Source organism: Paraburkholderia sp. HP33-1 (assembly GCF_021390595.1).
In the GTDB taxonomy this organism is placed as follows: Bacteria; Pseudomonadota; Gammaproteobacteria; order Burkholderiales; family Burkholderiaceae; genus Paraburkholderia.
This window is the reverse complement of record NZ_JAJEJR010000001.1, coordinates 1,942,015-1,998,494: the sequence shown is the minus strand read 5'-3', so window position 1 is coordinate 1,998,494 and position 56,480 is coordinate 1,942,015. Positions and strand designations below refer to the sequence as shown.

General features: G+C 64.0%; 53 protein-coding genes (2 of these 53 only partly in view). 33 read left to right on the top strand and 20 right to left on the bottom strand.

Annotated elements, in window-relative coordinates; translation table 11 throughout:
• The 3 genes from lpxB to L0U81_RS09060 form a co-directional block, all read left to right on the top strand.
• Positions 1-862, top strand: partial view of a lipid-A-disaccharide synthase gene (gene lpxB, locus L0U81_RS09070; protein ID WP_233801904.1) — the 3' portion only. It extends 308 nt beyond the left edge of the window; 862 of the gene's 1,170 nt are visible here — the last part of the coding sequence; its start codon lies beyond the left edge, outside the window; it ends in the stop codon at positions 860-862.
• Positions 859-1,542, top strand: a complete 684-nt coding sequence (gene rnhB, locus L0U81_RS09065; protein ID WP_233801902.1) for a ribonuclease HII — start codon at positions 859-861, stop codon at positions 1,540-1,542. The genes lpxB and rnhB overlap by 4 nt, the downstream gene beginning before the upstream one ends.
• A gap of 146 nt (positions 1,543-1,688) precedes the next feature.
• The gene (locus tag L0U81_RS09060; protein ID WP_233801900.1) at positions 1,689-2,477 is read left to right on the top strand and encodes a TrmH family RNA methyltransferase; all 789 of its coding nucleotides are present in this window, start codon (positions 1,689-1,691) and stop codon (positions 2,475-2,477) included.
• A gap of 55 nt (positions 2,478-2,532) precedes the next feature.
• Here L0U81_RS09060 and ppsR read toward each other — a convergent pair whose 3' ends face one another.
• On the bottom strand, positions 2,533-3,348 hold the full coding sequence (gene ppsR / locus L0U81_RS09055; RefSeq protein WP_233801898.1) for a posphoenolpyruvate synthetase regulatory kinase/phosphorylase PpsR: 816 nt from the start codon (positions 3,346-3,348) through the stop codon (positions 2,533-2,535).
• 562 nt (positions 3,349-3,910) lie between these two features.
• On the opposite strand from ppsR, the gene ppsA reads away from it, so the two are divergent.
• The 3 genes from ppsA (at position 3,911) to L0U81_RS09040 (ending at position 7,981) form a co-directional block, all read left to right on the top strand.
• The gene (ppsA, locus tag L0U81_RS09050) at positions 3,911-6,313 is read left to right on the top strand and encodes a phosphoenolpyruvate synthase (RefSeq protein ID WP_233801896.1); all 2,403 of its coding nucleotides are present in this window, start codon (positions 3,911-3,913) and stop codon (positions 6,311-6,313) included.
• 117 nt (positions 6,314-6,430) lie between these two features.
• Positions 6,431-6,886 carry an NfeD family protein gene (locus L0U81_RS09045; protein WP_233801894.1) on the top strand — a complete coding sequence of 152 codons (456 nt, stop codon included), beginning with the start codon at positions 6,431-6,433 and terminating at the stop codon, positions 6,884-6,886.
• Positions 6,887-7,033: 147 nt separating this feature from the next.
• Complete coding sequence (locus tag L0U81_RS09040) at positions 7,034-7,981, top strand: SPFH domain-containing protein (RefSeq protein ID WP_233801892.1); 948 nt, start codon at positions 7,034-7,036, stop codon at positions 7,979-7,981.
• Between the two features lie 103 nt (positions 7,982-8,084).
• Here the strand turns inward: L0U81_RS09040 and smpB are convergent, their stop codons facing one another.
• Positions 8,085-8,531: an SsrA-binding protein SmpB gene (gene smpB, locus L0U81_RS09035; RefSeq protein ID WP_013089686.1), complete on the bottom strand. Its 447-nt coding sequence runs from the start codon at positions 8,529-8,531 to the stop codon at positions 8,085-8,087.
• 100 nt (positions 8,532-8,631) lie between these two features.
• Between smpB and L0U81_RS09030 the strand changes: the two genes are divergently transcribed.
• Positions 8,632-9,069 carry a type II toxin-antitoxin system RatA family toxin gene (locus L0U81_RS09030; RefSeq protein ID WP_233801890.1) on the top strand — a complete coding sequence of 146 codons (438 nt, stop codon included), beginning with the start codon at positions 8,632-8,634 and terminating at the stop codon, positions 9,067-9,069.
• The gene (locus tag L0U81_RS09025) at positions 9,066-9,398 is read left to right on the top strand and encodes an RnfH family protein (RefSeq protein WP_233801888.1); all 333 of its coding nucleotides are present in this window, start codon (positions 9,066-9,068) and stop codon (positions 9,396-9,398) included. Before L0U81_RS09030 ends, L0U81_RS09025 begins: the two co-directional genes overlap by 4 nt.
• Before the next feature lie 64 nt (positions 9,399-9,462).
• Here L0U81_RS09025 and L0U81_RS09020 read toward each other — a convergent pair whose 3' ends face one another.
• The gene (locus tag L0U81_RS09020; RefSeq protein WP_233801886.1) at positions 9,463-10,449 is read right to left on the bottom strand and encodes a DMT family transporter; all 987 of its coding nucleotides are present in this window, start codon (positions 10,447-10,449) and stop codon (positions 9,463-9,465) included.
• A 315-nt stretch (positions 10,450-10,764) separates the two neighbouring features.
• On the opposite strand from L0U81_RS09020, the gene guaB reads away from it, so the two are divergent.
• From guaB to guaA, 3 genes are all read left to right on the top strand, one after another.
• On the top strand, positions 10,765-12,225 hold the full coding sequence (gene guaB / locus L0U81_RS09015; protein ID WP_233801885.1) for an IMP dehydrogenase: 1,461 nt from the start codon (positions 10,765-10,767) through the stop codon (positions 12,223-12,225).
• A gap of 6 nt (positions 12,226-12,231) precedes the next feature.
• Positions 12,232-12,927, top strand: a complete 696-nt coding sequence (locus L0U81_RS09010) for a hypothetical protein (protein WP_233801883.1) — start codon at positions 12,232-12,234, stop codon at positions 12,925-12,927.
• Between the two features lie 215 nt (positions 12,928-13,142).
• Positions 13,143-14,726 (top strand): glutamine-hydrolyzing GMP synthase, encoded by a 1,584-nt coding sequence (gene guaA / locus L0U81_RS09005; RefSeq protein ID WP_233801881.1) that lies wholly within the window; start codon positions 13,143-13,145, stop codon positions 14,724-14,726.
• 235 nt (positions 14,727-14,961) lie between these two features.
• Here guaA and L0U81_RS09000 read toward each other — a convergent pair whose 3' ends face one another.
• The 4 genes from L0U81_RS09000 to L0U81_RS08985 form a co-directional block, all read right to left on the bottom strand.
• Positions 14,962-16,062, bottom strand: coding sequence for an NAD(P)-dependent alcohol dehydrogenase (locus L0U81_RS09000; RefSeq protein ID WP_233801879.1), 1,101 nt, complete (start codon positions 16,060-16,062; stop codon positions 14,962-14,964).
• Between the two features lie 237 nt (positions 16,063-16,299).
• The gene (gene lhpH / locus L0U81_RS08995; RefSeq protein WP_233801877.1) at positions 16,300-17,307 is read right to left on the bottom strand and encodes a trans-3-hydroxy-L-proline dehydratase; all 1,008 of its coding nucleotides are present in this window, start codon (positions 17,305-17,307) and stop codon (positions 16,300-16,302) included.
• A 76-nt stretch (positions 17,308-17,383) separates the two neighbouring features.
• Positions 17,384-18,364, bottom strand: a complete 981-nt coding sequence (locus tag L0U81_RS08990) for an amidohydrolase family protein (RefSeq protein ID WP_233801875.1) — start codon at positions 18,362-18,364, stop codon at positions 17,384-17,386.
• 126 nt (positions 18,365-18,490) lie between these two features.
• On the bottom strand, positions 18,491-19,774 hold the full coding sequence (locus L0U81_RS08985) for an MFS transporter (RefSeq protein WP_233801873.1): 1,284 nt from the start codon (positions 19,772-19,774) through the stop codon (positions 18,491-18,493).
• A 137-nt stretch (positions 19,775-19,911) separates the two neighbouring features.
• On the opposite strand from L0U81_RS08985, the gene L0U81_RS08980 reads away from it, so the two are divergent.
• The 12 genes from L0U81_RS08980 (at position 19,912) to L0U81_RS08925 (ending at position 31,053) form a co-directional block, all read left to right on the top strand.
• Complete coding sequence (locus L0U81_RS08980) at positions 19,912-20,814, top strand: LysR family transcriptional regulator (RefSeq protein WP_233801871.1); 903 nt, start codon at positions 19,912-19,914, stop codon at positions 20,812-20,814.
• Positions 20,815-20,934: 120 nt separating this feature from the next.
• Positions 20,935-21,534, top strand: coding sequence for a 2'-5' RNA ligase family protein (locus L0U81_RS08975; RefSeq protein WP_233801869.1), 600 nt, complete (start codon positions 20,935-20,937; stop codon positions 21,532-21,534).
• A 497-nt stretch (positions 21,535-22,031) separates the two neighbouring features.
• Positions 22,032-22,433 carry a DnaJ family domain-containing protein gene (locus L0U81_RS08970; protein ID WP_233801867.1) on the top strand — a complete coding sequence of 134 codons (402 nt, stop codon included), beginning with the start codon at positions 22,032-22,034 and terminating at the stop codon, positions 22,431-22,433.
• The gene (gene tadA / locus L0U81_RS08965) at positions 22,430-23,122 is read left to right on the top strand and encodes a tRNA adenosine(34) deaminase TadA (RefSeq protein WP_233801865.1); all 693 of its coding nucleotides are present in this window, start codon (positions 22,430-22,432) and stop codon (positions 23,120-23,122) included. The genes L0U81_RS08970 and tadA overlap by 4 nt, the downstream gene beginning before the upstream one ends.
• 26 nt (positions 23,123-23,148) lie before the next feature.
• On the top strand, positions 23,149-24,075 hold the full coding sequence (gene ldcA / locus L0U81_RS08960) for a muramoyltetrapeptide carboxypeptidase (RefSeq protein WP_233801863.1): 927 nt from the start codon (positions 23,149-23,151) through the stop codon (positions 24,073-24,075).
• Positions 24,076-24,395: 320 nt separating this feature from the next.
• Positions 24,396-25,139 carry a GntR family transcriptional regulator gene (locus tag L0U81_RS08955; protein ID WP_233801861.1) on the top strand — a complete coding sequence of 248 codons (744 nt, stop codon included), beginning with the start codon at positions 24,396-24,398 and terminating at the stop codon, positions 25,137-25,139.
• A gap of 338 nt (positions 25,140-25,477) precedes the next feature.
• Entirely contained in the window at positions 25,478-26,959 is a 1,482-nt protein-coding gene (locus tag L0U81_RS08950) for an NCS1 family nucleobase:cation symporter-1 (RefSeq protein WP_233801859.1), read from the top strand.
• A 59-nt stretch (positions 26,960-27,018) separates the two neighbouring features.
• Complete coding sequence (locus L0U81_RS08945) at positions 27,019-27,801, top strand: aspartate/glutamate racemase family protein (RefSeq protein ID WP_233801857.1); 783 nt, start codon at positions 27,019-27,021, stop codon at positions 27,799-27,801.
• 197 nt (positions 27,802-27,998) lie between these two features.
• A complete protein-coding gene (puuE, locus tag L0U81_RS08940) occupies positions 27,999-28,949 on the top strand; it encodes an allantoinase PuuE (RefSeq protein ID WP_233801855.1) in 951 nt (316 codons plus the stop codon).
• Positions 28,946-29,467 carry a 2-oxo-4-hydroxy-4-carboxy-5-ureidoimidazoline decarboxylase gene (gene uraD / locus L0U81_RS08935; protein WP_233801853.1) on the top strand — a complete coding sequence of 174 codons (522 nt, stop codon included), beginning with the start codon at positions 28,946-28,948 and terminating at the stop codon, positions 29,465-29,467. The genes puuE and uraD overlap by 4 nt, the downstream gene beginning before the upstream one ends.
• Before the next feature lie 66 nt (positions 29,468-29,533).
• Positions 29,534-30,544 carry an allantoicase gene (gene alc / locus L0U81_RS08930; RefSeq protein WP_233801851.1) on the top strand — a complete coding sequence of 337 codons (1,011 nt, stop codon included), beginning with the start codon at positions 29,534-29,536 and terminating at the stop codon, positions 30,542-30,544.
• Positions 30,541-31,053, top strand: coding sequence for an ureidoglycolate lyase (locus tag L0U81_RS08925; protein ID WP_233801849.1), 513 nt, complete (start codon positions 30,541-30,543; stop codon positions 31,051-31,053). The genes alc and L0U81_RS08925 overlap by 4 nt, the downstream gene beginning before the upstream one ends.
• A 95-nt stretch (positions 31,054-31,148) precedes the next feature.
• Here L0U81_RS08925 and L0U81_RS08920 read toward each other — a convergent pair whose 3' ends face one another.
• The 4 genes from L0U81_RS08920 to uraH form a co-directional block, all read right to left on the bottom strand.
• The gene (locus L0U81_RS08920; RefSeq protein ID WP_233801847.1) at positions 31,149-32,498 is read right to left on the bottom strand and encodes a type II toxin-antitoxin system HipA family toxin; all 1,350 of its coding nucleotides are present in this window, start codon (positions 32,496-32,498) and stop codon (positions 31,149-31,151) included.
• Positions 32,495-32,761 carry a helix-turn-helix domain-containing protein gene (locus L0U81_RS08915; protein ID WP_176379240.1) on the bottom strand — a complete coding sequence of 89 codons (267 nt, stop codon included), beginning with the start codon at positions 32,759-32,761 and terminating at the stop codon, positions 32,495-32,497. Before L0U81_RS08915 ends, L0U81_RS08920 begins: the two co-directional genes overlap by 4 nt.
• A 269-nt stretch (positions 32,762-33,030) precedes the next feature.
• Entirely contained in the window at positions 33,031-34,224 is a 1,194-nt protein-coding gene (locus L0U81_RS08910) for a urate hydroxylase PuuD (RefSeq protein WP_233801845.1), read from the bottom strand.
• A 163-nt stretch (positions 34,225-34,387) separates the two neighbouring features.
• Positions 34,388-34,741 carry a hydroxyisourate hydrolase gene (gene uraH / locus L0U81_RS08905; protein WP_233801843.1) on the bottom strand — a complete coding sequence of 118 codons (354 nt, stop codon included), beginning with the start codon at positions 34,739-34,741 and terminating at the stop codon, positions 34,388-34,390.
• 348 nt (positions 34,742-35,089) lie between these two features.
• Between uraH and L0U81_RS08900 the strand changes: the two genes are divergently transcribed.
• A complete protein-coding gene (locus L0U81_RS08900) occupies positions 35,090-36,478 on the top strand; it encodes an 8-oxoguanine deaminase (RefSeq protein ID WP_233801841.1) in 1,389 nt (462 codons plus the stop codon).
• Between the two features lie 35 nt (positions 36,479-36,513).
• Here L0U81_RS08900 and L0U81_RS08895 read toward each other — a convergent pair whose 3' ends face one another.
• Positions 36,514-37,446, bottom strand: coding sequence for a LysR substrate-binding domain-containing protein (locus tag L0U81_RS08895; RefSeq protein ID WP_233801839.1), 933 nt, complete (start codon positions 37,444-37,446; stop codon positions 36,514-36,516).
• 212 nt (positions 37,447-37,658) lie between these two features.
• Here L0U81_RS08895 and L0U81_RS08890 point away from each other — a divergent pair, with 212 nt between their 5' ends.
• The 4 genes from L0U81_RS08890 (at position 37,659) to L0U81_RS08875 (ending at position 42,591) form a co-directional block, all read left to right on the top strand.
• Positions 37,659-39,257 (top strand): ABC transporter ATP-binding protein, encoded by a 1,599-nt coding sequence (locus tag L0U81_RS08890; protein WP_233801837.1) that lies wholly within the window; start codon positions 37,659-37,661, stop codon positions 39,255-39,257.
• A gap of 111 nt (positions 39,258-39,368) precedes the next feature.
• A complete protein-coding gene (locus L0U81_RS08885; protein WP_233801835.1) occupies positions 39,369-40,475 on the top strand; it encodes an ABC transporter permease in 1,107 nt (368 codons plus the stop codon).
• Positions 40,476-40,502: 27 nt separating this feature from the next.
• On the top strand, positions 40,503-41,432 hold the full coding sequence (locus L0U81_RS08880) for an ABC transporter permease (protein WP_233801833.1): 930 nt from the start codon (positions 40,503-40,505) through the stop codon (positions 41,430-41,432).
• Between the two features lie 64 nt (positions 41,433-41,496).
• Positions 41,497-42,591: a BMP family ABC transporter substrate-binding protein gene (locus L0U81_RS08875; protein ID WP_233801831.1), complete on the top strand. Its 1,095-nt coding sequence runs from the start codon at positions 41,497-41,499 to the stop codon at positions 42,589-42,591.
• Between the two features lie 91 nt (positions 42,592-42,682).
• Here L0U81_RS08875 and L0U81_RS08870 read toward each other — a convergent pair whose 3' ends face one another.
• Positions 42,683-42,892 (bottom strand): dodecin, encoded by a 210-nt coding sequence (locus L0U81_RS08870; RefSeq protein ID WP_233801829.1) that lies wholly within the window; start codon positions 42,890-42,892, stop codon positions 42,683-42,685.
• Between the two features lie 253 nt (positions 42,893-43,145).
• Here L0U81_RS08870 and L0U81_RS08865 point away from each other — a divergent pair, with 253 nt between their 5' ends.
• Positions 43,146-44,738 carry an ABC-F family ATPase gene (locus L0U81_RS08865; protein ID WP_233801827.1) on the top strand — a complete coding sequence of 531 codons (1,593 nt, stop codon included), beginning with the start codon at positions 43,146-43,148 and terminating at the stop codon, positions 44,736-44,738.
• Between the two features lie 76 nt (positions 44,739-44,814).
• On the opposite strand, the gene L0U81_RS08860 is transcribed toward L0U81_RS08865, so the two are convergent.
• The 3 genes from L0U81_RS08860 to L0U81_RS08850 all read right to left on the bottom strand — a co-directional run bounded on the left by L0U81_RS08860 (position 44,815) and on the right by L0U81_RS08850 (position 47,307).
• The gene (locus tag L0U81_RS08860) at positions 44,815-45,540 is read right to left on the bottom strand and encodes a uracil-DNA glycosylase (RefSeq protein ID WP_233801825.1); all 726 of its coding nucleotides are present in this window, start codon (positions 45,538-45,540) and stop codon (positions 44,815-44,817) included.
• Positions 45,541-45,685: 145 nt separating this feature from the next.
• Positions 45,686-45,889: a DUF1289 domain-containing protein gene (locus L0U81_RS08855; RefSeq protein WP_018417706.1), complete on the bottom strand. Its 204-nt coding sequence runs from the start codon at positions 45,887-45,889 to the stop codon at positions 45,686-45,688.
• A gap of 116 nt (positions 45,890-46,005) precedes the next feature.
• The gene (locus L0U81_RS08850) at positions 46,006-47,307 is read right to left on the bottom strand and encodes an Nramp family divalent metal transporter (RefSeq protein ID WP_233801821.1); all 1,302 of its coding nucleotides are present in this window, start codon (positions 47,305-47,307) and stop codon (positions 46,006-46,008) included.
• Between the two features lie 532 nt (positions 47,308-47,839).
• On the opposite strand from L0U81_RS08850, the gene L0U81_RS08845 reads away from it, so the two are divergent.
• The 4 genes from L0U81_RS08845 to L0U81_RS08830 all read left to right on the top strand — a co-directional run bounded on the left by L0U81_RS08845 (position 47,840) and on the right by L0U81_RS08830 (position 51,944).
• Positions 47,840-48,940: a polyamine ABC transporter substrate-binding protein gene (locus L0U81_RS08845; RefSeq protein WP_233801819.1), complete on the top strand. Its 1,101-nt coding sequence runs from the start codon at positions 47,840-47,842 to the stop codon at positions 48,938-48,940.
• A gap of 93 nt (positions 48,941-49,033) precedes the next feature.
• Positions 49,034-50,200 carry an ABC transporter ATP-binding protein gene (locus tag L0U81_RS08840; RefSeq protein ID WP_233804273.1) on the top strand — a complete coding sequence of 389 codons (1,167 nt, stop codon included), beginning with the start codon at positions 49,034-49,036 and terminating at the stop codon, positions 50,198-50,200.
• On the top strand, positions 50,197-51,129 hold the full coding sequence (locus L0U81_RS08835) for an ABC transporter permease subunit (protein WP_233801817.1): 933 nt from the start codon (positions 50,197-50,199) through the stop codon (positions 51,127-51,129). Before L0U81_RS08840 ends, L0U81_RS08835 begins: the two co-directional genes overlap by 4 nt.
• Positions 51,126-51,944 carry an ABC transporter permease subunit gene (locus L0U81_RS08830; RefSeq protein WP_233801815.1) on the top strand — a complete coding sequence of 273 codons (819 nt, stop codon included), beginning with the start codon at positions 51,126-51,128 and terminating at the stop codon, positions 51,942-51,944. Before L0U81_RS08835 ends, L0U81_RS08830 begins: the two co-directional genes overlap by 4 nt.
• A gap of 206 nt (positions 51,945-52,150) precedes the next feature.
• Here the strand turns inward: L0U81_RS08830 and L0U81_RS08825 are convergent, their stop codons facing one another.
• From L0U81_RS08825 to L0U81_RS08810, 4 genes are all read right to left on the bottom strand, one after another.
• The gene (locus L0U81_RS08825) at positions 52,151-53,641 is read right to left on the bottom strand and encodes a flavin-containing monooxygenase (protein WP_233801812.1); all 1,491 of its coding nucleotides are present in this window, start codon (positions 53,639-53,641) and stop codon (positions 52,151-52,153) included.
• A 279-nt stretch (positions 53,642-53,920) separates the two neighbouring features.
• Entirely contained in the window at positions 53,921-55,102 is a 1,182-nt protein-coding gene (locus L0U81_RS08820; RefSeq protein ID WP_233801810.1) for a tetratricopeptide repeat protein, read from the bottom strand.
• Between the two features lie 157 nt (positions 55,103-55,259).
• Positions 55,260-55,940: a PspA/IM30 family protein gene (locus L0U81_RS08815; protein ID WP_233801808.1), complete on the bottom strand. Its 681-nt coding sequence runs from the start codon at positions 55,938-55,940 to the stop codon at positions 55,260-55,262.
• Positions 55,941-56,402: 462 nt separating this feature from the next.
• Positions 56,403-56,480, bottom strand: the 3' portion of a protein-coding gene (locus L0U81_RS08810; protein WP_233804271.1) for a hypothetical protein. It continues 549 nt past the right edge of the window; 78 of the gene's 627 nt are visible here — the last part of the coding sequence; its start codon lies beyond the right edge, outside the window — the gene reads right to left on this strand; its stop codon occupies positions 56,403-56,405.

Below are 56,480 nucleotides of genomic sequence, written 5' to 3'. Positions count from 1 at the left end.
TTTCAACTTCGGGCTCGAGCACGCGTTGCGCGACGCGGGCATTCCGACCGTGCATTTCGTCTGCCCGTCCATCTGGGCGTGGCGCGGCGGGCGCATCAAGAAGATCGCCAAGGCGGTCGACCACATGCTGTGCGTGTTCCCGTTCGAAACCGCGCTGCTCGAAAAGGCGGGTGTCGCGGCGTCGTACGTCGGGCATCCGCTCGCCGACCAGATCCCGCTCGAACCCGACACCCTTGGTGCGCGCCGCACGCTCGGTCTCGCGGAAAGCGGGCCGGTGATCGCGGTGCTGCCGGGCAGCCGGCGCTCGGAGATCGATCTGATCGGGCCGACGTTCTTCGCGGCGATGGAGATGATGCAGCACCGGGAGCCGGGCGTGCGCTTCGTGATGCCGGCGGCGACGCCCGCATTGCGCGCGCTTCTGCAGCCGCTCGTCGATGCGCATCCGGGTCTCGCGCTGACCATCACCGACGGCCAGTCGCAGCTCGCGATGACCGCCGCCGACGCGCTCCTCGTGAAGAGCGGCACCGTCACGCTCGAAGCCGCGCTGCTGAAGAAGCCGATGGTGATCTCGTACAAGGTGCCCTGGCTGACCGGCCAGATCATGCGCCGCCAGGGCTATCTGCCGTACGTTGGCTTGCCGAACATTCTGGCAGGGCGTTTCGTGGTGCCGGAGATCCTGCAGCACTTCGCGACGCCGCAGGCACTCGCCGAGGCGACGCTGAAACAGTTGCGCGACGAGGCGAACCGGCGCACGCTGAAGGAAATCTTCACGGAGATGCATCACGTGCTGAAGCAGAACACCGCGCAGCGTGCGGCCGAAGTCGTGGCGAGCGTCGTCGAGAAGCGGGCGGGGCGGCCATGACCGGCGCGCGCGCGCCGCGCGGCAGGTCCGCTGCCGTCGCGCGGGTGGCCGCGCAGTCCGGCCTGAACTTCGAGAGTGCCGAGGACATCGTCTGCGGTGTCGACGAAGCAGGGCGAGGGCCGCTGGCCGGTCCGGTCGTCGCCGCGGCGGTGATTTTCGATCCGGCCAAACCGATGATTCGCGGCCTCGACGATTCGAAGGCGCTCACCGCGAGCAAGCGTGAGGCGCTGTACGACAAGATCGTCGAGCGTGCGCTCGCGTACTGCATCGCGTCGGCGACGGTCGAGGAGATCGATTCGCTGAACATCCTCCACGCAACCATGCTCGCGATGAAGCGCGCGGTCGAAGGCCTGGCGGTCGTGCCGACGCTCGTGAAGGTCGACGGCAACCGTTGTCCGACGCTCAGCATTCGCAGCGAAGCGGTGATCGGCGGCGACGCGCTCGTGAAGAGCATTTCGGCGGCGTCGATTCTCGCGAAGGTCACGCGCGACCGCATGCTGGTCGAGCTGCATCGGGTGTATCCGATGTACGGCTTCGACGCGCATGCCGGTTACGGCACGCCGCAGCATCTCGCGGCATTGCGCGAGCATGGGCCGTGCGAGCATCATCGGCGCTCGTTCGCGCCGGTGCGCGAAGCGTATCTGCGGTTCGGCACAGGCGCGCGGCGGCCGTCATCGTGACCGATGCGCTGCTGCTCGACGGCGATGCATCCGGCGAAACCGGCCTCGCGTGACAGAGCCCGTCAGAGCGGCTCGAGCGCGCTCAGCACTTGCGCGCCGTTGATTCGCCGCTGATTCCTTTTCCATTCTCACCGCCTTCGCTGCCTGTGAAAGCCATCACCTCGCGGGACAATCCGCTCTACAAGCGCCTGAAGGCACTGGCCGGCTCGACGCATCAACAGCGCCGCAGCGGCCATGCGCTGCTCGAGGGCTTCCATCTCGCCAGCACGTATCTCGACGTGGCCGGTCAGCCGGAGCTGTGCGTCGTCACCGACGGCGCGCTGCGTCATGACGAAGCGCAGGCGATCGTGTCGCGCATCGACGAGCATCGGCTCGTGACGCTGCCGGACGCGTTGTTCGGGCAGTTGTCGAATGTCGTGCATGGGGTCGGGATTCTGCTGCTCGTCGAGAAGCTCGATGCGCCGCTGCCCGAACGCATCGCGGAAAACTGTCTCGTGCTCGACGGCGTGCAGGACGCGGGCAACGTCGGCTCGATTCTGCGCAGCGCGGCCGCCGCGGGTATTCAGCACGTGTTCTGCGCGCCGGGCACCGCGTACGCGTGGTCGTCGAAGGTGCTGCGCTCGGGGATGGGCGCGCACTTCCTGTTGCAGATTCATGAGGACGTCGAAGCGAATGGGTTGATCGAGCGTCTCGCGGTGCCGATCGTCATCACCGATTCGCACGGCGCCGAAGCGATCTACGACTGCGACCTGAGCGGGCCGCTCGCGTGGGTGTTCGGCAACGAAGGGGCAGGTGTGTCGCAGGCGTGGCGCGATGCCGTGTCGTTGCGAGTGACGATTCCGCAACCGGGCGGCATGGAGTCGCTCAACGTGGCGGCCGCTGCGGCGGTCTGCGTGTTCGAGCAGTGCCGGCAACAGCGGGGGCGAAAAAAATAGACGCGGGCAGCGCTGCGCCGACCTTGGTCAGGCAACGCAACGCCTCGGCTGTCCCTCAATACGACGGCCGATCCAGCTTGATCTCCTGCAGGATCGTCGTCGCGATCTCCTCGATCGACTTGTGCGTGGACGACAGCCACTTGATCCCCTCGCGCCGCATCATCGTCTCGGCTTCGTTGATCTCATAGCGGCAGTTTTCCAGCGCCGCATACTTGCTGCCCGGCCGCCGCTCGTTGCGGATCTCGGACAGCCGCTGCGGATCGATCGACAACCCGAACATTTTCTGCCGATGCTCGAGCAGCGGCGTCGGCAGCTTGCCGCGTTCGAAATCTTCGGGAATCAACGGATAGTTCGCCGCTTTCACGCCGTACTGCATCGCCAGATAAAGGCTCGTCGGCGTCTTGCCGCTGCGCGACACACCGACGAGGATCACGTCCGCGTCGGCGAGATTGCGATTCGACTGACCGTCGTCGTGCGCGAGCGAGAAATTGATCGCCTCGATCCGGTTCTTGTACTCCTCGGTGTCTGCGTTCTGGTGGCCGCGGCCCATCGCGTGGCTCGACTTCAGCTCCAACTCCTGCTCGAGCGGCTCGACGAAGGTCTGGAACATGTCGAGCACGAGCGCGTTCGAATCCTTCACGATCCGATTCGACGAGCTATCGACGAGCGTGGTGAACACGATCGGACGACGGCCGTCCTGCACGACCGCCTCGTTGATCTTTTCGAGCGTCGCGTAGGCTTTCTCGGTCGAGTCGACGAAAGGCACGCGAACCAGGCGGAATTTCTGGTCGAACTGGGAGAGGATCGAATGCGCGAAGGTTTCGGCAGTAATCCCGGTACCGTCTGAGACGATGAATACGGTGGGCGGCATCAGTGGGGCTGTGAACGTGAACGGCAAATGAGCCGGAAAGCGCGAGCGCAATAACGCGCTCGAATCAAACCGCGCTGCGGCGCGCGCTCCCGCGGTTGGGCGGGGACGGCGGCGTCGACGCAGCGCGCCGTGGGCGCTACGCTCGCGCCCAGGCGGCCGGCCTCGCAACAGCCCGCTGGCAGGGTCGGGGCGCGATTCGAAGCGCAATTCTCGACCGACTGCCACATTTCAGGAGTCGGCACGGTAGAATAGCGGCAACCTGTTGGATAAGCAATTGCAGGCGATTGGCGGCTAACTTGCCGCGAACGATCGTTCAACGTCACGTTATTAAACGTCAATATGCGTTGAACGTAGGGGATCGAGCGGCAAATCCGCTCATTCGCGTTCTTCGCCGCGGTCTTCGTTATATCTATGGCCGGCGCGCTCATGCAGCGCGCGTCTGCCGTCAATGCGATTGCTTATCTAACAGGTTGTGCAAGACACGGGGTCGAGCTTCCAATGGGCTGCCCGTGTTCAAGCCCACTTGCACAGCCGTGAATTTCTTTCACACTTAGGGGCTTGTATGACTAACGCAGTTACCGTCGCAAAGGACAAGGCGTATGTAGTTCCGTTCGAGCAGTTGCGGATGACCGACGTGGAAATCGTCGGCGGCAAGAACGCGTCGCTGGGCGAGATGATCAGCCAGCTCGCCGAAGCCGGCGTGCGCGTGCCGACCGGCTTCGCGACCACCGCGCTCGCGTTCCGTGACTTCCTGCAGCACAACAATCTGACCGAACGCATCGCCAAACGTCTCGAGACGCTCGACGTCGACGACGTGAAGGCGCTCGCCGAAGCGGGCAAGGAAATCCGTCAATGGATTATCGACGCGCCGCTGCAGCCGCAGCTCGAGGCTGACATTCGCGCGGGGTTCGATACGCTGCAAAAGAGCTCGCCCGAAGAGCTGTCGTTTGCCGTGCGTTCGTCCGCTACCGCGGAAGACCTGCCGGATGCATCGTTCGCCGGTCAACAGGAAAGCTATCTGAACGTGGTCGGCATCGACGACGTGCTCGATCGCATGAAGCACGTGTTCGCGTCGCTGTACAACGACCGCGCTATCTCCTATCGCGTCCACAAGGGCTTCACGCACGCTGAAGTCGCGTTGTCGGCGGGCGTGCAGCGCATGGTGCGCTCGGACGTCGGCGCCGCGGGCGTGATGTTCACGCTGGACACCGAATCGGGCTTCAAGGACGCCGTCTTCATCACGTCGAGCTATGGCCTCGGCGAGACTGTCGTGCAGGGCGCGGTGAATCCGGACGAGTTCTACGTCTTCAAGACCACGCTCGCACAGGGCAAGTACCCGATCATCCGCCGCTCGATCGGCTCGAAGCTGATCAAGATGGAGTTCACGAAGCCGGGCGAGCCGGGCCGCGTGAAGACCGTCGACGTCGCGCACGAGCAGCGCAACCGCTTCTCGATCACCGACGAAGACGTGATCGAACTCGCGAAGTACGCGGTCATCATCGAGAAGCACTACCAGCGTCCGATGGACATCGAGTGGGGCAAGGACGGCCGCGACGGCAAGATCTTCATCCTTCAGGCGCGTCCGGAAACGGTGAAGAGCCAGGGCGGCGGCAAAGCAGAGCAGCGCTTCAAGCTGAAGGGCCAGTCGAACGTGCTGGCCACCGGCCGCGCAATCGGTCAGAAGATCGGCGCGGGTCCGGTGCGTGTGATCCACGATCCGTCGGAAATGGACCGCGTGCAGCCGGGCGACGTGCTCGTCGCCGACATGACCGACCCGAACTGGGAGCCGGTCATGAAGCGCGCGGCGGCGATCGTCACGAACCGCGGCGGCCGCACCTGCCACGCGGCGATCATCGCGCGTGAGCTGGGTGTGCCGGCGGTGGTCGGCTGCGGTGATGCGACCGACGTGCTGAAGGACGGCGCGCTCGTCACCGTGTCGTGCGCGGAAGGCGACGAAGGCAAGATCTACGACGGCCTGCTCGAAACCGAAATCACCGAAGTGCAGCGCGGCGAATTGCCGCCGATTCCGGTGAAGATCATGATGAACGTCGGCAATCCGCAACTCGCGTTCGACTTCTCGCAACTGCCGAATGCAGGTGTGGGTCTCGCGCGCCTCGAGTTCATCATCAACAACAACATCGGCGTGCACCCGAAGGCGATCCTCGAGTACCCGAACGTCGACCAGGACCTGAAGAAGGCGGTCGAAAGCGTCGCGCGCGGTCACGCATCACCCCGCGCGTTCTACGTCGACAAGCTGACCGAAGGCATCGCGACGATCGCGGCGGCGTTCTATCCGAAGCCCGTCATCGTGCGTATGTCGGACTTCAAGTCGAACGAGTACAAGAAGCTGATCGGCGGTTCGCGCTACGAGCCGGACGAGGAAAATCCGATGCTGGGCTTCCGTGGCGCGTCGCGCTATATCGCGGAAGACTTCGCCGAGGCGTTCCAGATGGAATGCGTCGCGCTGAAGAAGGTGCGTGAAGAGATGGGCCTCGACAACGTCGAGATCATGGTGCCGTTCGTGCGTACGCTGAAGCAGGCGGAGCGCGTGGTCGGGCTGCTAGCCAAGTTCGGGCTGAAGCGCGGTGAGAAGGGTCTGCGCCTGATCATGATGTGCGAAGTGCCGTCCAACGCGATCCTCGCCGAAGAGTTCCTGCAGTACTTCGACGGTTTCTCGATCGGCTCGAATGACCTGACGCAGCTCACGCTCGGCCTCGACCGCGACTCGGGCATGGAATTGCTCGCCGCCGATTTCGACGAGCGTGATCCGGCGGTCAAGTTCATGCTCAAGCGCGCGATCGAAACGTGCCTGCGCCTCGACAAGTACGTCGGCATCTGCGGCCAGGGCCCGTCCGATCATCCGGACTTCGCGCAATGGCTGACGGACGAAGGCATCAAATCGATCTCGCTGAACCCCGACACGGTCATCGATACGTGGCAGCAGCTGGCGAAGTCGAAGCAGTAACGCGCGACATGCCGCATTCCGCTTCGCAAGCGGCATTCACCACGCGTTAAACGCACGTGCGCTTCGTGCTATAAACACCCCGGTAGATCCGGGGTGTTTTGCTTTGTGGAGGTCGACGTGGCGCCTGGTGGACTGTTCTGGTGGATCGGGGCGGGTGTGCTTGTCGTGCTGGAGCTGATGAGCGGCACCTTCTATCTGTTGATGGTCGCGTTCGGCTTCGTCGCGGCGGCGCTCGCGCGCATTGCCGGCGCCGGCCCCGACCTGCAGTTCGTGGTGGCGGCGCTGGTTGCGCTCGCGGCGGTCGTGTTGCTCAGACGCTCGCGCTTTGGTCGCCGCAAGCGCGAACAGGCGTCGCGCAATCCCGACGTCAACCTGGATATCGGACAGACGCTGACCGTGCCGGCCTGGCAGGGACGCAAAGCACGCGCGAACTATCGCGGCGCGGCATGGGACGTCGAGCTGGCCGCGGGCGAACCCGAAGACGCGCAGGTCTATGAGATCAGGGAATTGCGCGGCAGTTGCCTCGTCGTCGTCGCGAGCCGCCAGCCGAAGGCCCGCGCGAGCGTGACCTGACGTTCTGAACTTGAGCGTTGGGTGCGATGCTCGTCACATACGCTCACCGATATCCTTTCACAAGGCGAAGGACGAGAGCCCAAGCTGAAAGCGCGGGCCCGACCAACCTGCGTAAAACTATTCGAATCAGAAACGGAGGGTAGCGATATGGATTCAACTATCGTCGGGGCAGTGCTGCTGATCGTCGTAATCGTGCTCGCGGCGCAGACCATCAAGATCGTGCCGCAGCAGCATGCATGGGTGCTCGAGCGCCTCGGCCGCTATCACGCGACGCTGACGCCGGGTCTGAGCTTCGCGTTTCCGTTCGTCGACCGGGTCGCGTACAAGCACGTGCTGAAGGAAATTCCGCTCGACGTGCCGAGCCAGGTCTGTATCACGCGCGACAACACGCAGCTGCAGGTCGACGGCGTGCTGTATTTCCAGGTCACCGATCCGATGAAGGCGTCGTACGGATCGAGCAACTTCGTGTTCGCGATTACGCAGCTATCGCAGACGACGCTGCGCTCGGTCATCGGCAAGCTGGAGCTCGACCGGACCTTCGAGGAGCGCGATTTCATCAATCACAGCATCGTGTCCGCGCTCGACGAAGCGGCCTCGAACTGGGGCGTGAAAGTACTGCGCTACGAGATCAAGGACCTGACGCCGCCGAAGGAAATCCTTCACGCGATGCAGGCGCAGATCACCGCCGAGCGCGAGAAGCGCGCGCTGATCGCGGCATCGGAAGGGCGCAAGCAGGAGCAGATCAATATCGCGTCGGGCGGGCGCGAGGCCGCGATCCAGAAATCCGAGGGCGAGCGTCAGGCGGCGATCAACCTGGCGCAGGGGCAGGCGGCGGCGATTCTGGCGGTCGCCGAGGCCAACGCGCAGGCGATCCAGAAGATCGCGGCGGCGATCCAGCTGAACGGCGGCATGGACGCGGTGAATCTGAAGGTCGCCGAACAGTACGTAAATGCGTTCTCGAACCTCGCGAAGCAGGGCACGACACTGATCGTGCCGGGCGACATGTCGAACATGAGTTCGATGATCGCGTCGGCGCTGGCGATCGTGAACAAGGGCAAGGCGGGAGCGGAGCCCTCGCGAAGCGACTCGCGCTGAGGACGCGCGCAACGAACGCGCAATGAACGCGTGATGCTAAAGCAAATGGCCCGCACACATCGATGTGCGGGCCATTCTTGCATGAGCCGGAAACAAATCGCGCTTACGTCGGCGATCGCATCAGGCGGGCCTTCTCGCGCTCCCAGTCGCGCTTCTTCTCGGTCTCGCGCTTGTCGTGCATCTTCTTGCCCTTCGCGAGTCCGATCTCGCATTTGACGCGGCCGTTCTTGTAGTGAAAGTTCAGCGGCACGAGCGTGTAGCCACGCTGCTCGACCTTGCCGATCAGCTTGCTGATTTCCTCGCTATGCAGGAGCAGCTTGCGCGTGCGCACCGGGTCGGGATGAATGTGGGTCGACGCTTCGGGCAGCGGGCTGATGTGCGTGCCGATCAGGAACAGCTCGCCATTGCGGATCACCACGTAGCCTTCCTTGATCTGGCCGCGCCCCGCGCGCAACGCCTTGACCTCCCATCCTTCGAGCACGAGTCCGGCTTCGTAGCGCTCTTCGACCGAGTAGTCGTAGAAGGCTTTTCTGTTGTCGATAATGCTCATGAATGGAAAGTGCCCAACTCGTTTAAAATCACGATTTTAGCAAAGCGGGGCAAGGAAAGCCCGCAGCGCTCGTCCACCCTTGCCACGCGCTGTTCAATTTATGGCAGATGTCCAGAAAACCGTGTTAATTCGCCATTCGGCGGAGCAGATGTTCGATCTCGTCACCGACGTCGACGATTACCCCAACTTCCTGCCATGGTGCGGGGGCGTCGAAATCCGTCACCGGGACGACACCAGCATGGAGGCGAAGATCGATATCAACTTCAAGGGCATCAAGCAGCATTTCGCCACGCGCAACTCGATGGAGCGTCCGACGCGCATCGACATGGAATTCGCCGACGGCCCGTTTCGCAAGTTCACCGGTTTCTGGCGCTTCACGCCGCTGCGCGCCGATGCATGCAAGATCGAGTTCGCACTGCACTATGAGTTCACCAGCGTCCTGCTCGAGAAGATCATCGGGCCCGTGTTCAATCATATCGCCAATACCTTCGTCGAATCTTTCGTGAAGCGCGCCAATCAGCGCTATGGTGCGTCATGAGCGCGCGGCTGTCGGTTGAGGTCTGCTATGCGCTCGCCGGCGAGCAGGCGCTGATTCCGGTCGAGCTGCCGGCGGGCGCGACGCTGCAACAGGCGATCGATGCCAGCGGGATTCTGCAGCGTTTTCCGGCGATCGATCTGAACACGCAGAAGGTGGGTGTGTTCGGCAAGCTCAAGCCGCTCGACGCGGTGCTGGCCGACCATGATCGCGTCGAGATTTACCGGCCGTTGTTGGTGGATCCGAAGGTGTCGCGCCAACGTCGCGTCGAAAAGACGCGAAAGGCGGGGTCGATCGAAGGGCGGCGCTGGCTGAACAAGGATTCGCGCTAGGCGGCGCGGGTTGGGGTGGCTGGATTTCTCGTGCGCCGCCCGTTTCTTATCACGTCACATCACTTCAGGGCGCCGACGTCTGCGCCTTATCGTCCATGCCCTCGATGCGCGCGGCGCCGGACGAATCGTCGTCCGAGTGCCGGCGCACCGACCACCAGACCCCCGCGACCAGCAGCACGATGGCCGCGAGTTCGAGCGGGCGCGGCAGGCGCTCGTCGTAAATGAACGCGTAAAGCAGCGCGAACAGCGTTTCGAACACGATCATCTGGCCGGACAGCGTCAGCGGCAGCCGCTTCGCCGCGGCATTCCACAGGCCGTTGCCGAGCCAGGACGCGCCGATCGCGAGCACCAGGTTGAGCAGCCAGAAGGTGTGCCAGCGCGCATCGGCCAACTCGCCCTGCGGGCCGCCTGACGGCAGCGCCGCGACGAGGAGCCACAACGCACCGCCGAGCGCGCCCGTCACGACACCCCACAGCACCGACCACTCGTTGCCGCTGAAATGCGTCTGACGCTGCAGGTAGCGCGCGTTTTCCACCGCGAACCACGTCCAGCAGGCCAGCGCACCCACCGCGCAGGCCACGCCGACGAGGCGCGTCGCGATGCTCACCGGCGTCGCGCCGGTCACGGTGAACACGTCGATATTGATGCAGACGATGCCCGCCATCACGGTCGCGAGCGGCCATGCGAGGCGCGCGAGCGGCACTGCGCCGTGATCGCGGCGGCCAACCAGCGTGACCGTGACCGGCAGCACGCCGACGATCAACGAAGCCGGCGCGATCCCGATCAGGTGCACGGCGGCCGTCAGCAGCAGGTAATAGACGATATTGCCGACGAGCGCGAGCTTCACGAGCGCGATCAGGTCCTCGCGGGTCAATCGCTTGGCGAGCGAGCGCGCGATCGGCAGGACAGCCGCGAGCGACACGACCCCGTACATCGAGTAGCGGCCGGCGACGAGCAGCAGCGGCGAGAAGTCGGGCAGCACCCGCGGCACAAGAAACACCATGCCCCACAAGGCTCCGGCCATTACCCCATATACGACACCGCGCTGCATCGACTGTCCCTGCTGAAAAAACTGGAATGGCCGGCAGAATAGCGGTTTTGCGGACGGAGCGTCTTGTTCGATCCTGCATTCGGGCGATTCGGTTGCCGCTCGACCAGGTTTCGCGCCGCGCATCTTCGCCGAATCAGCCCCCTTTATCTGCAAACGCGCAATCGAAACCCAATCGAACTCGACGCGAACAACCGGGCGAAATTGGCGCGCGCCGGATCGGTAAAAAAATCGTCTGAAATTCGCTAAGCTGCTGTTCGTGCAGTGAAAACCGGGTGGTTTCGCGTATAATTCGCTTTTGCGCCTATAGGATTTGCCATGCGTCTGATCCAAACAGCACTCACGTTCGATGACGTGCTCCTCGTCCCGGCCTTCTCCGATGTTCTGCCGCGCGACACCAGCCTCAAGACCCGGCTGACCCGCAACATCTCCCTGAACATGCCGCTTGTGTCCGCCGCTATGGACACGGTCACTGAAGCACGTCTGGCAATCGCCATGGCGCAAATGGGCGGCGTCGGCATTATCCACAAGAACCTCACGCCGGCCGAGCAGGCGCGTGAAGTCGCGAAGGTCAAGCGTTTCGAGTCGGGCGTCGTGCGCGATCCGATCACCGTGCCGCCGCAAATGAAAGTGCGCGACGTGATCGCGCTGTCGCGCCAGCATGGCATTTCGGGCTTCCCGGTCGTCGAGGGCGCGCAACTAGTCGGTATCGTGACGAACCGCGACCTGCGCTTCGAAGAACGTCTGGACGAGCCGGTGCGCCAGATCATGACTCCGCGCGAGCGCCTCGTCACCGTCAAGGAAGGCACGCCGCTCGCCGAAGCGAAGGCGTTGATGCACAGCCACCGCCTCGAGCGCGTGCTGGTCGTCAACGACGCCTTCGAGCTGCGCGGCCTGATGACCGTCAAGGACATCACCAAGCAGACCGAGCACCCGGACGCGTGCAAGGACGAGCACGGCAAGCTGCGCGCTGGCGCGGCGGTCGGCGTCGGCGCGGACAATGAAGAGCGCGTCGAGTTGCTCGTGCAGGCGGGCGTCGACGTGATCGTCGTCGATACCGCGCATGGCCACAGCAAGGGCGTGCTCGAGCGCGTCAAGTGGGTCAAGCAGAACTTCCCGCGCGTCGAGGTGATCGGCGGCAACATCGCGACGGCGGCCGCTGCCAAGGCGCTCGTCGAATACGGCGCGGATGGTGTCAAGGTCGGTATCGGCCCGGGCTCGATCTGCACGACGCGGATCGTCGCGGGCGTCGGCGTGCCGCAGGTCACCGCGATCTCCAACGTGTCCGAAGCGCTGAAGGGCACCGGCGTGCCGGTCGTCGCCGACGGCGGCGTGCGCTTCTCGGGCGACGTCAGCAAGGCACTCGCGGCGGGTGCGAGCGCGGTCATGATGGGCAGCATGTTCGCCGGTACCGAAGAGGCGCCGGGTGAGGTGTTCCTGTACCAGGGCCGCCAGTACAAGTCGTATCGCGGCATGGGCTCGGTCGGCGCGATGAAGGACGGCGCGGCAGACCGTTACTTCCAGGACAACTCGGCGAACATCGACAAGCTCGTACCGGAAGGCATCGAAGGTCGCGTCGCGTACAAGGGTTCGGTCAACGCGATCCTGTTCCAGCTGATCGGCGGCGTGCGCGCGAGCATGGGCTATTGCGGCTGCCGCACCATCGCTGAAATGAACGAGAAGGCCGAGTTCGTGCAGATTACCGGCGCGGGCCTGCGCGAGTCGCACGTGCATGACGTGCAGATCACCAAGGAAGCGCCGAACTACCACGTGGACTAAACACCCATGAAGCCACTGCTGCGCGTTGTACTGATCCTCGATGCGTTGGTGCTGCTGGCGTCCGGCCTGCTGTTCGTGCTGGCGCCGTGGACTTCGCTGTACAACGCGCTGCAAGTAGTGCCAACGGAACCGGCGCTGGTCGGCCAGGCGTTCGGCGTCGCGCTGATCGGGCTCGCGTGGCTCGCGGTGCATGCGTCGTTTGACGGGGCGATGACCTCGACGGTCGCGAAGGTCGTCGGTCATGTGCACTGGCTGATCGGCGTGCTGATGCTGGTCTGGCTGCTGGGGTTGCGTACACCTTCGCTGCCAGGCTTCGGGCAGATGGTGTCGGTGCTGGCCGGCGTCGTGCTGGTGGTGATCGGGCTCGGCGGCGTGCGGCTGTCGGGCGCCGTGCGGCGGCGTGAGAAGGAGGGCGTGGTCAAGTCCTCGCCGAGCAAGGCCGACAAGCGGGCCGCGAAAGAAGCCGGGAAGCAGGCCGAAAAGGATGCCGCGCGGCAGCGTGAACTCGAACGCGACACCGCGCGCGAGCCACGCGTCACAGCGGGCTTTCCTGCCTATCACGCCGAGCCGGCGCCAGAACCCGTCGTGCCCGTCAATCCGGCTGCCGCAGCATCCGTCGGCGCCGCGCCGCTTCATCCGGCCGAGCCGGGCGCCACCCGCACCGAGGCGCCTGACGCGCCCCGGCCGCCGTTTCATGGCTGACGCGCGCTGCGCCACGCCGTTTGCCGAAGCTACCGGGTTTCGTTCGCGCGCGTCGCAGGCGGCAAGCCGTGCGGCTGGCCGCGCCCGTGTGCTTCACCGTAATGTTTGCTGTCCGCGCCGCGCTGAGACCGTCGCCGCGTGGACTGCTTTGAATTCGACGCCGCGCCTCGCGCGCGGCATTCCGTATCCGCCCACTTCTGATTCCGTCCGCTGCCATGCATGACAAGATCCTGATTCTCGACTTCGGTTCGCAAGTCACCCAACTGATTGCACGTCGCGTCCGCGAAGCCAACGTGTATTCGGAAATCCACCCGTACGACGTCGACGCGTCGTTCATCCGCGACTTCGCGCCGAAGGGCGTGATCCTGTCCGGCGGGCCGAGCTCGGTCACCGAGGAAGACACGCCGCGCGTGCCGCAAGCCGTGTTCGAACTCGGCGTGCCGGTGCTTGGCATCTGCTACGGCATGCAGGCGATGGCCCAGCAGCTCGGCGGCAAGGTCGACATCGGTCATCTGCGCGAATTCGGCTACGCCGAAGTGCGCGCGCGCAACCATACGAGCCTGCTCGAGGGCATCAGCGACTTCACCACGCCCGAAGGTCACGGCATGCTGAAGGTGTGGATGAGCCACGGCGACAAGGTACTGGAAATGCCGCCGGGCTTCGCGCTGATGGCATCGACGGATTCGTGCCCGATCGCCGCGATGGCCGACGAACAGCGCCGCTTCTACGGCCTGCAATGGCACCCCGAAGTCACGCACACGGTGCAAGGCCGCGCGATGCTCGAACGCTTCGTGCTGCAGATCTGCGGCGCGAAGGCCGATTGGGAAATGGGTCATTACATCGACGAGGCCGTCGCGAAGATTCGCGAACAGGTTGGTAATGAGCACGTCATTCTGGGCCTGTCGGGCGGCGTGGATTCGTCGGTGGCGGCGGCGCTGCTGCATCGCGCGATCGGCGATCAGCTGACCTGCGTATTCGTCGATCATGGCCTGCTGCGTCTGAACGAAGCCGAACAGGTAATGGCGTTGTTCGCCGATCACCTCGGCGTGAAGGTCATTCACGTCGACGCGAGCGAGGCCTTCCTCGGCAAGCTCGCCGGTGTGACCGATCCGGAAGCGAAGCGCAAGATCATCGGCGCGGAATTCGTCGAAGTGTTCCAGGCTGAAGCGGGCAAGCTGACGGACGCGAAGTGGCTCGCGCAGGGCACGATCTATCCGGACGTGATCGAATCGGCGGGCAAGGGCAAGAAGGCCGCGCAAACCATCAAGAGCCACCACAACGTCGGTGGTCTGCCCGAGACGCTGAACCTGAAGCTGCTCGAGCCGCTGCGCGAGCTGTTCAAGGACGAAGTGCGCGAACTGGGCGTGAAGCTCGGTCTGCCGCACTCGATGGTGTATCGCCATCCGTTCCCGGGCCCGGGTCTGGGCGTGCGGATCCTCGGTGAAGTAAAGCGCGATTTCGCGGACCTGCTGCGTCGCGCGGACGCGATTTTCATCGAGACGTTGCGCAACACGATCGACAAGGAAACCGGCAAGTCCTGGTATGACCTGACGAGCCAGGCGTTCGCGGTGTTCCTGCCGGTGAAGAGCGTCGGCGTGATGGGCGATGGCCGTACCTACGAGTACGTCGTCGCGCTGCGCGCGGTTCAGACGCTCGACTTCATGACCGCGCATTGGGCGCATCTGCCGCACGAGTTGCTTGGGCACGTGTCGAACAGGATCATCAATGAGGTGCGCGGGATCAACCGGGTGGTTTATGACATCTCGGGCAAGCCGCCTGCGACGATCGAGTGGGAGTGAAATCAGATCCTTCGGGGAATATCGTGAGTCATCGAAAAACTGCCGTAACGTGTTGATTTAAAAAAATGCATCACGGCAGCTATCGGTGGATGTCGCCGGCCAGCGAAACAGGTTGGCGGTAGAAGTCGCGGTAAGAACCGGAGGTCGGATTGAGCCCCTCCCGTTGTTGACGCTCCCCGGCGCGGCCGACGCCGCCCGCCGCGTCGGCACATCGCCCGTGCTTCGCATGCCGCCATCAATGCGGCTTGATCGCCACCTTCAGCACACCGTCCCGCTGATTTGCAAACAGCTCGTAGGCGGCCACGATGTCATCGAGCTTGTAGTGATGCGTGACCAGTGCGCCGAGGTCGGCGCGGCCGGACTCGATCACGTTCATCAGACGTCTCATGCGCTCTTTTCCGCCAGGGCACAGTGCCGTATTGATCTTGTGATCGCCGAGGCCCGCCGCGAATGCCGCCAGCGGAATCGTCAGATCGGACGAGTAGACGCCGAGACTCGACAGCGTGCCGCCCGGCTTGAGGATGCGCAACGCCGATTCGAACGTGCCCTGGGTGCCGAGCGCTTCGATCGACGAATCGACGCCGCGGCCGCCCGTCAGCTTGAGGATCTCGTCGATCACGTCGCAATTCTTGAAGTTCAGCGTGACGTCGGCGCCCATCTTGCGCGCCATCTCTAGACGATGGTCGTTGCCATCCACCGCGATGATCGTGGTCGCGCCCAGGAGGCGTGCACCCGCGGTCGCGCACAGGCCGATCGGCCCTTGCGCGAACACCGCCACCGTGTCGCCGATCCGGATGTTGGCGTTCTCCGCGCCCTTGAAGCCGGTCGACATGATGTCGGGACACATCAGCACCTGCTCGTCGCTCAGGCCGTCGGGGACCGGCGCGAGGTTCGCTTGCGCGTCGGGTACCAGCACGTATTCGGCCTGGGTGCCATCGATCAGGTTGCCGAACCGCCAGCCCGCAGTCGCCTTATAGCCGTGGCAGCCACACTGGCCTTTGGCGATCAGATAGCTGCCGTCCTGCGACGGGACGCCGTCTTGCGCCGCGTACGAATTGAAATTGGGACAGATCGCACCGGCAATCACGCGCTGACCTTCCTCGTAGCCGCTCACCGCGCTGCCGAGCTTTTCGATCACGCCAACCGGCTCGTGGCCGACGGTCAGGCCTTTGGCGACCGGATACTCGCCTTTCAGAATGTGCACATCGGTGCCGCAGATCGTGGTGGTCGTAATGCGCACCAGCGCATCGTTGGCGCCTACCTCGGGCATGGGCTTATCGGCTAGCTCGATACGGCCCGGTTCGACGAATACGGCGGCTTTCATCATGGCGCTCACGACTGTCTCCTTCCGTTCAGGTCAATACCAACTCACAAGGGAGCTCGCGCAGGGTTCCGTAGGCTGGCCGCGATGACCGCATCCGCGATCATGCGTTTTGACTCGACCCGCAACGCGGACGAGAAAGCGCGACGCCACTTTAAAGTAGCAGAAGTTTGGCAATCCGCAGAACATCCTGGAAAAATGACGCTGCCGTGTCAGCAGTGGTTTTTTTGGGGGGGCCCGGCAGTAGCCCGATCAGCGCACCAGAAAACCATAGGCCAGCGGATCCCGCTCATCCACGATCCACTGTGCGAACCCGCAGATATACGCGTCGCCTTCCACCTCGGGAATCACTGCCGGTATTCCGTGGACCGACGTTTCGCGCAGCACGCGTGCCCTGAATATCGTGCCGACGATCGATTCGTTGACGAGCGTGTCGTTCGCGCCGAGCTGACCGCGTTGGTATAGCTGCGCGACGCGGCCGGCGGTGCCGGAACCGGTCGGCGAACGATCGACCTCGCGATCGGCGAACACGCAGCAGTTCGCCTGCGTCGAGCCTGGATGACGCGGCGCGTTCGCGATGATGGTTCCGTAGATGTGGTTGATTTCCGGAATGTCCGGGTGTTGCACGGCAAACGCATCGTTCGCGGCTTCCTTTACTTCGGCGCCGAAGCGGATCAAGCGTTCGACTTCGGACTCGCGTATCGCCAGATCGAACGGCGCGCCGTCGACATAGAAATAGAACGCGCCGCCATAGGCGATGTCGCCGGTGACCTTGCCGAAGGACGGTGTGTCGACGCTAACGTCGCGCTTCCACAGAAACGATGGCACGTTGACGAAACGCACGCGGCCGGTGTGCTCGCCGTCCCATTCGACGAAGGCCTCGATGAAGCCGCAAGGCGCATCGATGCCCACGCGCGTCTGCGGACTCGTGCGCTGGACCCAGCCGAGCTCGACGGCGGCCGTCGCGAGCGCGATCACGCCGTGTCCGCAGTGATCGCTATAGCCTTCGTTGTGCACGAAGATCACGCCGAAGTCGGCATCGCGAGAGACCGGCTCGGTCAGGTAGCCGCCGTACATGTCGGCGTGACCACGCGGCTCGAACATCAACGCTCGGCGAATCTCGTCGGCGTTGTCCTTCAGCCACGCGCGGCGCTGCACGATCGTGTCGCCCGGCAGACGCGGCAGTCCGCTCGTGACGATGCGGAACGCTTCTCCGCCTGTATGCACTTCGACGGTCGAAAGGGTGCGGGTCGCTTTCATGGACGTGTGCCGTTGCGAGGACGGAGGTGCCAGTGTATCCCGGCGCATCACGTCCTCGTTGCCGCCGCGACTCGCGTCAGAATCCGAACACCCGCAGCGCGTTGTTGCCGCGGATTGCGTCGCATTGCTCCTTCGGCAGCCGCGCGGTGTTGGCGAAGGCACCGCGAATGTCGTACACCTGATGCGGCCAGTCGGTGCCGAACATCACGCGGTCCGCGCCGACCACCGAGACGAGAAAATCGAGCGACCCCGGGCTATACGTGATGCAGTCGTAGTAGATATGACGCAGATAGTCGATCGGCTTGCGCTTCATCTTGCGGCGTTGCGGGATCTCGACCTCGTTGCCTTTCTCGAAGCGGCCGGCGAGATAAGGTAAAGCGCCACCCGCATGCGACGCGATGATCTTCAGATTCGGATACTGGTCGAAGAAGCCTTCGAAGATCATCCGCGTGATCGCGAGCGTCGTGTCGAACATGAAGCCGACGGCCCAGCTCAGATCGAACTTCGTCATGTCCATCAGTTCGGCGCCGGGCGGATCGGTCGGATGCACGAGCACCGGCAGCGCGCGACGATCGATCTCGGCCCAGATCGGCGCGAACATCGGATCGGTGAGGCTGCGTCCCCCGATATTCGCGAGCACCATTACGCCGCTCGCACCGTTCTCGCAGGTGCGGCGCAGTTCGTCGAGCGCCGCTTGCGGATACTCCCACGGCAGCGACGTGAACCAGCGGATGCGCCCGGGGTATCTGGCCTGCGCTTCGGCAATCGTGTCGTTCGATTCGCGCGCGGCGAGGCAACTGGTTTCCTGATCGCCCCAGTACACGTTCGGGCAGGTCAGCGAGACGACCGAAATGTCGATGCCCGATTCGTCCATCTGACGGATGCGCATGTCGAAATCGAAGTGGCCTTTTTGCGGAATCACGACCGGCGTGTTGCCGCGAAACATTTCCTGCTGCCCGTCGGGGCGCGTCTGGATGTTGTACGCGCCGCCGCGCCGCCGCAGCAGCTCGAGCCATTTGTGGGTGAAGATGTGCGTATGAACGTCAATCACAGGCATGCGGGATCTCCGGGAGAGAGAGTCATCGAATGAAGGCGCGGCGTGCGCCTTCAGTATCGTCGGCCGGTCGATTCGATCTCCTGATCGATTCGAATCGCCGTGCGTGTAAGAGGAAAATGGAGCGCGTTACTGGGTGGCGAACTCGTTCACCGGCGACGCGCGGTGCTTCAGCATGAGCGCGCCGATCAGGCCCAGCGCGAAGAACACGGCGCAGAAATGCGCGGGCATCATGTTGTTGCCGCTCACGTGCAGCAGCCACGTGAGCACCATCGGCGAGAAGCCGCCGAAAACGGCCGCGCCGATGTTGTATGAGATCGCGAGGCCGGTCGAACGGACTTCGGTCGGGAACAGACCGGCGAGCGCGGCCGGAATCGGCGCGTTCGACGCGCTGATCAAAAGCGCGAAAGAGAGTTCGACCGTTACGATCGACGCGAACGACGGTGCGTTGACGATCCAGTAGTAAGCGGGGTACAGCACGATCAGAAACAGCGTGAGCGCGACGCGAATCATGCGCTCGCCGCCGATGCGATCCGCCAGACAACCGAACAGTGGAATCGTCACGACGCGCAGCAGCACGCTCGCGAGCAGCACGGAAAACGGCAGCGTCACTGGCATGTGCAGGTTCTGCACCGCGTAAATCGGCAGATACGTGATGATCACGTAGGCCATCACGTTAAGCGCGGCGGACAGCGCGGTCGCGACGAACAACTCGCGCGGATAGTGCATGACGACGCGAGAGAGAGGCACCTTCATGCGCGGGCCGAGCTTCTGGAAGGCCTCGGTTTCCGGCAGATTGCGACGGATATAGAAGCCGACCGGGCCGATCAGCAGACCAAGCAGGAACGGAATACGCCACGCCCACGATTCAAGCGCCTCATGCGTGAACAGATGCGTGAGCGCGCTGCCCATCGCGACCGCAAGCAAAGCGCCGAATGCCTGCGCGAACATCTGCCAGCTGCCGTACAGATTGCGTCGTGTTTTCGGCGCGTATTCGATCAACATTGCAGTCGCGGTGCCGAATTCGCCGCCGGCCGAAATGCCTTGCAACAGACGCGCGCACAGCACGATCGCCGGCGCGATCAGGCCGATCTGCTGGAAACCCGGGGTAAGCGCGATCATCGCGGCGGCCACCGTCATCATGGCGATGACGAGCGTGAGGCCCGCCTTGCGGCCTTTGCGGTCCGCGTACATGCCGAGCAGAATCCCGCCGAGCGGCCGCACGACGAAGCCCGCGCCGAACGTCGCGGTGGTGAGCATCAGCGCGGCGTACTCGCTGTCGCTGGGGAAGAACTGCCTGGCGATGATGATCGACAGAAAGCCGAACACGACGAAGTCGTACCACTCGAGCACGTTGCCGAGCGTCGACGCCACCGCGCCGACCCAGCGTTTGCGTGAATCGATTGCTGTCACGACTGTCTCCTGTCGTTGTGCGTGTCGCTTTCTGAACGGATGCTCGATGTGTGGGAAAGCAATGTAGGGTACTGTTCGAATGAAAACAATCGAACAAAATCAATGGCTCCATAAAGTAACTTTATGATTGCGCGTTCATGACCCCAACCATCAGGCAGTTGCGCGCGTTCGCGCTCGTGTGCCGCTTCGGCGTGCTGACGCGCGCGGCCGACGAGATGTTCATCACGCAGCCGGCGGTCAGCGTATTGATCCGGCAATTGGAGGAGGCGCTCGGCCTGCGTCTGTTCGACCGTACGTCGCGCTCGCTGCGGCCGACCGCGGCCGCGCACGAAATCCTGCCGACCGTCGAGCGGATGCTGCGCGATCTCGAGTCGATCCAGTCGAGCGTGAAGGAGCTGGCCGGGCGCGAGCGCGGTCAGTTGCGCTTTGCGGCGACGCCGTCGATCGCGGCGGCGATCGTGCCGACGCTGCTCGCCGAATATCGCGCGCTGTATCCGAATATCGAGGTCTCGGTCGACGACGCCGCGCCCGACCGCCTGACCGCGTCGACGCTGACGGGCGACGTCGAGTTCGGCATCGGCACGATTAGCGAGCGGCCCGAGGGCATCACGCTGCAATGCCTTGCGCGCGACAATCTGTGCGCGTTCTGCCGCAAGGATTCGCCGCTTGCGAAGAAGCGGCGCGTGAGCTGGAAGGATGCGCTGCAGTATCCGTGGATCGGCATCAGGTCGACGAGCGGCATCCGCAAGCTGATCGACGAAACGCTGTTCACGCTCGGCATGCGCAAGGCGGTGGAATATGAGGTGTCCTATATGACGACCGGGCTCTCGATGGTGCAGGCGGGTCTCGGCATCGCGATTTTTCCGGGCATTCTGCTCGGCTCGTTTCCGCACCGCGATCTGGTTGCGCGCAGGCTCGAAGCGCCGCTCGTCACGCGCGACGTGAACCTGATCCGGCGCGCCGAGCATTCGCTGTCGCCGGCGGCCGAGTCGTTTATCGAGCTTTGGTACGAGCGCATCGGCAAGCCGGCCGGCCTATAGCGCCCTGTTTTCGCGAGCGGCCTGTGATACTGTATGAATATACAGTATCATGGCTGCAATGGGTCGCCTGTGCGGCGGTGTGCGGATCGGCAGAAAGAATCAGCGAGGGAACGAGGCGCAATGCCTGAACAACTGTGGTTGCCCGGGCTCGAGGCGCCGCCCCCGCCTACCGACGGGCTCTTTTTCGCGGTCTATCCCGACGCCAACACCGCGGCCGGTATCGCGAAGTTCGCGCAGCAGCTTTGCGTGGATGCGCGAGGGCGCAGCGGCGTGCGCGGCAAACCGCTTGCTGCGAACCGCTTGCACGTCACGCTCAGGCATCTCGGGAATTTCGCGGGCGGCCTGCCGACGGATGTGGTCGAGGCAGCGAAGCGGGCGGCGGCGTCGGTCAGCATAGCGCCGTTCACGGTCGAATTCGATGCGGTCGCGAGCTTCGCGAAAAAGCCCCGGCTCGGGCCGGCGGTGCTGGTTGGCGAGCACGGAGTGCGTGGCCTGCAAGCACTTCACGATGCGCTCGAAGCGGGGTTGAAGGCCGGCGGCATCGAGCCCGACGCGCGTTTTACGCCGCACGTGACGCTGGCGTACGGGCTGCCGTGGATCGCGCGCCGCCCGGCCGAGCCGGCGTGCTGGAATGTGCGGGAGTTTGCGCTGATGCACAGTTTGCTCGGGCGAACCCGGCATATCGTGCTCGCGCGGTGGCCGTTGGTCGGGCAGGGCTAAAGGGGGGGGCTGCGTCGAACTCGCGCCTGTCTCGCGAGCCGCCAGCTAGAACCGCACGCTCGTCCCGCAGCCGCCGGCATAGGCGCCGCCACTTGCCGCCGCGCCACCGCAAAAGACGCCGCAACCGGAAAGCAGCGCCGTCGCGGCAACCGCTGCCAACACGGCACGCTTGCTCAAGCGCCGCAGGGCGTGAGGACCGCACCTCACGGACTGCGCGGCGCAGACCGGTTGCGGATTCACGACGGGAAAAGTACGGCAGTGACCGATCGGTTTGAATGACATCGCGGCATCGACTTCGACGAGCGGAAAACATCCGCGTGCCGCGCTACTTGAGCGCCGCGCGCGTCGTGCGACCTGACGACTTACTCTAAGTCCACGTCGAAGCACCGTCAAATGCCCGATAGTCCGCGAATTGGCGGGTTTCTGCTTTCCGGTGAGCGCTGAACACCCCTGCGCTCCCTGATAGAATGCTCGGGCCGCAACGTAGTGGATTGCAGATGAAATTGCTTGATGCGCTTGTCGAACAGCGTATTGCCGCCGCCGCCGCGCGCGGAGAGTTCGACGACTTGCCGGGCGCGGGTGCGCCGCTGCCCCTGGACGACGACGCGCTGGTGCCGCAAGAGGTGCGCGTCGCCAACCGGATTCTGAAAAACGCGGGCTTCGTGCCGCCCGCTGTCGAGCAGCTTCGCGCGTTGCGCGACCTGCAAACGGAGCTGAATGCCGTGAGCGATCAGGCGACCCGTTGCCGTCTCCAGGCGCGCATGCTTGCGCTCGATATGGCGCTCGAATCGCTGCGCGGCGGCCCGATGGTCCTGCCGCGCGAATACTGCCGCCGCATCGCCGAACGTCTGTCCGAGCGCGTCGGCAATGTCGATGCGGCCGGTGCGGGTTCGCAGTGAGCGAGCCGATCATGAGTGCCGCCGCGGTTGGCTTTCCGGCCCAGGACGAGGACGGCGAGAAATCGGTTGGCGCTAGCATCGGCGAGGTTTCCTCGCCCGCGGCGGATCACGCTACGCCCGCTGCCGCCACGCCTTCCGAAAATCCCGAACTTTCCAGCGTCTCCGAACGCGACCTGCGCTTCATGGCGCTCGCCCAGGCCGCCGCCGAAGAAGCGCGCGCAGCCGGCGAAGTACCGGTCGGCGCGGTGCTCGTGCGCGGCGATGAAGTCATCGCCAGGGGCTTCAATCATCCGATCAGCGCGCACGATCCGTCTGCGCATGCCGAAATGGTCGCGCTGCGCGCCGCCGCGCAGTCGCTCGAAAACTACCGTCTGCCTGGCTGCGAGCTCTATGTGACGCTCGAGCCCTGCCTGATGTGCGCCGGCGCGATCATGCACGCCCGCATCGCACGTGTCGTGTTCGGCGCGCGCGATCCGAAAACCGGCGCGTGCGGCAGCGTCGTCGATGCGTTCGCGAATCCTCAACTGAACCATCACACGACGGTCCGCGGCGGCGTGCTCGAAGCCGAATGCGGCGCGGCGCTCAGATCGTTTTTCGCCGAGCGGCGTCGCGCGAGTCGCGAAGCGCGCGCGGCAGCGCGCGGCGAGGCGGCTGAAGGCAACGAACCGCCCCTAACCACGCCGCTTTAAAACAACAACGTCCAACGGGTCTCGCCATGACCGCTCATCGCACCATCGAACTGATTGCGCCATCCGGTTATCCGCATGATCCGGAGGTGCTGCATCGCGCGTTGCATCGGCTGCGCGCGCAGGGGCATCGTGTCGATGGGGAGGAGGCCGCGAAGCGCCGCTATCAGCGATTCGCCGGCACCGACGGCGAGCGCGCGGCCGATCTGAACCGGCTCGCCGATCCGTCGCGCGAACTGCCCGATGTCGTGCTGGCCGTGCGCGGCGGCTACGGCGCGGTGCGGATCCTGCACGGTCTCGACTACGAAGGGCTGCAGCGGCGGCTGGTCGATCAGCCGATCGCGCTGGTCGGTCACAGCGACTTCACCGCGATCCAGTTGGCGCTGCTCGCGCGCGCTGGCGTGAAGACCTTCAGCGGCCCAATGCTGATGAGCGATTTCGGCGCTGAGGAGCTCAGCGAATTCACGATGCAGCACTTCTGGTCGGCGCTGACCCAACCGACCATCACCGTCGCGAGCAACACGCCGCAGGCGCAGAGCGTCGACGTATCGGGCATGCTGTGGGGCGGCAATCTGGCGGTGGTGGCGTCGCTGGTTGGCACGCCGTACATGCCGCCGGTGCAGGGCGGCATCCTGTTTGTCGAGGACGTCAACGAGCAGCCGTTCCGCATCGAGCGGATGATCTATCAGCTGCATCTGGCCGGCATCCTCGCGCAGCAGCAGGCGCTCGTGCTCGGTGATTTCTCGGGCGGCAAGCCTTACGAGTACGACAACGGCTACGACCTGTACGCGATGATCGAGCAGGTGCGCTCGCTGATCGGCATTCCGGTCGTGACGGGACTGCAGTTCGGGCACGTTCCCAACATGCTGACATTGCCAGTCGGTGCGCACGCGCGTCTGGTCGCCAACGCGCATGGGTTCAGGCTGACGGCGTCGGGCTATCCGACTCTTGGCTAAAGCGTGCTTGGGCGGGGCAGAGGCGGGCTGATAGCCCGCTTTTTTTCCGTGTTGATAACGCAACTAACTGCCAGCGTTTCGAAACTCACTACCTTCCACACCCGCCGCCAACGGTTTCAGTTTTTGTTGACAAAAACTGGCTGCCAGCAAGCAGGCCTCGCGTTGTCCAAACGGGGTAAGATTCCCACCAGGCAGCCGCGCAGCTTGGCCTGAAGGCCGATCCGCCGCGGCGCAGCACAAAAACTGTCGAAAATCGACGCAAAAATTGTTGACAATATTTGTGTCCATCCTATGATGACCAACATACCGAGGCGCACATCATGTCCGACACCGAATCCGTCGCGAACAGTTCGAAGCCCGAAGCAATCGCCGAGCGCATCCGGGCGGCGATCCTCGAGCACCGGCTGGCACCCGGTGCGAAGCTTACTGAAGCTCAGTTATGCGAAGTATTCGGCGTGAAGCGCGGTCCGATCCGTCAGGCACTGTCGCAGCTGGCGGGGGAGCGCCTCGTCGATCTCGAGCCGAATCGCGGTGCGTTCGTCGCGAGTCCGTCGTTGCAGGAGGTGCACGAGGTGTTCGAAATGCGCCGCATCATCGAGCTGGCCGTCGTCGAAAAGATCTGTAGCGGACACGGCATGCGGCGCTTGAAGAACATCGGCAGCATGATCGGCCGGGAACGCAAGGCGTTCGAAACGCGGGATTTCCCGGCGTGGATCCGGTTGTCGGGCGAGTTTCATACGGAACTCGCGAACCTGACCGGCAACACGGTGTTGTGCGATTGCCTGAACGGACTGGTCGCGCGCTCCACGCTGATTTCCGCGCTGTGCGAATCGCTCGGACGCAGCCCGTGCTCGTTCGAGGACCACGAGGCGATTCTCGCCGCGCTCGACGCTGGCGATGCGAAGCAGGCGGCGGCGCTGATGTCGCGCCATCTGCAAAGTGTCGAGTTGAAGATGCTGGAGCGCCCCGCGCGCGGGGCAGCGGATCTGCACGAAGTATTCGGCGCGCTCGCGCCGAAAGAAACATCCACATCAACAGCCGAAGCCGACTCCACCCCAGGCTGAGGCAAGCAGCAGGCGAGCGCCCGTTCGTGGTGCGAGCCGCACTGAATTGAACTGAACCGATAGATGCACGGCCGGGCGGCCTCGCGCGAGCGCTGCCGGCCTGAACACGCACGTCCGTCGCGAGACGACGGACTTACGGATAGCGACGTATCGCCGGGAATCCGCGCGGGCTGGCGATGCGATAACCACAAATCCATCAATACGGAGACACGCGCGGCACGGCCCACGACCACGGCGCCGACTTCTTCGACCCATGCAGGGCGAGAAACGAGCAACTGGCATGGCCGATGCAACGTCCGTCGATGCTTTATCGACGGCCCCTATCCAAAGGAGGAATCATGGCTCAGTTCAGTGCAGCGCCAGGCGCTCACCCCATCTCCAACTACCCGGACGGTACAACGCAAGCCGATCCATCGATGCCAGCCGGCTACAGCGAGCGGCTCTACAACAAGGACCTCGCGCCGCTCCGCGCGCAGAACTGGACCGCGTACAACATCTTCGCGTTCTGGATGTCGGACGTGCATAGCGTCGGCGGCTATGTGTTCGCGGGGAGTCTCTTCGCGCTCGGCCTGACGAGCTGGCAGGTGCTGGTGTCGCTGCTCGTCGGCATCACGCTTGTGAACGTGCTGTGCAACCTGATCGCGAAGCCGAGCCAGCTGAACGGCGTGCCGTATCCGGTCGCGTGCCGTGCGACCTTCGGCGTGCTGGGCGCGAATGTTCCCGCGGTGATCCGCGGCCTGATCGCGGTCGCGTGGTATGGCATTCAGACGTATCTCGCGTCGAGCGCGCTCGTGATCGTCGTACTGAAGTTCGTGCCGCAATTGATGCCGTATGCGGACGTGCATCGGCATGGCCTGCTCGGTCTGTCGACGCTCGGCTGGTCCGGCTTCATGCTGCTATGGGTACTGCAGGCGCTGGTGTTCTGGCACGGCATGGAGACCATCAAGAAGTTCATCGACTTCGCCGGGCCGGCTGTCTACGTCGTGATGTTCATTCTTGCCGGCTACATGGTGTATCGCGCGGGTTGGCGCAACATCGGCATCAATCTCGGCGGCGTCAAATATCATGGCATGGAAGTGGTGCCCGTGATGATCACGGCGATCTCGCTGGTGGTGTCGTACTTCTCCGGGCCGATGCTCAATTTCGGTGACTTCTCTCGCTATGGCAAGAGCTTTCGCAGTGTCAAGAGCGGCAACTTCTGGGGCCTGCCGGTCAACTTCCTCGCGTTCTCGCTCGTCACGGTGATTACGACCGCGGCCACGTTGCCGGTGTTCGGCGAACTGATCATGGACCCGGTCGAGACGGTGGGCCGCATCGACTATCCGTTGGCGGTGATTCTCGGCGCGCTGACCTTCACGATCGCGACGATCGGCATCAACATCGTCGCGAACTTCGTGTCGCCGGCCTTCGACTTCTCGAACGTCGCACCGGGCCTGATCAGTTGGCGCGCGGGCGGCATGCTCGCCGCGGTCGCGTCGGTGTTCATCACGCCGTGGAACCTGTTCAACAATCCGGCCGTGATCCACTACACGCTCGACGTGCTCGGCAGCTTCATCGGACCTTTGTATGGTGTACTGATCGTCGACTTCTACCTCGTGAAGCGTCAGAAGATCGTGCTCGACGATCTGTACACGGTCGCGCCGAGCGGCTCGTACTGGTATCGCAACGGCGTCAACTATCGCGCGGTGGCCGCGCTGCTGCCGGCCGCACTGCTTGCGGTGCTCTGCGTGATGGTGCCGGGACTCGACGGCTTGGCGAATTTCTCGTGGTTCATCGGCGCGGGACTTGGCGCGTTGTTTTATCGGATGCTCGCACGCTGAGGTGCGCCGGGTTTTCTCGAGTTATCGCCGCAGCAACACAGAGTCGAAGAGGAGTCGCCATGCGAATCAAGCTGATCAATCCGAACACGACGCGCCGCATGACCGAGGCGATGGGGCGCTGCGCGCGCGAAGTCGCCGCGCCCGGCACCGAAGTGATCGCCGTCAATCCGACGATGGGCCCGCCGTCGATCGAAGGCTATTACGACGAAGCGCTCGCCACGCCCGGTCTGCTCGCCGAAGTCGCGGCGGGCGAGCGGGAAGGCTGCGACGGCTACGTGATCGCGTGCTTCGGCGACCCTGGTCTTTATGCGGCCCGCGAGCTAGCGCGCGGCCCGGTGATCGGCATTGCCGAGGCGGCGATGCATGCGGCGAGCGTGCTTGCACCGGGCTTCTCGGTCGTGACGACGCTCGCGCGCACCTGCGGCATGGCCTGGCATCTGGCCGAGCGCTACGGCATGAAGCGCTTCTGCCGCAACGTGCGCGCGACCGACGTCGCCGTGCTCGATCTCGACAAGCCGGGCTCGGCGGCGCGCCGCATCATCCTCGACGAATGCCGGCGCGCGCTCGCCGAGGACGGCTCGGATGCGATCGTGCTCGGTTGCGCGGGCATGGCCGAACTGTGCGCGGAGATCGAGGACGCGCTCGCCGCGCCGGTGATCGAAGGCGTGACGGCGGCCGTCAAATGGACCGAGGCGCTGGTGGCGCTGCGTCTGGCGACGGCCAAGCGCGGCGACTACGCGCGGCCGCTCGCGAAGCGCTACGACGGTGCGCTCGCGTCGTTCAGCCCCGGCGCGCCGCGGGTAAACGCCGAGTCGGCGGACTCGCACATACACTCGGTGTAACACGCACTATCTGCGCGGCTGTATGGGCGCACCGGGGTGTTTTCGCTACACTGGCTCAACTCGGTGCGGCGGCTTCGGCCACCGCTGAAGCCGCTGTTCGAGCGCTTGCACGAGCCCCTCCCGCCGCCGCTGCCGAGGGGGTTCATGCCCGAGCTACACGCGAATTCCCGGTCCCGTCATTACGCCTCCGTCAAACCATGCCACTCGACCCGAACTACCCACGCGATCTGATCGGCTACGGCCGCCACCCGGTGCAGGCGAACTGGCCGGGGCGAGCGCGTGTCGCGGTGCAATTCGTCCTCAACTACGAAGAGGGCGGCGAAAATTGTGTACTGCATGGCGATCCCGCTTCCGAGCAGTTTCTGTCGGAGATCGTCGGCGCGGCGGCGTATCCGGCGCGGCACATGAGCATGGAGTCGATCTACGAATACGGCTCTCGCGCGGGCGTGTGGCGCATCCTGCGCGAATTCGAAAAGCGCGACCTGCCGCTGACGGTGTTCGGCGTCGGCATGGCGATCGAGCGGCATCCCGAAGTGGCGCAGGCGTTCGTCGAGCTCGGGCATGAGATCGCGTGCCACGGCTACCGCTGGATTCACTATCAGGACATGTCGCCGGAGAAAGAGGCGGACCATATGCGCCTCGGCATGCAGGCGATCGAGCGCGTGACCGGCGTGCGGCCGCTCGGCTGGTACACCGGCCGCGACAGTCCAAACACGCATCGGCTGGTCGCCGAATACGGCGGCTTCCTCTATGACTCCGACTACTACGGCGACGACCTGCCGTTCTGGATGGACGTCGAAGTATCGGGCGGCAAGACCGTACCGCAACTGATCGTGCCGTACACGCTCGACACCAACGACATGCGTTTCGCCACCCCGCAAGGCTTCAACACCGCGGACCACTTCTTCACCTACCTGCGCGATGCGTTCGACGTGCTCTACGAAGAAGGCGACGAAGCGCCAAAGATGCTGTCGATCGGCATGCACTGCCGGCTTCTCGGGCGGCCGGGACGTTTTCGCGCGCTGCAGCGCTTTCTCGATCACATCGAACGGCACGATAGCGTGTGGGTGTCGCGGCGCGTCGATATCGCGCGGCACTGGCACGCGACTCATCCTTACCAGCAAGGCAGCCGCGAGGCTGCCGCATGAAGGCGATGCAATACACCCTGGACCAACTCAACAGCATCTCGGGCGGCGCGTTCGTCGCGGCGCTGTCGGGCATCTTCGAGCACTCGCCGTGGGTCGCCGAAGTCGCAGCGCGTGAGCGACCGTTCGCGAGCATCGACGAATTGCATCGCAGGATGTCGCAGATCGTCGAAACGTCGGGCGAGGACAAGCAGCTCGCGCTGATCGCCGCGCACCCGGAGCTGGCCGGCAAGGCTGCGGTGCGTGGCGAACTGACCGCCGAATCGACGCGCGAGCAAAGCGGCGCGGGTCTCGAGCAATGCACCCGGGAAGAGTTCGACAAGCTGCATGAGTTGAACCGCGCGTATCGCGAGAAATTCGGCTTTCCGTTCATTCTCGCGGTGCGCGGCTACGACCGCCACGGCATCATCGCGAACTTCGAATCGCGCGTGAACAATAGCCGCGCCGAGGAAATGCGCGCGAGCCTCGATCAGATCTATCGCATTGCACGTTTGCGGCTCGACGACCTGATCGGCGCGTGACGCGCACAGCGTCAGGCAGCGAGCCGCGGCGTTTTTTCGCATCAATCGATATCAAGGACGACACAGATGGCACTTCCGATTCTCGACCCCAACGCACCGGAATTCACGCGCCGTTACGTAAATCTGGCGGACCCGCGTCTGGGCGCGCAGGCACTCGAGGCCAGCGACGAATTCTTCGCGCCGAAGGACCGCATGCTGAATCCGGAACCGGCCGTCTTCATTCCGGGTAAGTACGACAACAACGGTAAGTGGATGGACGGCTGGGAAACGCGCCGCAAGCGCACGACGGGCTACGACTGGTGCATCGTCAAACTCGCGCGGCCGGGCGTGATCAAGGGGCTCGACCTCGACACCAGCCACTTCACCGGCAACTTCCCGCCGGCGGCGTCGGTGGAAGCGGCGCGCGTTGTCGATGGCTTGCCGAACGAGGCGACGCAATGGACCGAGATCGTGCCGTCGACCACGTTGCAGGGCAATAGCCACCACTATCTCGAAGTCGGCGACGCGAGCGCGTACACGCATCTGCGCGTGAACATCTATCCGGACGGCGGTATCGCGCGTCTGCGTGTGTACGGTCAGCCGCAGGTAGACTGGGCCGGCGCGAGCCGCGCCGAGCAGTTCGATCTCGCCGCGATGGAAAACGGCGCGTATCTGGTCGGCGCGAACAACCAGCACTTCGGCGCAGCCTCGACGCTACTGATGCCGGGTCGCGGCGTGAACATGGGCGACGGCTGGGAAACGCGCCGTCGTCGCGAGCCGGGCAACGACTGGGCGATCATCGCGCTCGCGCAGCCGGGCGTGATCCGCAAGATCGAAGTCGACACCGCGCACTTCAAGGGCAACTATCCGGATCGCTGCTCGATCCAGGCCGCGTACGTGATGGGGGGGACCGACAGCTCGCTCGTCACGCAGGCGATGTTCTGGCCGGTGCTGCTCGGCGAACAGAAACTGCAGATGGACAAGCAGCATTTCTTCGAAAGCGAGATCGCGGCGCTCGGGCCCGTCACGCATGTGCGCTTCAACATCTATCCGGACGGCGGCGTGTCTCGTTTGCGTCTGTGGGGTACGCTCGAATGAAAACGCTCGCGATCGAACCGCTGACGAAGGAAGCGTTCGCCGCATTCGGTGACGTGATCGAACTCGAAGGCGCGCAGCAGATTCCGATCAATCTCGGCACGACGATCCGCTACCACGATCTCGCCAAAATCGACGTGACCGACGAGCACGGCCGCACGCTCGTCAATCTGTTTCGTGGCGAGCCGCGCTCGTTGCCGTTCGAAGTGAAGATGCTCGAGCGTCATCCGCTCGGCAGCCAGGCGTTCGTGCCGCTGAACGACAAGCCGTATCTGGTCGTCGTCGCGCCCGTGGGCGAGCTCGACGCGACGCAGATCCGTGCGTTCGTCACGAGCGGCTGGCAGGGCGTCAATTACGCAAAAGGCGTGTGGCACCATCCGCTGATTGCGTTGGGCGAGGTGAGCGACTTCGTCGTCGTCGATCGCGGCGGGGAGGGGCTCAATCTGAACGAGCAGGATCTGGCGGAGTCGCTGTGGCTCACGGAAGATGCGTTGAGCGCGGTGGCGGTTTGATGGCAATGCAGCTGCCGGGTAGCCGGTAGGGTGGTGGCTGAAAAGAAAGGCCCGCGACGCAGGTTATGTCGCGGGCTTTTTCGCATGGGTAGCGATCAGTTTCGCCTGCCAAGCAGCGGCGAATGCCCGATGACCTCCCGTGACCGTTCGGGCGGCTCAGGCGCCGAAAATCCCGCTGCTTCGATCGCGGGCTTGAGCCCCTTGAATGGCAGGCTTTTCTTCGGCGAGCGCAGGGCTGTCATGCCGTCGTCCCACGCGTGCAGCATCTGCTTGGCGACCATGCGCCACTGCGGTTCGTTGCGCGCTGCTTCGATCAACTCGTGGCCGACGTCGACAGCCGACTCGCACAGCGCTTCGACCATCTGCGCATATTGCCGCGGCGCGATGCCCATGCGCGTGTTGAAGAATCGTTCCAGCGTTTTACCCGCTGCCCAGGTTTTCCGGCCGTCGATCGGCAAGCCTGGCGGATTGGCTGCGAAGCGCGGATAAGCCTGCGTCGTCACGACGTCGTAGACGGGCGTGAACGCCACATCGTCGATCGACGTATAGAACAGGGCGACGTTCTTGGTGTGGCAGTCCGCGTTGCGCACGACGTAGTTCGTCAGCAGTTGCCAGCCGAGCTGCTGGAGTTGCACCCGCATGGTGTCGCGAGCGAGCAGATACGCCCTGGCCGCATTGAGCATTTTCTCGGTCGTCGAGTTGTATTTTTCGTGCGGCGGCAAACCGAGCAGGCCGCACATGTCTTCCACGCCGTACGCCGGCAGCCCTTGCGCGTCGACATCGAAGCGCTCGACGATCAGCGCCCGGCCATCGTCGGACATCTGCGTGCGTGCGACGGGCGCAACCCCAAGCCGCTCCAGCACACGCATCGAATAGAACTCGTTGAAACCGAGAAAGGGCGTGTTGTCGTCCGAACCTTTGACGATGTGACGGCTCGTTCTAAGCGTCGGCTTGCCGAGTTGCAACGGCGTCGACGCGGCGGACGGCTGGGCTTCCGGCGCGATGAATTTGGGTACGACGCCCGAAATAGCCGCTCGTGCGTATTCACGGACGAGTTGCGCGAAGTGTTCGGCGGAGTTGTCGCCGTGCAGGATGTCCTGAACGTCGAGCGCCTGGAGTTCGGTGCCCGGCGCGACACCTTCGGGCGCGACCGTGACGCGGCCAATCCCCATCGAGCCCACCACCGCGAGCAGCGAGAGATCGGTTCCATCGAGCAGCGGTCCGAATTGCTCGCGGATCAGATTCAGCAGATAGCCCTCGGGCAGGTTCTGGCGGAAAAACGGATGCAGGTCGCGCGGCCAGCGCCAGGCCTCTTCGCGCACCGGCATCGTCAGACTGACGAAGTCGGTCGTGCTAGCGTCGCGGTTGTACTTGAGGACATAGTCATCGCGCTCGCGAAACAACGTGGCAACGTTTTTGCCCAGTACCTGAACGTCGAGCTTCATGGCCGCGCGTCCGGGCTGCGCTGTTCAGCGAGGATGTCTTCGAGCGTGCGTCCATGTCCGTGCGCGACGAACTTGAGGTCGTAACCGGCGGCTTCGAGCAGGCGCACGAGCACTGACACGCTCATATCGTTTTTGGCGAGCGTCTCCATGCGCGCGACGGTAGTGCGGGCAACGCCCGCGCGGCGTGCCAGTTCTTCCTGCGATAGTTTGCTGTCGCGTCGTACGGCTTTGAGCATGTCCGAGACATCGGCGAGGTTGGTCATTTGTAGCCTCAGGGTGTCAGATTTGGCGAATCTGAAATGTATTGTAGCCCAAGAGGTACAAAATGCTTATTTGTTTTTGTGACTCTAAGGCTACATTTTAGGCGTTTTTGGAAATTGTGTAGCCCTGTGGCTACAAAACGATGTATCGATCCGGCTGACTGCACACGCAGTAGTCCCAAAACAACAACGGGCTTGCCGCTCACGCGACAAGCCCGCTTCACATTCCAGCCTCTACCTTGGCGCCGGTTCTGTCATCCCGACAGCGATCCTTACTTCGCCGCGCCGCCTTCGAACCACGCGGCGATCTTCATCCGCTCGTCGTCGGTCATATGCGTGACGTTGCCAAGCGGCATCGCCTTCAACGTGACCGCCTGCTGGTAGATGCGCTGTGCGTTCTGCGAGATTTCGTCGGGCGTATCCATCAGCACGCCGGCCGGTGCGCTGCCCATCATCGTCGGATGCGCGGAGTGGCAGGCCACGCAGCGCTGCTGCAGCACCGGCGCGATGTCGGCGACCTTCAGCGCCGGCGCGTTGGCGGCTTGCGCCTGTGGCACCACCGGTCGCGGCATGGTCCACACGAGCGCGGTGCACATCAGCGCGACGCCGATTAGCGGCAGATACCACAGCACCTGGCCGCGATGGCGCATCACGAAGAACTGACGGATCAGCGCGCCGGCCAGCATGATGACGACGAGCACCGCCCAGTTGTACGGATGCGTGTAGGTCATCGCGTAGTGGTTCGACAGCATCGCGAACACGACCGGCAGCGTGAAATACGTGTTGTGCACCGAGCGCTGCTTGCCGCGCTTGCCGTAGATCGGGTTCGGCGTGTCGCCCTTGAGCATCGCGTCGACCATCTTGCGCTGGCCCGGAATGATCACGAAGAACACGTTGGCCGACATGATCGTCGCGAGCATCGCGCCCATGATCAGATACGCCGCGCGGCCCGCGAAGATATGACAGGCGAGGTACGCCGCGATCAGCACGTAAATGCCGACGCAGATGCCGAGCAGCTTGTCGCGCGTGCCGAGAATCCGGCACAGCGAGTCGTAGACGATCCAGCCGGCCGCGAGAAAACCGATCGCCGATGCGACGGCGACCACCGGCCCCATGTCGAGCACGTTCCTGTCGATCAGATAGGTGCTCGGCGAGAACAGATACAGCACGGTAAAGAGACCGAAGCCCGACAACCACGTCGTGTACGACGGCCATTTCGACCAGTGCAGGTCTTCGGGCATTTCGGGCGGCGCGACCGTGTACTTCTGCATGTTGTAGAATCCGCCGCCATGCACGTGCCACAGCTCGCCGAACACGCCGCGGCGGCGCTGGTTCGGATCCGCCGGCGGTTTCAGGCTGTTGTCGAGCGCGACGAAATAGAACGATTCGCCGATCCACGCAATCGCGGCGACGACGTGGAACCAGCGAATCGCGAGGTTCAGCCAGTCGGTGATAAAGCCTTCCATGAAACTCCTCCACTTCTGATTCGTTGTGCGCGCGATGACGCTCGGCGTCGTCGCTCATCGCGCCGACTGCGGGGTTAAAGACGCAGCGCGCGGGTTGTTATGGGTATCGCGGGGCGCTTGCGCCTGCTTGTGCCTGTTCAGGCGCGGCTCGCATCGAGGCGGCCTAGCTGCCTCGATACGTGCTGTACGAAAACGGCGACACCAGCAGCGGCACGTGATAGTGGGCGTGGGCATCGGCGACGCCGAAGCGCAGCACGACGCGATCGACGAAGCGCGGTTCCGGCACCTTCGTGCCGAGCGAGGCGAAGTAGTCGCCGGCGCCGAACACGAGCTCGTACTCGCCCGCGACGAGCGCGTCGCCTTCGAGCAGCGGTTCGTCGCAGCGGCCGTCGTGATTGGTGAATGTGGTTTTGAGCGCGCGGCGCGTGTCGCCCGCGAGCGCGAAGAGTTCGACCTTGATGCCTGCGCCGGGACGGCCGTTCGCGGTGTCGAGCACGTGGGTAGTGAGCTTGCCCATTCGCAATTGTCCTTGTGTGAATGCGAGGTGTCGGCGGCGGCCCGATCCATGACGTTTGCGGCGGATCGAGGCTCCACGTCAGTGGCTGCATACCCGTCGGCGAATTGATGCGAGCGCCGTGGCAGCCATTGTAAAAAGGATGCTCCGTTCAGCGCGCGAGCGATAGGAAAGATAATGGTTCGCGCATGATGGACAGCCAGTCGAAAGCCGCGCCGGCACATCGGCCGATCGTACCGGCGCCAAAAAAGCGCCACTATATTGGCGGTGTGAGGTTGGGTATCGCAACCGCGCGAGTTGTCAGCGGGATTTTGGCTACCGATGGTAAGCGCTGTGCGGGCGGAGAGACGAATGACGATGAACGAAGCAGTGAAGCAACCCGGCAAAACGATGCTCGTGAAGCATGCGGACGTGCTGGTCACGATGGATGGCGAGCGGCGCGAACTGCGCGACGCCGGCCTTTATATCGAGGACAACCGGATCGTCGCGGTCGCCCCGACGGATCAGTTGCCGCCCACGGCCGACGACGTGCTCGACCTGCGCGGCCACCTCGTGATTCCGGGCCTCGTCAACACGCATCACCACATGTACCAGAGCCTCACGCGCGCGATTCCTGCCGCGCAGAACGCCGAGCTGTTCGGCTGGCTCACGAATCTGTACAAGGTATGGGCGAACCTGACGCCCGACATGATCGAAGTGTCGACGCTGACCGCGATGGCCGAACTGCTGCTGTCCGGCTGCACGACCTCGAGCGACCATCTGTATATCTATCCGAACGGCAGTCGCCTCGACGACAGCATCGCGGCCGCGCGCCGGATCGGCATGCGCTTTCACGCGGCGCGCGGCAGTATGAGCGTGGGACAGAAAGACGGCGGCCTGCCGCCCGATTCGGTGGTCGAGCGCGAAGCGGACATCCTGAAGGACACGCAGCGTCTGATCGAGACGTATCACGACGAGGGTCGCTACGCGATGCTGCGCGTCGTGGTGGCGCCGTGCTCGCCGTTTTCGGTGAGCCGCGACCTGATGCGCGAATCGGCGGTGCTCGCGCGCCAGTACGGGGTGTCGATGCACACGCATCTGGCGGAGAACGTCAACGACGTCGAGTACAGCCGCGAGAAGTTCGGCATGACGCCGGCCGAGTATGCGCACGATCTCGGCTGGGTCGGCCGCGACGTATGGCATGCCCACTGCGTGCAACTCGACGACGCGGGCATCGCGCTGTTCGCGCGCACTGGCACCGGCGTCGCGCATTGTCCGTGCTCGAATATGCGGCTCGCGTCAGGCATCGCGCCGGTCAAGCGCATGCGGCTCGCGGGCGTGCCGGTCGGGCTCGGCGTCGACGGTTCCGCGTCGAACGACGGTGCACAGATGGTTGCCGAAGTCCGTCAGGCTCTGCTGCTGCAGCGCGTCGGTTTCGGGCCCGACGCGATGACCGCGCGCGAGGCGCTCGAAATCGCGACCTTGGGCGGCGCGCGCGTGCTCAATCGCGACGACATTGGTGCGCTCGCGCCCGGCATGGCCGCGGATTTCGTCGCGTTCGATCTGCGTCAGCCGCAGTTTGCCGGCGCGCTGCACGATCCGGTGGCCGCTCTGGTATTCTGCGCACCCTCGCAGGTCAGCTATAGCGTGATCGACGGCAAGGTGGTGGTGAAGAACGGGCAGCTGGCGACACTCGAACTCGGGCCGGTGATCGAGCGGCATAACCGGCTTGCGCGGCAGCTTTATGAGGCGGCGGCTTGAGGGGAAAGGGGGCGGCATCGGCGCCGCATCTCGCCTCAGGACTTGTCGATCAACGTCCGGGTCGCCTCGCCAACCAGACCGCGCAGCCAGCGCACTTCGTCGGAGTAATGCACGCGCTCGTGCCACAACTGGTAGTACTGCATCGGCGGGAAGTCGAGCGGCGCGGGCACCACGGTCAGCGGCAGGAACTTCGCGTAGTAGTCGGCAAAAAGGCGCGTTGTCGTGAAGATCAGGTCGGATTTGATCAGCACGTACGGCGCGAGATTGAAGTAGGGCAGCATGACGACCACGTGGCGCTTGAGCCGCTCGCGCGCGAGATGCACGTCGATCGCGCCGCGCTGGCCGACCGAGTAAGGTGTCGGCGCGAGATGGGGCGCGTTCAGGTACTGGTCGAGCGTGAGCCCGCCGCGTTTGGCGAACGGATGTGTGTTGCTCATCAGGCAGACGATCTGATCGACGAACAGGTTCGACAGATGCAGCTGCTCGGGCGGCTCGGGCCAGTTGCCGACGACGATGTCGAGCTTGCCGTCCTCGAGCGCGAGTTCGTAGTCGAACGCGGGGCCGAGTGAATGGAATTCGAGCGTCGCGTTCGGCGCCGCCTGGCGGAAACGTTCGACGACGGTCGGCACGAACAGTACGTTGAGGTAGTCGGGACAGCCGATCCGGTAGCAGCGGATCGACGTGGCCGGATCAAAGTTGTGCTGCTGGAACTTGATGCGCTCGATTTCGCGCAGCGCGTTCTGCACCGGTTCGAGCAGGCGCAGACCGTACTCGGTCGGCACCATGCCGGACTTGCCGCGCACGAGCAGCGGATCGCCGGTGATATCGCGCAGACGGCGCAGCGCCGCGCTGATGGCGGGTTGGGACTGGTTCAGTTTGACGGCGGCGCGCGTGACGCTGCGCTCCATCAGCAGCGTGTGCAACACGCGTAGCAGGTACGTGTCGATCGCCTCGCGTTGCTGGCTCATGGACCCTCCGGAATATATGTACTGGCTGATCGATCGGACGTAAAGGTATATGCGTTTTAGTATGAACGAAAAACGGCGTCAAGGGATGCATACCCGCAGAGCTTGTAGCGGCGCGGGTTTGCGGGAATTTTGTCAACTCGACTGAGTGGGTCGAATTAGGTATCGTCAACCGGTTGTGGTGACGGATCGTCACGAACGCACTACGGAATCTCATGAGCGACACTCCACATAGCGACGGCGCGCAATTCACCGGCGGGGCAGTCCCCCGGCTCGCGCTCACGGGCATCACGAAGCAATACCCGGCCGTGCGCGCCAACGACGACGTCACGCTCGTCGTCGCACCCGGCGAAATCCACGCGGTGCTCGGCGAGAACGGCGCGGGCAAAAGCACGCTGATGAAGATCATCTACGGCGCGGTGCGACCCGACGCCGGCGAGATCCGCTGGGAAGGCGAGACGGTTGACATCGCGAATCCGGCGGCCGCGCGCAAGCTCGGCGTCGGCATGGTGTTTCAGCACTTCTCGCTGTTCGAGACGCTGACGGTCGGCGAAAACATTGCGCTGGCGCTCGACGAACCGTTCGATCTGAAGACGCTATCCAAACGCATTCGCGAGGTGTCGGCCGACTACGGCCTCGATATCGATCCGCAGCGGCACGTGCACAGCCTGACGGTGGGCGAGCGGCAGCGCGTCGAAATCGTGCGCTGCCTGCTGCAGAATCCGCGTCTGCTGATCATGGACGAGCCGACTTCGGTGCTGACGCCGCAGGCGGTTCGCAAGCTCTTCACCACGCTGCGCCGGCTCGCCGCCGAAGGCTGCAGCATCCTCTACATCAGCCACAAGCTCGACGAAATCCAGGAACTGTGCGACACCGCGACCGTGATGCGCGGCGGCCGCGTGACCGGTCATGTGAAGCCGAAGAACGAGACGCATGCGTCGCTCGCGCAGTTGATGGTCGGCCATTCGCTGCCGGACTACACGCGGCGCGAGCACAAGCCGGGCGCGGTGCTGCTCGACGTCAGGCAGTTATCGGTCGCGAGCGACGATCCGTTCGGCACGTCGTTGCGCGACGTATCGTTCGGCGTGCATGCGGGCGAGATCTTCGGCATTGCCGGTGTGTCGGGCAACGGGCAGGCGGAACTGCTCGCGGCTTTGTCCGGAGAAAAACGCGGTGAAAAACGCAGCCTTCCGGCCGATGCGATCACGATCTGCGGCAAGCCGGCAGCGCGCCTCGGCGCGGGCGGGCGGCGCGCGCTCGGCTTCGGCTTCGTGCCCGAGGAGCGGCTCGGGCGCGGCGCGGTGCCGGCGATGAGCCTCGCCGACAACGCGCTCCTGACTGCGCATCGGCAGAACATGGTCAAGTCGGGCTGGATCAGGGCGGGCGCGATGCGCGCGTTCGCAAAGCGCTGCATCGACGCGTTCGACGTGCGCTGCGGCGGCCCTGACGCGCTCGCGCAAAGTCTGTCGGGCGGCAATCTGCAGAAATACATCATGGGCCGCGAAATCCTGCAGGCACCGAAGGTGCTGGTGGTCGCGCAGCCGACGTGGGGCGTCGATGTCGGCGCGTCCGCGTTCATCCGTCAGCAACTGCTCGATCTGTCGGCGCGCGGCGTCGCGATTCTGGTGATCTCGGAGGAGCTGGAAGAGCTATTCGATATCTGCGACCGCATCGCGGTGCTCGCGGGCGGGCGGCTCTCGCCGGTGCGCGCGACCGGTGCGACCAACGCCGAGGAAATCGGCCGCTGGATGGCGGGGCTGTTCGGCGACCGCGAGGGCGCGGCGCCTGCGGCGGACCAGCCGGCGCATGCGTGAGGCCGGGCGCGGCCTGCCGCGAGCCGGCTCACCGCGCCAACAGCCAGGACGCTAACCAGACATCCGACTGCGGACCCTGAAGAACAGAACCCGAACAATCACACGCTACCCATGATGCTTCCCTATCGACTCGAAGCCCGCACGACGCCCTCGCGCACGATGCAGCTTGCCGTGCCGCTGATCGCCGCGTTGCTGACGCTCGCGATCGGCTTCCTGATCTTCGGCCTCGTCGGCCGCGACCCGTTGCAGGCGATGCACGCGTTTTTCATCGAGCCGCTCTCCAGCATCAACGGCTGGTCCGAGCTGCTGCTGAAGGCGTCGCCGCTGTGCCTGATCGGCCTCGGTCTCGCGATCGGTTATCGCGCGAACGTGTGGAACATCGGCGCCGAGGGGCAGATGCTGCTCGGCGGCATCGCGGCGAGCGGCGTCGCGATCTACTTCGATCAGGCGAGCGGCTGGTGGATCCTGCCGACCATGATGCTCGCCGGTATCCTCGGCGGCATGGCGTGGGCCGCGATTCCCGCGTTCCTGAAGAGCCGCTTCAACACCAACGAGATTCTCGTGAGCCTGATGCTCACGTACGTCGCGACGCAGCTGCTGATCTACCTCGTGAGCGGCCCGTGGCGCGATCCGCAGGGCATGAACTTCCCGCTGTCGGAGATGTTCAGCGGCGACGCGCTGTATCCGACGCTGTATGGCGACTGGCACTGGAAATTTCTGCGCGGCACGCGCCTGAACGCCTCCGTGTTCCTTACGCTGATCGCGATTCCGCTCGTCTGGCTGTTCATGCGCAAGAGCTTCGCGGGCTACCGGATGAACGTCGGCGGACTTGCGCCGCTCGCCGCGCGCTATGCGGGGTTTTCCGACAGGAAAACCATCTGGACCTCGCTGCTGATCAGCGGCGGCCTCGCGGGCCTCGCCGGCATGGGAGAGATCGCGGGTCCGATTGGCCAGTTGCAGGCAACGTGGTCGCCGGGCTACGGCTTCACCGCGATCATCGTCGTGTTCGTCGGGCGGTTGCATCCAATTGGCATCGTGCTCGCGAGTCTCCTGATGGCGCTGCTGTACCTCGGCGGCGAAGCGGTGCAGACCTCGATGCAATTGCCGCAGGCGCTCTCGGGCGTATTCCAGGGGTTGCTGCTGTTCTGCCTGCTCGGCGCCGACCTGTTCGTGAACTACCGCGTGCGGCGCCGCTCGGCCGCTGCAGTGGCTCGTTAAGCTCGCTAATCCGCTTTCAGACTCGTTATGGATATCCAGCAAGCCACCGCGCTCACGTCGAGCGCAATCACTGCGTCGATCCCGCTGATGTTCGCGGGCGCCGGTGAACTCGTCGCCGAAAAATCCGGCGTGCTCAACCTTGGCGTGGAAGGGATGATGCTGATGGGCGCCGTCACCGGCTACGCGGTCACGTCGATCACCGGCAGCCCGTGGCTCGGCGTGCTCGCCGCGATCGGCGCCGGTCTCGCGATGTCGCTGCTGTTCGCGTTCCTCACGCTGACGATGCTCGCCAACCAGGTCGCCACCGGTTTGTCGCTGACGATCTTCGGCATCGGACTGTCCGCGTATGTGGGCAAGCCGTACACGTCGGCCGCGGTGCGCGCGACGATCGATACGTGGACGATCCCGGGGCTGTCGAAGATCCCGGTGCTCGGCCCGGCGCTGTTTACGCTCACGCCGCTCGATTACCTCGCGTTCCTGATGTTCGCCGCGATCGGCTGGTTCCTGTACCGTACGCGCGCGGGGCTCGTGCTGCGCTCGGTCGGCGAGTCGCCGCAGGTCGCGCACTCGGTCGGCTTTCCGGTGGTCGGCGTGCGCTATGGCGCGGTCGCGTTCGGCGGCGGCATGGCGGGACTCGCTGGCGGCTACTATTCGATCGTCAATCTGCACCTGTGGCAGGAAAACCTGACTTCGGGGCGCGGCTGGATCGCGCTCGCGCTGGTCGTGTTCGCGACGTGGCGGCCAGGGCGTCTCCTGATCGGCGCGCTGCTGTTCGGCGCGGTGACGGGGCTGCAGTTCTACGCGCAGGCGATCGGCGTGCCGGTGCCGACGCAGTTCCTCGCGATGTTGCCGTACGTCGCGACGATCGTCGTGCTCGCGCTGATCTCGCGCAATCCGAACACGATTCGCCTGAATGCGCCTGCCTCGCTCGGCAAGCCGTTTTTCTCGGCGGGCTAACGGCGACACACGCTTTTTATCTATCCGCTCAACACCATCCGCTCACCACGACAAGGGAGAAAACATGAAGAGAAGAAATCTGTTGACCGCTTTCGCATGGGGCGCGGCGTCGCTGGCACTTGCAGCGCCGCTCGCGCAAACCGCGCAGGCCGCCGACGTGCCGGGCGTCGCGTTCGTCTATCTGGGCAATCCGGGCGATGCCGGCTGGACCTTCGCGCACGACCAGGGCTCGCGGGAGGCCGAAGCGAAGTTCGGCAACCGGATCAAGATCACGCGCGTCGAGAACGTGCCGGAATCGGCCGACTCCGAGCGCGTGTTCCGCGATCTCGCGAATAAGGGCAACAAGATCATCTTCGGCACGAGCTTCGGCTTCCAGGACTTCCAGCTGAAGGTCGCCAAGGACTTCCCCGACACCGTGTTCCTGCACGCGACCGGCTACAAGAAGGCGCCGAACTTCGGCACCTACGACGTGCGCATGTACCAGGGCGCGTATCTGGCCGGCGTCGCCGCGGGCTACGTGACGAAGAGCAACACGCTCGGCTTCGTCGCTTCGGTGCCGATTCCGGAAGTGGTGCGCAACATCAACGCGTTCACGCTCGGCGCGCGCTCGGTGAATCCCAAGGTGCACACGAAGGTGATCTGGATCAACAGCTGGTTCGATCCGGGCAAGGAAAAGCAGGCCGCCGAAACGCTGATCGGCCAGGGCGCCGACGTGCTGCTGCAGAACACCGATTCGAGCGCGACGCTCGCGACCGCATCGGAGAAGCACGTGCACGCGTTCGGCTGGGATTCGGACATGAAGAAGTTCGGTCCTGATGCGCATCTCGGCTCGGTGGTCGCGCACTGGGGCGTGTATTACACGGCGGTCATCCAGCAGGTGCTCGACGGCAAGTGGAAGAACGATCCGGTGTGGTGGGGCATTCCGCAGAAGGCCGTCAACCTCGAGGATCTGAACACGTCGGCGATTCCGGCCGATGGGCAGAAGCAGGTCGCGGCGAAGCGTGAAGAACTCGCGAGCGGCAAGCACGATGTGTTCACGGGCCCGATCAAGGATCAGTCGGGCACGGTGAAGGTGCCTGAAGGCAAGACCTTGACCGATGCGGAGCTGCAGCGCCTGAACTGGTATGTCGAGGGTGTCGACGGCTCGCTGCCGAAGTAAATCGGCTGGCCTGATCGCGAAAAGCTGCGTCCAGCCTCGGTTGGACGCAGCTTTTTTGTTTTCTGCTTTCGCGTGGCGGCGCGGCCGCCGCTCAGTCCTCGATGCGCAGGCCGACCTTCAGCGTCACCTGCCAGTACGCGACCTTGCCATCCTCGATCTGGCCGCGTGTTTCCGTGACCTCGAACCAGTGCAGATTGCGCAGCGTTTTCGACGCTTTGGCAATCGCGGTGGTAATCGCGTCGTCGATCGATTTCGGCGACGAGCCGGTCAGTTCGATCTTCTTGTAAACGTGGTCTGACATGGATGTCCTCCTTGGTGTGCGTCGCGGGTCGGTAAAACGCTGCTCGGAACACGCATGGAAAAAAGTATAGGCGGATCGGCGGTCGCTATCATGTGCGCGCAACATAAGCCATTCAATCTGATACAGACTGTGTCCGGCGCGGCCGGGCTGCTCGACGGCGAACCGGCGGCGCCGGACGAACTCCCAGGTTGAAATCTCTAAACCTGCTAAAATATTGGGTTTTTCGCCGATATCACATTCAAAGGGACGCGCCGTGCTGTCTACTGCCAATATCACCATGCAATTCGGGCCGAAGCCCCTCTTCGAGAACATTTCGGTCAAATTCGGGGAAGGGAACCGCTATGGCCTGATCGGTGCGAACGGCTGCGGTAAATCCACTTTCATGAAGATTCTCGGGTCGGATCTCGAGCCGAGTTCGGGCAACGTGATGCTCGAGCCGAACGTGCGCCTCGGCAAGCTGCGCCAGGACCAGTTCGCGTATGAAGACGTGCGCGTGCTCGACGTCGTGATGATGGGCCACACGGAAATGTGGGCCGCGATGACCGAGCGCGACGCGATCTACGCGAACCCCGACGCGACCGACGACGACTACATGCACGCGGCCGAGCTCGAAGCGAAATTCGCCGAGTACGACGGCTATACGGCCGAAGCGCGCGCGGGCGAACTGCTGCTCGGCATCGGTATTTCGATCGATCTGCACAGCGGCACGATGAGCAACGTCGCGCCGGGCTGGAAGCTGCGCGTGCTGCTCGCGCAGGCGCTGTTCTCGAAGCCGGACGTGCTGCTGCTCGATGAGCCGACCAACAACCTCGACATCAACTCGATCCGTTGGCTGGAAGACGTGCTCAACCAGTACAACTCGACGATGATCATCATCTCGCACGACCGGCACTTCCTGAACCAGGTCTGCACGCACATGGCAGACATGGACTACGGCACGCTGAAGGTCTACCCGGGCAACTACGACGACTACATGCTCGCGAGCACGCAGGCGCGCGAGCGTCAGCAGGCCGCCAACGCGAAGGCGAAGGAGCGCGTGGCCGATCTGCAGGACTTCGTGCGCCGCTTCTCGGCGAACAAGTCGAAGGCGCGTCAGGCCACCAGCCGTCTGAAGATGATCGACAAGATCAAGATCGAGGAATTCAAGCCGTCGTCGCGGCAGAACCCGTTCATCCGCTTCGAGTTCGAGAAGAAGCTGCACAACATCGCGGTGGTCGCCGAGGGCATTTCGAAGAAATACGAGCGCTCGATCTTCAACAACTTCAGCATCAGCGTGCAGCCGGGCGAGCGCATCGCGATCATCGGCGAGAACGGCGCGGGCAAGACCACGCTGCTGCGCTCGCTGCTGGGCAATCTGCAACTCGATCACGGCACGGTGAAGTGGGCGGAAAACGCCAACATCGGCTACATGCCGCAGGACACGTACGAAGAGTTCCCGGGCGACGTCACGCTGATGGACTGGATCGACCAGTACCGCAAGGAAGGCGACGACGAGCAGATGGTGCGCGGCACGCTCGGCCGCCTGCTGTTCAATGCGGACGACATCCGCAAGTCGGTCAAGGTGCTGTCGGGCGGCGAGAAGGGCCGCATGATCTGGGGCAAGCTGATGCTCGGCCGCCACAACGTGATGCTGATGGACGAGCCGACCAACCATATGGATATGGAGTCGATCGAATCGCTGCAGATCGCGCTGGATAAGTTCGAAGGCACGCTGATTTTCGTGTCGCATGACCGCGAATTCGTGAGCGGCCTCGCGAACCGGATCATCGAAGTGAAGACCGATGGCACGCTGAACGACTTCGGTGGCAACTATGAGGACTTCCTGACGAGTCAGGGCGTGCAATAAGCGGCTGGTTGCGGGTCTTCAGCGATCCCCAAAAGGCCCACGCCGGCAGTCTGCCGGCGTGGGCCTTTTTGTTCATTCACTGGCTCAGCGCGAGGCGTCGGATGACTTCATCCAGCTTGCCCATCGGGCGGGCCGTCCCCTGAATCGCCCGGTTTGCAGGCTTTACCGCTCTCGCCGTAGGGTGCCTCACGAGTTCGTGTGGAGGCTGCATCGGGTGACTTCGCAATGCGCTTTCCGCTTCCCGCCCAAGCGCAACGAACCTTACGGATCGAGGGAACAGGCTGATGAAGTCAGTCAGAATCTGGCCCGTCGCATGTAGCTCGTGATTCGATGGGCGGCGGTTGCTCTCGGTATCATCGTCCGCGAACGGATGAAACGGGAACGCATTCCATAGCGCAAACTCGGTCGGTCCGAATCCGTTGGAGAGCATCGTCTGCCAGACGACCGAGGCGGTTCTCTCATAGACGCCGTATTCGCGGTCGGTCATTCGAGACAGCGCGGCGCGGCAACTGGTGCGGGTTACTGGACCCGGGAGGTAGTCCGGGAGCGGGCTGCGGTCCGATCCAGTGGCGCAGCTGTCGAGCTTCGTATCGTTGCCAAGCAGAATCCGCTCGGAAGTCATCGCGATGCCTGTGAAACGTCCGCCGCGGCAACTCAGCGCCTCCGCAATCAGGATCACCTTGACGCTCGTCTGGCGCGATTGCAGGTAGGCCGCAAGCTGTTGACGGCGAATCAGCGGCGCGTTGATGCCGGGCTGATCGCGCTCATCGGTCTGAGACCATGGATTGAACACGTTGGCCATTCGGGGCCATTCGACGAGGCATTGAACGAAGTCCCGGACGGCGGTCATGGAGTCGAAGTGTTCCGAAGCAAAAAAATGCCGGGGAAGTCCCGGCATTCTTCAGGTGGCGAGCGACATCAACCCGCAATGCGCGCTACGAACACGCTCAAACCTTGTCGTTCTGAAACCGCATCGCCGTGCCTTCCCGTTCGATCCGGGCCCAGATCGCGCGCTTTTCCTCGTCGCTGAGGAACACCCAGTTGGACACTTCGGTGGCGGTGCGCCCGCAGCCTTTGCAGACCTCGTCGAAAAGCGTGGAGCAGACGCCGATGCATGGGCTGTCGGGAAGATCGTGGAGATTCGAAGTCATCGGAAACCTTGGAGCGGGGGGCAAAGTCCCGTTATGTTAACCGATGCCTGGCGCGCGTCTGCGCCGCAGTGGTCATCGTCACGCGAAATTCACGGTAATCGCGCCGACATCGGACGTCATGCCCCGGTCGCCAGTTGCCACAACAACGCGCCGTTCAGCGCAATGATGAACGCCGCCGACAGCCATGACAGCACGAGCGGCATGCCATGCACACGCCAGCCGCGCATCAGCGTCGCATCGGACGCATAGCGGATCAGCGGGACGACCGCGAGCGGCAATTGCAGGCTCAGGACGACCTGGCTCGCGACCAGCAACTGATTCGAGCCATGCTGGCCGAACGTTCCCACCGCCAGCAGCGCCGGCCCAATCGCGAGCGCGCGCGTGAGCAGCGCGCGTTTCCAGCGTGGCAGCCGCAGCCGCAGGAATCCCTCCATCACGGTCTGACCGGCCAGCGTGCCGGTGACGGTCGCGCTAAGCCCGCACGCGAGCAGCGCCGCCGCGAACAGGATGCCGGCCCAGCGGCTGCCGACGAGCGGTGCGATCAACCGATGCGCATCGGCCAGATCGGTCACGTCGCGATGGCCGCTCGCATAGAACACGGCAGCCGCGACGATCAGCAGCGCCGCGTTGATCACGAGCGCGAACGCAAGCGAGCCGAAGGTATCGAGATTGACGACGTGCAGCGCAACCTTGATCTGCGCGTCGCTGCTGTCCGGCGCGTGATGCTTCACCAGCGCCGAATGCAGATACAGGTTGTGCGGCATGACCGTCGCGCCGACGATGCCCGCCGCGAGCCACAGCATGCCCGCGTTTCTGATCAGCTCGACGCTCGGCGCGGTGCCGGCGAGCGCCGCGTGCCAGTCGGGCCGCGCGAGCGCGAGCTGCACGACGAAGCACAAGCCGACGAAGCCGATCAGCGCGGCGACCACCGCTTCGAGCCTGCGGCCGCCTTTCTGCTGGAGCGCGAGCAGCGCGAAGGTGCAGACCGCCGACATCAGCACGCCGACCGTCAGCGACACGCCGAGCAGCAGTTGCAGCGCGACCGCGCTGCCGACCACCTCGGCGACGTCGACGGCGATGATCGCGACTTCGCTGGTCAGCCACAGGAATACCGTGGTGCGCCGGCCGTTGCGCTCGCGGCACAACTGCGCGAGGTCGCGCCCGCTCACCACGCCGAGCCGGGACGACAGCCACTGCATCAGCATTCCCATCAGGCTCGACAGCAGCACGATGCCGAGCAGGCGGTAGCCGTAGCCCGCGCCGGCGCCGAGCGCGGTCGCCCAGTTGCCGGGATCGATATAGCCGACCGCGATCAGCGCGCCGGCGCCGAGGAACGAGAACCAGTGCGCCGGACGCGTCGGATCGCCCGGCAGACGCCGGCCGCGGTTGGGACGCATCGCGAAAGGATTGGTGTTCATCGGTACCTGAGCTTCAGGGAAGTACATCCTGTTGCAAGTCACATGCCCATTGCATGCGCGCAACGGGCGGGCTGCCGTCGCGAGACGACATCACGCGCCACGCATCAAAAGATCATGATAGGAGCATTCGGGCCTGCACGGCGGCGCGGGCCACGAAAGGTGCTCCGCACGCCGAAGCCGATCAGCACCGCGAGGCGCCGTCGAGCACCGCTGCGGGACCCGCCGGCGCACCACCCGGGTGCGCGCCGACGTCGACCTGACAACCAGGTGACAGCGACACGACAAAACCCTCGCAGCCCGCGCGCAGCACGGATCACGCGCGGCCGCCGCGCGCGTATTTTTCGGTAGACACGGGCCGATAACCCGTTAAAATTGCGCCCATTTTGCAGTGGTGCGGCCAAAGTCTGTACCGTTTGCACGACAGCTCCGGGTTTTTTTTGGAGCGAGCAATAATTGATGGTAGTTTTCGGGGTTTTCAGGGGACCGTGCGCGCGAGGCCGCGGCTTGAGTGACGAGACAATCGGAGAACGGGATGAACAAACGGATAGTGGGGCATGCGGCGGCGCTGATCTTGTGCGCGGCGCCGTGGTTGACGGCCGCTGCGAAGGATACGCAGCTCAACGTTTATAACTGGTCCGACTACATCGCGAAGGACACGATCTCGAACTTCACGAAACAGACCGGCGTCCAGGTCAAGTACGACAACTACGACAGCGACGACACCCTGCAGGCCAAGCTGCTCACCGGCAACTCGGGCTACGACATCGTCGTGCCGACCAGCAACTATGCGGGCAAGCAGATCGCCGCGGGTATCTTCGAGCCGCTCGACAAATCGAAGCTGCCGAACCTGAAGTACCTCGACCCGTCGCTGATGGCGCTCGTCGCCGGTGCCGATCCGGGCAACAAGTACGTGGTGCCCTGGGCCTACGGCACCACCGGCCTCGGCTACAACGTGAACAAGGTCCAGCAGATCCTCGGCAAGAACGTGCCGCTCGATAACTGGGACATCCTGTTCAAGCCGGAAAACATCTCGAAGCTAAAGGCCTGCGGCGTGTCGGTGCTCGACGCGCCGGACCAGATGTTCGCGGCCGCGCTGCACTACATGGGCAAGGACCCGATGAGCACGAACCCGGCCGACTACCACGCCGCGCTCGAGATGCTCAAGAAGATCCGCCCGTACATCACGCAGTTCAACTCGTCGGGCTATATCAACGACCTCGTCGGCGGCGACGTCTGCTTCGCATACGGCTGGTCGGGCGACGTCGTGATCGCCAAGCATCGCGCGATCGAGGCGAAGAAGCCGTACAAGATCGAGTACTTCGTGCCGAAGGGCGGCGCGCCGGTATGGTTCGACGTGATGGCGATTCCGAAGGACGCGAAGCACAAGGAAGCCGCGCTCGAGTGGATCAACTACATCGAGACGCCGCAGGTGCACGCCGCGATCACCAACGCCGTGTACTACCCGAGCGTCAATATGGAAGCACGCAAGTACGTGGACAAGGATGTCGCGAACGATCCGGCCGTGTACCCGTCACCAGAAACGATCAAGACGCTGTTCCTGTTGAAGCCGCTGCCGCAGGAAATCCAGCGGCTGCAAACGCGGCTGTGGACTGAGTACAAGTCCGGCCGCTAAGCGCGGCATATACACAGAATAAGCAGCATCATGAAGCCCTCGGTGTTCGCCGGGGGCTTTGTTCGTCAAACGCCGGAGTGAAGCAGCATTATGATGAGTAGTGACCAGGCTGGCGCGCTGGCCGGGACGGCCGTGCCGTCGACGGGCCCGAATACCGTTACAGGCGACGCAGCGGACCAGTTCATCCAGATCGTCGACGTCGTGAAGAAGTTCGGCGAGACCGTCGCGGTCAGAGGGGTCAACCTGACGGTCAGGAAGGGCGAGCTGTTCGCGCTGCTCGGCAGCTCGGGCTGCGGCAAGTCGACCTTGCTGCGCATGATGGCCGGGCTCGAAACCGTGACGTCGGGCAAGATCCTGATCGATGGCGAAGACCTCGCGCAACTGCCGCCGTATCGCCGGCCGGTCAACATGATGTTCCAGTCGTACGCGCTCTTTCCGCATATGACGGTCGAGGCGAACGTCGCGTTCGGCCTGAAGCAGGAAGGCGTGCCGAAGGCCGAGCTGAAAGACCGCGTGCACAATGCGCTCGAACTCGTGCAGATGGGCCGCTTCGCGAAGCGCAAGCCGCATCAGCTGTCGGGCGGGCAGCAGCAGCGCGCCGCGCTCGCGCGTTCGCTCGTCAAGCGGCCGAAGCTCCTGCTGCTCGACGAGCCGATGTCGGCGCTCGACAAGCAGATCCGCCAGCGCACGCAGATCGAGCTCGTCAACATTCTCGACCAGGTCGGCGTCACCTGCATGATGGTCACGCACGATCAGGAAGAAGCGATGACGATGGCCGACCGCCTCGCCGTGATGAGCGAAGGCCAGATCGTGCAGCTCGGCACGCCGCATGAGGTCTACGAGTATCCGAACAGCCGTTTCTCGGCGGAGTTCATCGGCTCGACCAATCTGTTCGACGGCCATACGATCGAGGACGAACCCGATCACGTGTTCATCGAAACGTCGGATCTGCCGTGCCATTTGCACGTCAATCACGGCATCACCGGTCCGCTCGGCATGCCGGTGACGATCTCGGTGCGGCCCGAACGCATCGCGCTCACGCGTAAGCCGCCTGAGGGCGCGCACAACTGGGGCAAGGGCGTCGTCACGAATATCGCGTACATGGGCGGCTATTCGCTGTATCACGTGAAGCTCGACGGCGGCAAGACCGTGATCGCGAACGTGACGAGCCTCGCGCTCACCGAGATCGAGCCGCCGACCTGGGGCGACGAGGTGTACGTGCGCTGGAGCGCATCGGCCGGCGTGGTGCTGACATCATGAAAGAAGCGCTTGCCTCGTTTTTCGCATGGCCGGCGCGGCGTCTGAAGCTCAGTGGCCATACCGCGGTGGTGGCGGGGCCGTTCATCTGGCTGCTGCTGTTTTTCCTCGTGCCGTTCCTGCTGGTCGTGAAGATCAGCTTTGCCGATTCTCAGCTCGGCATTCCGCCGTACACGCAGCTCGTCAAATTCGCGGAAAACGCGCTGCACATCACGCTCGATCTGTCGCACTACGCGTTTCTGCTGACCGACAGCCTGTACTTCGCGACCTATGTGAATTCGGTCGTGGTCGCGGCGATTTCGACCGTGCTGTGTCTGCTGATCGGCTATCCGATGGCTTATTACATCGCGCGCTCGAATCCGGCCACCCGCAATCTGCTGATGATGGCCGTGATGCTGCCGTTCTGGACGTCGTTCCTGATCCGCGTGTACGCATGGATCGGCATTCTGAAGAACAACGGATTGCTGAATAATTTCCTGATGTCGATCGGGCTGATCCATTCGCCGATCGAGCTGTATCACACGAATACGGCGGTCTATATCGGCATGGTCTATTCATACCTGCCGTTTCTCGTGATGCCGCTCTACGCGCATCTCGTGAAAATGGACCTGACCTTGCTGGAAGCCGCGTACGACCTCGGCGCGAAGCCGTGGAAGGCGTTCTGGCAGATCACGCTGCCGCTGTCGAAGAACGGCATCATCGCGGGCTGTCTGCTGGTGTTCATTCCGGCGGTCGGCGAGTACGTGATTCCCGAGCTGCTCGGCGGCGCGAACACGCTGATGATCGGCCGCGTGATGTGGAATGAGTTCTTCGACAACGCCGACTGGCCGATGGCGTCCGCCGTCACGTGCGCGATGGTGGTGTTGCTGCTGGTGCCGATGGCGCTGTTCCAGCAAGCGCAGGCGAAGGCATTGGAGGAGGGCCGCCGATGAAGCCCAATCGCATGCTGCAGCTGATCGCTCTGGGCATCGGCTTTCTGTTTCTATATATCCCGATCGTCAGCCTCGTCGTGTATTCGTTCAACGAATCGCAACTTGTCACGGTGTGGACGCGCTTTTCGACGCGCTGGTATGTGGCGCTGTTGAGCGACGACGAACTCATTGCGTCCGCGTGGCTGTCGTTGCGCATTGGCTTGTTGACGGCGTTCGCGTCGGTCATCATCGGCACGTGGGCCGGTTTCGTGCTCGCGCGCATGGGGCGCTTTCGCGGCTTCACGCTGTACACAGGCATGATCAACGCGCCGCTGGTGATTCCCGAAGTCATTCAGGGTATCTCGCTCCTGCTGCTGTTCATCGAAATGGCGCGCTGGATCGGCTGGCCGGCCGAACGCGGCATCTTCACGATCTGGATCGGTCACGTGATGCTGTGTATTTCGTACGTCGCGATCATCGTGCAGTCGCGCGTGCGGGAGCTGCATCCGTCGCTCGAGGAAGCCGCGCTCGACCTCGGCGCGACACCGCTGCGCGTGTTCTTCTCCGTCACGTTGCCGCTGATTTCGCAGGCGCTGGTGTCGGGCTGGCTGCTGTCGTTCACGCTGTCGATCGACGACCTCGTGCTCTCAGCGTTCCTGTCGGGTCCTGGCTCGACGACCTTGCCGCTCGTCGTGTTCTCGCGCGTGCGCCTCGGCCTGAACCCGGAGATGAATGCGCTCGCGACGCTGTTCATCGCGGTCGTCACGGTTGGCGTCGTCGCGGCGAACTTCTTCATGCAGCGCGCGGAGCGCAAGCGGGCCGTGATGGCGGTTTGAGGTTGCGCGACGCGCGAGGCGTCGCGCGTGATCGAACCACGAATCGCGGCCTTCACTTTTTCTGACGATAGCCATGATCGAGTCCCTTCTGCGCGTGCTGGACTGGAAGCCGCTCTATCGGCTGTGGGAACTGATCGTGATCGTCGTGAAGTTTCTGTGGGAGCTGTTGCAGTTACTGAGCGGCGGCGGGTAATGAGTGTGCCGGTTCAACGCGCGAAGCGGTAATCCTGTGGCCGCACGCGCCGCGTACGTTTGCGAAAGCTGAACGTGAAGCCTGGCCAGATCGCGGTGACCTTGCCACTCTGTGTTTGATACCAGCTATGGCAGCCGCTCGTCCACACCGCGTGCTGCATCTCCTGCTGCAGACGCGCGTTGAAATCGCGCTGCACGTCGGCGCGCAGGGTCATGGTGCGCGCCTTGTGCTTGCGCAGTACGCGCAGGCAATCGACGATATAGCGCAGTTGCGACTCGATCATGTAGATCATCGAGTTATGGCCGAGCCCCGTGTTCGGGCCGGCGATCATGAAGAAGTTCGGGAAGTTCGCGATGCTCGTGCCGAGATAGGCCTCGGGGCCATCGCGCAGCCAAAGCGCGCTGAGGTCGCTGCCATCGAGGCCGGTCACTTCGAACGGCGCGCGCACGTCGTTGACCTGGAAACCGGTGCCGCAGATGATCGCATCCGCGCGGTGATGCACGCCGTCGTCCGTCACGATGCCGTCCGCGACGATTTCGCGAATGCCGCTCGTCACGACGTCGACGTTCGGCTGACAGACGGCCGGGTAATAATCGCTCGACAGCAGCACGCGCTTGCAGCCGAGAAGGTAGTTCGGCGTGAGCTTCGCGCGCAGCGCCGGGTCCTTGACGCGTCGCTCCAGATAGCTGAGGCCGAACTTCATCGGCGCCTTCATGAGCTTCGGATTGACGACGAACGCCACCCCGCGCGATTCGAGCTGCCAATAGATCGCACTGCGTACGAAACGCTGCGTGAACGGCAGCGTGCGAAAGAGCCACTGCGCGCGCGGGCCGATCGGCTTGTCGCGCTTCGGCATCACCCACGGCGCGGTGCGCTGGAACAGGTCCAGATGCGCGACGCGCGGCTGGATTTTCGGCACGAACTGGATCGCGCTCGCGCCGGTGCCGATCACAGCGACGCGTTTGCCGTCGAGCGAATAACCGTGATCCCAGCGCGCCGAATGGAACAGCTTGCCCTCGAAACGTTCGATACCGGCGATGCGAGGCAGCGCGGGACGTGACAGCGGACCGCTCGCGGCGATCAGCACGTCGGCCTCGATGGTTTCGCGCGCGCCGTTCGTGTCGAGTTCGACGAGCCAGATCTGCCGCGCGTCGTCGAAGCGCGCGGCGCTTACCTTCGCGTTGCAGCGCACATAGCGATCGACGCCGTACTTGCGCGCGCAGTGCTGCAGATACGCGAGAATTTCGGCCTGACTGCTGAACGCGCGCGACCACGCCGGATTCGCCTCGAACGAAAACGAATAGAGGTGCGAGGGGACATCGCAGGCCGCGCCAGGATAGGTATTGTCGCGCCACGTGCCGCCGATGCCGCTCGCGGCCTCGTAGACCGTAAACGATGTGATACCCATCTGCTGCAGACGGATCGCCATGCCGAGACCGGCAAAGCCACTGCCGACGATCGCAATGCGCGGCGCGGCGGATGAAGCGGAAGAGGCAGGCGTCACGGTGGTCTCCGGCACGGGGCGAAAGCGGGGGGTGAAATGATAGCGGCTTGCCGCACGACGAACCGCAAAGCGTGCCGCGGCGCGCCTGCGTTGCATTCCTTCCGTTCGCGCTCGGGCGATCGTGCTCGTGCAGCACGAGGGCTGCGACGCGGAGTCGGCGCGGGCGTGACGCAAGCGCCGGCACAACGCAAGACCGGCAGACAAAAAAACAGGCTCCGTGCAGTTCACAGGAGCCTGTTCTTCATTCAACATGCAGCGGAATCTGACGCAGCGGATCGCTCAGGTATCGGTCCAGCCACCGGAATCGTCGTTGCTGCCCATGTCGATACCGCCGCCGTTGTCGTTCCAGTCGTTCGAACCCTGACCGAAGTCGAGGCCGCCGTCGTTTCCAGCATCGTTGCGGCGACGGCGCAATTCGTCGTCGTCGACGATCACGTCGCGTTCGACGACGCGATCACGCCCATGACTCAGTGCTTCGCCAAGCAACACGCCGGTCAGCAGACCGCCCATGCCGCCACCCATGCCACCGCCTTGCTGCACGATGACCTGCGGCTGCTGCTGATACGGACCCTGTTGCGGATAAGGCGGCTGCGGGTTGCCGAAGCGTTCGGCCTCCTGCGCGTACGCCGATTGCTGCTGGCCGGTGCTCGCGGACGCAGCAGTCGGATCGGGCCGGCCATCGGCGCGCGCGCGCAGGCTGGCGAGGCGCTGCTCGAACTCGTCGAGCGCATAAGGTGGCAGCGGATTCTTGCCGTTCGACAGCGTTTCGACGACGCCGCGCAACTGATCTTCGGTCGCTTCGACGTCTTTCTCTAGCAGTTCGTGACCCGGCGCGGTGGACAGCTTCACGTCGAGTTTGAGCGAACGCACCGTGTTGAGCATGTCAGTCGCGCGCTTCAATTGCGCGCGGCGATCCTCGTCGGCGCGCGTATCTTCCTGGCTGCGCGCACGGCGCAAAGTCCAGCGCAGCACGAGCGCGATCGCTGCGATGAGAACGATGATACCGATCCACATACCTACCCCCGGACCATGCCGTTGTTGCGCTTGCGACATCATCGCCGACTGTTGCTGCACAGCAGGCGCATTCTGCTGCGCGAACGGATTCGCGGCGTGACGGGTGACGTTGCCGCCCGCGCGTTCCGCGTCGCGGCGCAGGCGCGCTTCGGTTTGCGCGAAACGGCCCGAGTCGGTGAAGCGGATCTGCGGATCGAGCGTCTTCGCCTGTTCCAGCTGATCGAGCGCCTCGCCGGAACGACCTTCGCGATCGAGCACCTGGGCGTACAGATAGTGCGCGTGCGCGTTGTTCGGATGGGCTTGCAACACCTCGGTGAGGCCGGCGTCGGCCTGCTGCCAGTTGCCCTGCGACATCGCCGATTCGATTTGCTGAGCGGTCGGCACCGCGAACGCCGCGGCCGACACGAGCAGCAGCGAAGCGAAGGCGGTTGCGAAAAGTTTTTTCATTTGCGGACCGGGCGCGGCGCGCCCGTCTCCATCAGTCGATTGCGGTGGCCGCCTGTGGCGGCCGGTATGCCGGTGCGTTCAGGAGCGAGCGTACCGGCATGTACTACTACTGCATTTACCGTTGCTGTGCGTACCGCGAGGCACGCGCCCCCGGCATTTACTGCGCCGGCGTGTTGAGCTGCTTTTTCAGGGCTTCGAGCCGGTCGTCGACCGACGGGCCGCGATTCAGCTCGGCGAGCTTGTCGTCGAGCGCCTTGCCGCTTTTCTCGTCGGCGGAGTTCAGACGTGCGTCCGAACGCGCGTTCGACAGCGCGACCTTGTCTTCGAGCTTCTGGAAATCCTCGGACAGGTTCTTGCCGCCGATGCCGCCGAGTGCCGTGGCCGCGACATCCTTCGCCTGCGCGATCTCCTGCTTGGCCTGCAGGATATTCGAGCGCGCGTTCAGGTCGTTGCGGCGCGAACGCATGTCCTCGATCTGGCTCTTCAGCTGCGCGACCGACGGCTCCAGCGAAGTCAGTTCTTTCGTCAGCGCATCGCGTTCGGCTTCGGCCGTGGCTTGCGCGCCGAGCGCTTCACGCGCGAGCGCTTCGTCGCCGGACTGCAGCGCGCGGCGGGCGCCGTCTTCATACTTCTTCGCCTTGTCCGCGGCAACATCGCGCTTGCTTTGCTGAGTGGCAACCTGCGCCTGAATCTCGATCAGCGAGTTCTCGGCCTTGCCGATGCTGTCGTCGAGTTCGCGCACGATCTGGCGCGAGTCGCGCGACGGATCCTGCACCGAGTCGGCCGCATCGTTCAGAAGACCTTTGACGGTGCGCGAAATGCTGTCAAAAAGCGACATGAAAACCTCCAGAGAATGTAAGCGGCGCCGACGATGCGTGCGCGCCTGACTGCCTTTAGCTGCTACTGCTACTTTACGCCGCCGCGCGCGATGCGCAACGTTCGGACCGGAGTTCGGGGCGCAGTTGCCAATTGCAATAGGGCAGCGCGTTTTTGTTGGGGCGCAATGTCGGGTTGGTGCTGGCCCGGATGATGGAAAGCCACGAGGGGTATGGACTTGACGGCGGATATTACACCATCGGCGGTCTTAAAGATGGCTTAAACGATACGGCCGTCCGAGGGCTCGCGCGGGGCAGGAAAAGCCGCTGTCTGCGCGAGGGGGCGGGCGTTGTCTAATGGCGGTTCATGCGCGTGTCACTGATGTAACGATCTGCAACCGGGAGGCTCGTTGCGTGCCCGGGCCCGCTCGCTCAAAGGCGTTGATTGCGGCTCGACGCACGGTAATTTTCCGTCATGCTTTCCGTTACGCGAAGCGGCTGCTTTCGGTGCTCGGGTCGCTGTCGGGTTCGTCGTCGTCGGTGGACTTGTCGACGCGGCGGCG

Excerpts from the sequence above, each read along its gene's own strand:
- L0U81_RS08815 (WP_233801808.1), bottom strand. The coding sequence starts at position 55,940 with ATGTCGCTTTTTGACAGCATTTCGCGCACCGTCAAAGGTCTTCTGAAC.
- ldcA (WP_233801863.1), top strand. The coding sequence starts at position 23,149 with ATGACCGCTCATCGCACCATCGAACTGATTGCGCCATCCGGTTATCCG.
- L0U81_RS08970 (WP_233801867.1), top strand. The coding sequence starts at position 22,032 with ATGAAATTGCTTGATGCGCTTGTCGAACAGCGTATTGCCGCCGCCGCC.
- L0U81_RS08875 (WP_233801831.1), top strand. The coding sequence starts at position 41,497 with ATGAAGAGAAGAAATCTGTTGACCGCTTTCGCATGGGGCGCGGCGTCG.
- L0U81_RS08975 (WP_233801869.1), top strand. The coding sequence starts at position 20,935 with ATGCCTGAACAACTGTGGTTGCCCGGGCTCGAGGCGCCGCCCCCGCCT.
- ppsA (WP_233801896.1), top strand. The coding sequence starts at position 3,911 with ATGACTAACGCAGTTACCGTCGCAAAGGACAAGGCGTATGTAGTTCCG.
- L0U81_RS09040 (WP_233801892.1), top strand. The coding sequence starts at position 7,034 with ATGGATTCAACTATCGTCGGGGCAGTGCTGCTGATCGTCGTAATCGTG.
- smpB (WP_013089686.1), bottom strand. The coding sequence starts at position 8,531 with ATGAGCATTATCGACAACAGAAAAGCCTTCTACGACTACTCGGTCGAA.
- guaB (WP_233801885.1), top strand. The coding sequence starts at position 10,765 with ATGCGTCTGATCCAAACAGCACTCACGTTCGATGACGTGCTCCTCGTC.
- alc (WP_233801851.1), top strand. The coding sequence starts at position 29,534 with ATGGCACTTCCGATTCTCGACCCCAACGCACCGGAATTCACGCGCCGT.
- L0U81_RS08830 (WP_233801815.1), top strand. The coding sequence starts at position 51,126 with ATGAAGCCCAATCGCATGCTGCAGCTGATCGCTCTGGGCATCGGCTTT.
- L0U81_RS08920 (WP_233801847.1), bottom strand. The coding sequence starts at position 32,498 with ATGAAGCTCGACGTTCAGGTACTGGGCAAAAACGTTGCCACGTTGTTT.
- L0U81_RS08950 (WP_233801859.1), top strand. The coding sequence starts at position 25,478 with ATGGCTCAGTTCAGTGCAGCGCCAGGCGCTCACCCCATCTCCAACTAC.
- L0U81_RS08890 (WP_233801837.1), top strand. The coding sequence starts at position 37,659 with ATGAGCGACACTCCACATAGCGACGGCGCGCAATTCACCGGCGGGGCA.
- L0U81_RS08990 (WP_233801875.1), bottom strand. The coding sequence starts at position 18,364 with ATGCCTGTGATTGACGTTCATACGCACATCTTCACCCACAAATGGCTC.
- lhpH (WP_233801877.1), bottom strand. The coding sequence starts at position 17,307 with ATGAAAGCGACCCGCACCCTTTCGACCGTCGAAGTGCATACAGGCGGA.
- L0U81_RS08845 (WP_233801819.1), top strand. The coding sequence starts at position 47,840 with ATGAACAAACGGATAGTGGGGCATGCGGCGGCGCTGATCTTGTGCGCG.
- L0U81_RS09025 (WP_233801888.1), top strand. The coding sequence starts at position 9,066 with ATGAGCGCGCGGCTGTCGGTTGAGGTCTGCTATGCGCTCGCCGGCGAG.
- L0U81_RS08955 (WP_233801861.1), top strand. The coding sequence starts at position 24,396 with ATGTCCGACACCGAATCCGTCGCGAACAGTTCGAAGCCCGAAGCAATC.
- rnhB (WP_233801902.1), top strand. The coding sequence starts at position 859 with ATGACCGGCGCGCGCGCGCCGCGCGGCAGGTCCGCTGCCGTCGCGCGG.
- L0U81_RS08900 (WP_233801841.1), top strand. The coding sequence starts at position 35,090 with ATGACGATGAACGAAGCAGTGAAGCAACCCGGCAAAACGATGCTCGTG.
- uraH (WP_233801843.1), bottom strand. The coding sequence starts at position 34,741 with ATGGGCAAGCTCACTACCCACGTGCTCGACACCGCGAACGGCCGTCCC.
- L0U81_RS08840 (WP_233804273.1), top strand. The coding sequence starts at position 49,034 with ATGAGTAGTGACCAGGCTGGCGCGCTGGCCGGGACGGCCGTGCCGTCG.
- L0U81_RS08835 (WP_233801817.1), top strand. The coding sequence starts at position 50,197 with ATGAAAGAAGCGCTTGCCTCGTTTTTCGCATGGCCGGCGCGGCGTCTG.
- L0U81_RS08895 (WP_233801839.1), bottom strand. The coding sequence starts at position 37,446 with ATGAGCCAGCAACGCGAGGCGATCGACACGTACCTGCTACGCGTGTTG.
- L0U81_RS08855 (WP_018417706.1), bottom strand. The coding sequence starts at position 45,889 with ATGACTTCGAATCTCCACGATCTTCCCGACAGCCCATGCATCGGCGTC.
- L0U81_RS08850 (WP_233801821.1), bottom strand. The coding sequence starts at position 47,307 with ATGAACACCAATCCTTTCGCGATGCGTCCCAACCGCGGCCGGCGTCTG.
- L0U81_RS08870 (WP_233801829.1), bottom strand. The coding sequence starts at position 42,892 with ATGTCAGACCACGTTTACAAGAAGATCGAACTGACCGGCTCGTCGCCG.
- L0U81_RS08980 (WP_233801871.1), top strand. The coding sequence starts at position 19,912 with ATGACCCCAACCATCAGGCAGTTGCGCGCGTTCGCGCTCGTGTGCCGC.
- uraD (WP_233801853.1), top strand. The coding sequence starts at position 28,946 with ATGAAGGCGATGCAATACACCCTGGACCAACTCAACAGCATCTCGGGC.
- guaA (WP_233801881.1), top strand. The coding sequence starts at position 13,143 with ATGCATGACAAGATCCTGATTCTCGACTTCGGTTCGCAAGTCACCCAA.
- L0U81_RS09020 (WP_233801886.1), bottom strand. The coding sequence starts at position 10,449 with ATGCAGCGCGGTGTCGTATATGGGGTAATGGCCGGAGCCTTGTGGGGC.
- puuE (WP_233801855.1), top strand. The coding sequence starts at position 27,999 with ATGCCACTCGACCCGAACTACCCACGCGATCTGATCGGCTACGGCCGC.
- L0U81_RS08915 (WP_176379240.1), bottom strand. The coding sequence starts at position 32,761 with ATGACCAACCTCGCCGATGTCTCGGACATGCTCAAAGCCGTACGACGC.
- L0U81_RS08885 (WP_233801835.1), top strand. The coding sequence starts at position 39,369 with ATGATGCTTCCCTATCGACTCGAAGCCCGCACGACGCCCTCGCGCACG.
- L0U81_RS08910 (WP_233801845.1), bottom strand. The coding sequence starts at position 34,224 with ATGGAAGGCTTTATCACCGACTGGCTGAACCTCGCGATTCGCTGGTTC.
- ppsR (WP_233801898.1), bottom strand. The coding sequence starts at position 3,348 with ATGCCGCCCACCGTATTCATCGTCTCAGACGGTACCGGGATTACTGCC.
- L0U81_RS09010 (WP_233801883.1), top strand. The coding sequence starts at position 12,232 with ATGAAGCCACTGCTGCGCGTTGTACTGATCCTCGATGCGTTGGTGCTG.
- L0U81_RS08880 (WP_233801833.1), top strand. The coding sequence starts at position 40,503 with ATGGATATCCAGCAAGCCACCGCGCTCACGTCGAGCGCAATCACTGCG.
- L0U81_RS08820 (WP_233801810.1), bottom strand. The coding sequence starts at position 55,102 with ATGAAAAAACTTTTCGCAACCGCCTTCGCTTCGCTGCTGCTCGTGTCG.
- L0U81_RS08860 (WP_233801825.1), bottom strand. The coding sequence starts at position 45,540 with ATGGCCAACGTGTTCAATCCATGGTCTCAGACCGATGAGCGCGATCAG.
- L0U81_RS08945 (WP_233801857.1), top strand. The coding sequence starts at position 27,019 with ATGCGAATCAAGCTGATCAATCCGAACACGACGCGCCGCATGACCGAG.
- L0U81_RS09030 (WP_233801890.1), top strand. The coding sequence starts at position 8,632 with ATGGCAGATGTCCAGAAAACCGTGTTAATTCGCCATTCGGCGGAGCAG.
- L0U81_RS08925 (WP_233801849.1), top strand. The coding sequence starts at position 30,541 with ATGAAAACGCTCGCGATCGAACCGCTGACGAAGGAAGCGTTCGCCGCA.